Raw genomic sequence first — 55,990 nt, 5'->3', positions numbered from 1 at the left:
TGTCCATGCCGATCAGCAGGGCGGGGCCGTCGCACCCGGCGAAAGCGGCCGCGAGCCGTTCGTCGAGACCGCCCGCGCACTGCCGTACGACGTCGAAGCCGGACGGAAGCCAGGGACCGGCAGTGCCGTCCAGCACGAGGACGCGGCGGGCGGCGGGCGTTGCCGCCACGGCCCGCAGGGTGTCGGCGAGCGCGGCCTCCGCGAGCGCCGCAGCTTCCGACGGCGTGAACGGCGGGGTGAGCCGGGTCTTGACCCGGCCCGGCACAGGCTCCTTGGCGATGACGAGGAGGGTGGTCACCGGGCCGCCGTCCTCTCGCTCACGCGTGCTTCGTTCAGCACGCGGCTCATGTCCCGCACCGCCTGCCAGGTGCCGCGCCAGGTGCCCGTCACCTTCGAGGCGCCGGTGCGGGGCAGGTAGGGGACGTCGTGCTCGGCGATGCGCCAGCCCGCGTCGGCGGCGCGCACCACCATCTGGAGCGGGTAGCCGCTGCGCCGGTCGGTGAGGTGGAGGGCGAGCAGGGGCTCTCGGCGGGCGGCGCGCAAGGGTCCGAGGTCGTGCAGGCGCAGACCGGTGCGGCGGCGCAGCAGCAGGGCGAGCGCGAGGTTGCCGGCCCTGGCGTGCGGAGGCCAGGCGCCGCGGCTCTGCGGCCGCCTGCGGCCGAGCACCAGGTCGGCCGCGCCGGAGCGGACCTCGCGAACGAAGGGTTCCAGCCGGCCCGGGTCGAGGGAGGCGTCGCAGTCGCAGAAGCACACGAACTCGGCGGTGGCCGCCGTCAGCCCCGCGTGGCAGGCCGCGCCGAAACCCCGCCGAGGCTCGTGCACGACGGTCGCGCCGAGCGTGCGGGCGATCTCGGCCGAACCGTCGGTGGAGCCGTTGTCCACGACCAGGGCCCGCCAGCCGGCCGGAATCCGGGCCAGGACCCAGGGCAGGGCCTCGGCCTCGTTCAGGCAGGGGAGCACGACATCTACATCTCCGTCGGTGGTCACGGCTCTCACCCTACGAACGGGAATCGGGCATATCGGTCCTTCGCTCCTTACGAAACGCGGACGTCGGAGCCCCGGGAGCCGACGGAAGCCGCACAGAGGCAGGCCCGGTGCGAGGCTGGGGGCATGCAGCAGTCGTACGAGTCGGGCGCAGCGGACGCCCGCGGCCGGGTCCTGGTCGTCGATGACGACCCCACGGTCGCGGAGGTCGTCGCCGGTTACCTGGACCGGGCCGGATATGTCGTCGACCGGGCCGACGACGGTCCGGCAGCCCTGAGCCGGGCCGCCGCACACTGGCCGGACCTGGTGGTGCTGGACCTGATGCTGCCCGGCATGGACGGCCTGGAGGTCTGCCGCCGGATGCGCGGCCACGGGCCCGTGCCGGTCATCATGCTCACCGCGCGCGGCGACGAGGACGACCGCATCCTCGGCCTGGAGGTCGGCGCCGACGACTACGTCACCAAGCCGTTCAGCCCCCGCGAACTCGTCCTCAGAGTGGAGTCGGTGCTGCGCCGCGTACGGCCCGAAGCAGGTACGCGGGCGCTGAGCGCGGCCGGCCTGACCGTCGACCCGGCCGCCCGCCGCGCCACCAAGAACGGCACCGAACTCGCCCTCACCCTCCGCGAGTTCGACCTCCTCGCCTTCTTCCTGCGCAATCAGGGGCGGGCGTACGGCCGCGAAGACCTGATGCGCGAGGTGTGGGGCTGGGACTTCGGCGACCTGTCCACCGTCACCGTCCACGTCCGCCGGCTGCGCGGCAAGGTCGAGGACGACCCGGCCCGGCCGCGGCTGATCCAGACGGTGTGGGGCGTGGGCTACCGCTTCGAACCCGGCGGCGGGGAGGAGGACTGACCGTGCGCGACACCTTCCTCATCGCCCTGTACGCGTTCGCCGGTGCCGCCGTCACCGGCCTGGCCGGAGCCGGTGCGCTGCGCCTGCTGCGCCGCCGCTCGCTCACCGCCTCGCTCACCGTGGTCGCCGCGGTCGGAGTGGTCGCCATGCTCGCGGGCACGCTCGCCGTCGCCTGGGCGATGTTCCTGTCGCCGCACGACCTCACCGTGGTGACCACCGTGGTGGCGATGGCGGCCGTGGTCTCCCTCGCGACCGCGCTGCTGCTGGGCCGCTGGGTCGTCGCCCGCAGCCGTGAACTCGCCCTCGCCGCCCGCTCGTTCGGCGACGGCGGCGACTTCTCCGCGCCCGACGTTCCGGCCACCGCCGAACTGGAGTCACTCAGCCGGGAGCTGGCGGCCACCAGCGCGAAGCTCGCCGAATCCCGCCACCGTGAACGCGCGTTGGAGACTTCCCGACGCGAACTGGTCGCCTGGATCTCCCACGACCTGCGCACCCCGCTGGCCGGCCTGCGTGCCATGTCCGAGGCGCTGGAAGACGGAGTCGCCGCCGACCCCGACCGCTACCTGAGGCAGATCCGCACCGAGGTCGAACGCCTCAACGACATGGTCGGCGACCTCTTCGAACTCTCCCGCATCCACGCCGGAACCCTGCCCCTGAACCCCGCCAGGATCTCCCTGTACGACCTGATCGGCGACGCCCTCGCGGGCGCGGACCCGCTCGCCCGCGAACACGGCGTAAAGCTGGTCGGCGACGATGTGGACGCGGTCCCGGTCGAGGTCGACGGCAAGGAGATGAGCCGCGTCCTGGGCAACCTCCTGGTCAACGCCATCCGCCGCACCCCCGCCGACGGCACGGTCGCGGTCGCCGCCGAGCGCTCGCCCGACGGTGTGGTCGTGTCCGTCACGGACGGCTGCGGCGGCATCCCCGACGAGGACCTGCCCCGCGTCTTCGACACCGGCTGGCGCGGCACGCACGCCCGGACCCCACCGGCAGGCGCGGGGCTGGGTCTGGCCATCGTCCGCGGGATCGTGGAGGCCCACCACGGGCGGGCCACCGTACGCAACATCCCGGGCGGCTGCCGCTTCGAGGTGGTGCTGCCCGCCGCCGCTTCCTGAACACGGGCAGCACCACCGGTCCTACGCCCACCGCATCCCGGCACGCGCGAACTCCGCCATGCCCTCCGCGAAGCCGACCTGCGGCTTCCAGCCCAGCTCGGACCGTAGCAGTGCGGAGTCCGCGGTGATGTGCCGGACGTCTCCCAGCCGGTACTCGCCGGTGACGACGGGCTCGGGTCCCCCGCACGCGTCCGCCAGCGCCCGCGCCATCTCGCCCACGGTGTGCGGCTCACCGCTGCCCGTGTTGTACGCCGTCAGCGCCCCGCTCGGTGCCCCGGCCGCCTCCAGCGCGGCCACGTTGGCGGCGGCCACGTCCCGCACGTGCACGAAATCCCGTCGCTGACGGCCGTCCTCGAAGACACGCGGCGCTTCGCCCCGGGCGAGGGCGGACCGGAAGAAGGAGGCGACCCCGGCGTACGGGGTGTCGCGGGGCATCCGGGGCCCGTACACGTTGTGGTAGCGCAGCGACACCGCCGAGCAGCTCGTCGACCGGGCCCACGCGGCGGCCAGGTGCTCCTGCGCGAGCTTGGTCGTGGCGTACACGTTCCGCGGATCGACCGGCGCGTCCTCCCCGACCAGCCCGGGAGCCAGTGCCTGGCCGCACACCGGACACGGCGGCTCGAACCGCCCCGCGTCCAGATCGGCGACGTCCCGCGGCCCCGGCCGCACCACCCCGTGCCGCCGGCACTCGTACCGCCCCTCCCCGTACACGACCATCGACCCGGCCAGCACGAGACGCCGTACCCCCGCTTCGGCCATCGCGGCGAGCAGCACGGCGGTGCCCAGGTCGTTGCGCGAGACGTACTCCGCCGCGTCGGCGACCCCGTCGCCGAGCCCGACCATGGCCGCCTGGTGGCAGACGGCGTCGACACCGGCCAGCGCGCGGGCGACCGCCACCGGGTCCCGCACATCGGCGCCGGGATCCGCCCGGACGTCGTACACGACCGGCTCGTGCCCGTGGGCCGCGAGCGCCTCGACGACATGGGACCCGATGAACCCGGCACCGCCGGTGACCAGTACACGCATACGGCCACGCTAGGTCCGTGGCGGCGCCGCGCCCCGTGACCGGCCCGGCACGTCATCACTCCGTAAGACGTCGAAGGCGCGTCGGAAGGGGACAAAACGGCACCTCCGCGAGACGCTGCCGTACGCGTCCCCCCCCACTCGCCGCCCAGGGAGACCCCCATGGCAACGTCGCCTGCCCCCTCCTCGCACGACTCCTACCGCTTCGACGACCTCACCGCCCTGTTCATCAACTGCACGCTCAAGCCGTCCCCGCAGCTCAGCCACACCCAGGGACTGATCGACAAGAGCGCGGCGGTCATGATGGAGCGCGGGATCACCACCTCCGAGATCCGGGCCGTCGACCACGACATCGCCCCCGGCGTATATCCGGACATGACCGAGTACGGCTTCGCAGTCGACGAGTGGCCCGCACTGTACGAGCAGGTGATGGCCGCCGACATCCTGGTCCTGGCCGGCCCGATCTGGCTGGGCGACAACAGCTCCGTCACCAAGAAGGTCATCGAGCGCCTCTACGCCTGCTCCTCACTGCTCAACTCCCAGGGCCAGTACGCCTACTACGGCCGCGTCGGAGGCTGTCTGATCACCGGAAACGAGGACGGCGTCAAGCACTGCGCGATGAACGTCCTCTACAGCCTCCAGCACCTCGGCTACACGATCCCGCCCCAGGCCGACGCCGGCTGGATCGGCGCGGCCGGCCCCGGACCGTCATACCTCGACCCGGATTCCGGCGGCCCGCAGAATGACTTCACCAACCGCAACACCGCCTTCATGACCTGGAACCTGATGCACCTGGCTGCCCTGCTCAAGCGCTCGGGTGGCGTGCCGGCCCATGGCAACCAGCGCTCCGAATGGGACGCCGGCTGCCGTGCCGACGCGGCCAACCCCGAACACCGCTGAGACGCTCAAGGAGACCGGCCTGCTCACCTCCGAGCGATCCAGGGTTGGCGATCACGCGCAAGCGATCAAGCCGGCGACGAAGATGCCGGCATGGGCGGTGGAGGCGCGACCGAGGCTCTCGTTGCGCTGCGTACCAACGCGCAGGTCCGAGTGCCAGATTCCTCCCAGCGTGGGGCAGTACTGGCGTCCTGCGATGGGCGCGGACTGCAGTGAGTCACAGGTCGTCCGTCGTGCGCAACCAGGCCGGGCAGCCGGCTCTTCAGTCAGGGCCGCTCCAGTCGAATGGGAAGTACTTGCTCGATTTGCCGGAGCGTTCCCAGGAGAAGCCGAATGCGTCGGCGCGGTCGACGGTGGCTCGGCCCCATGTGGCGATCTGGCCCGGCCCCACTTCGGCGCCTGGGGCGTTGTGGACCTGGACGCGTGCGCCGTTCGGGGTGGTCGGGCCGGTGAGAGCCTCGGCGGTCGCCGTGACACGGCCTGGGATCTCGGCTCGCCAGGTGGCAAGGTCCTCGTCGATCTCCACGTGGATGGGGGCGATGTCCATGCCACGCATCTCGGGGTGGAACATCTCCCCGAACTGTGCCGGCCATCCGCCCGCCTCACCGCCGAAGACGGCCCCGAGTGCAGCCCGCTGCTGGTCGTCGGCGCGTTCGTCGAGGAAGACCGCGGCGTACGGATCGGTATGCGTGCCGGCCCACGGGTTGCCCTCGAAGGAGCCGAGCATCAGGACGTTGAGATCGCCGAGCTGTACGTCTCCGAAGTTGCCTTCCCGGATGTGCCAGACCAGTACGCCTTCACAGTCACCGTAGGTCGGGGGCTGCGCGAACGTGCAGGGGCAGGGTATGGCGCACTTGCACACGTCGAACCAGTCGCCGGCCAGGTGCCAGCGCGTAACGGTGGTGGCCTCTTCTGTCATCCCGCTTCCCTCCTGCCGAGCCCGAAAGAGCTCACTCGGAGTGGCGAGACCGCGTATCCCGAGCCCGCTCCCGGGATCGGGAGGGTGGCCTCCCCTCCAGCTTGCGCCTCACGTCCCGGTCGGGAAACCGGCCCACGTCGGCCATGGCCCCTGTGGTGGGCAGCGGCGGCGAGCCGCTCATCGAGCGGACCCACATCTGCCGAGTGGGCGGGAGCGCCAGGGAAGTGACCTGGCACGTATAGGGGTGATCACATGCCGTCCATTGACGGCATCGAGCCCTGCAGCCCCGGCAGCAGCCAGTCCTGAAACGGGGCGAGCAGGGCCAGGACGAGGAAGGCGACGCCCACGACGCTGGTGAGAAGCAGGCCCCGGGACCACAGCTTCTCCATGAAGATCACCAAGGCCAGTCCGGCCATCGCCGCCACGTTCATCACGCCGAGCGGAATGAGGACGACCATCAGTCCGGCGCAGCAGCCGACACAGTAGGCGCCGTGGTGGACGCCCACCCGCAGGTCGCGGGCCGGTCGCCGGAAGCCGGCGTAGCGCACCAGATGGCTCAGCGGGTCGCGGCAGTGCCGTAGGCAGACGTGCTTGAGGGGACCGAGTTGGTACAGGCCGGCCAGCAGGAAGGCGATCGAGCCGATCCAGCGTCCGGCGGTCGGATGGTCGTCCACCAAGTCGCCGGTGAAGGTCAGGGCCGCGTAGGCGAGCAGTCCGAACGCCGTCCACACCAACAGATACCCGCCCACGAACTCGATGGATCGGGCGGCCCGGGTCCAGCCTGAGGACTGCCGTCCGATGCCCCGCACCCAGGTGAGGGTCACCGGTGCCATGGACGGCAGCATCATGGCCGCCATCATCGTCACCCAGAGCAGCAGGAACAGGGGCAGCGCCATCCCCATGGTGCCGGGCTCGACCCCCATGTCCCGGGCCTGTCCGATCGTCAGCGCCCAGGCGGGCACCGCGATCAGGACGACGAGGATCCAGGCGGCCGCGAGATCCCGCGTGGGCAGCAACCCCCCGCCTGCTCCGGTGGGGGCGGGCGACCGGGTGGGTACGAAGGCGGAAGTCCGGCTGCGACGCATCGGTGTTGCCTCCTGCGGCTGCTTCCAGAACAGCACACGTGCACCTGCGACGCGACCTGGCCCAGGCGGTCCTTACGGCCAGTCAGCTGGGAGAAGCCGACCAAGATCTTCTCCCAGATTTCTCCCAAACGATCTCCAGAAAAGCAGGAAGGGCCTGATCCTCGTTGAGGATCAGGCCCTTGACCTGGTGTTTCTCTGTCGGGGTGGCGGGATTTGAACCCACGACCTCTTCGTCCCGAACGAAGCGCGCTGCCAAGCTGCGCTACACCCCGATGTCACTGCTTGTCGCGGCGACGACGTTTACTTTAGCCCACCGGTGGCTGGAGACGAAATCCGGTTTTCGTGCGGTGATGGGCGCGGTGGCGGATCGGGTTGGGGCGGGCGTGGTCGAGGGCCACGAGGAGGATGGCCAAGCCGTAGATGGCGAGGCCGATGAGGAGGGCGTTGGCCAGGACGCTCCGGTAGCCGTGCCGGCCCACGTCCAGGAACGGGTAGAGGTAGCGGGCCGGCGTGTCGGGGACCAGGAGCTCGCCTCGGGTGAGGGTGAACACCAGGTAGGTGAGGGGATAGATCAGCCAGGTCGCTGCCTGGCGGAGGTGCAGCCGGCCGGGGGCGGTCAGGAGCAGCCAGTCCAGCAGGGCCGCGACGGGCGTCGCCGTGTGCAGGACCTGGTTGGTGATCGCGTGCCAGCCCGTCGGGTCGGTGGCCTCGCCCGTGAGGACACCGGGCAGTGTGAAGGGGCTCGTCCCGTCGGCCAGGAGCAGGTGGTAGACGAGGCCCGTGGTCAGGGCGTAGAGCAGCGTGGCGCCCGTCAGGGACGAGGGGAGTGGGCGGCGGGCGGTCCAGGCGCGGCGGGCCGAGGCGATGAAGACAAGGGCCAGCAGGATGTCGCTCTGGATCGTGAAGTGGCTCAGGGTGCGCATGGGGCTGCCGAGGGCCAGCTCGACGGCTACCGCCGCAGCCGCGGCCAGGGCCACCACCAGGCGGAACACGGCGGCAAGGGGGCGGCGTACGGGCGCCATCACCGCCGTGGCGGGGACGTGGGAGGGCAGCAGCGCGGGGATGCCCGGTATCGCGGGGAGGTCCGGGATGTCCCTGGGTATCGGGGCGGTCATGCCCTCAAGCTAAGGAGCGTGGGCGAAATGGGCGATGTGGGTGGGCCGTGCGGGTTAATGGGGTTTATGGCGCGGGGTGCCGCCGTGGGCTCCTCGCTTCCTCCCCGCTCTCGCCCCGCTGGCTACGGCCCACATCAACCCCTCGTTACGGCCGACTCCCGCCCCCCTCGTTGCGGCCGGCTCCCGCCCCGCGTTACGACCTACTCCCGCCCCACCAACGTCAACAACGTCGCCTCCGGCGGGCAAGCGAAACGGAACGGGGTGTAGCGGTTCGTGCCGCAGCCCGCTGAGACGTGGAGGTACGCCGTGCGGTCGGCCGCCGTGTGCGTGGACAGGCCCTTCACGCGGTCCGTGTCCAGGTCGCAGTTGGTGATCAAGGCGCCGTAGAAGGGGATGCAGAGCTGTCCGCCATGGGTGTGGCCGGCGAGGATCAGGGGGTAGTCGTCGGCCGTGTAGGCGTCCAGGACGCGCAGGTACGGCGCGTGGACCACGCCCATCGAGAAGTCGGCGGCGCCGGACGGGCCACCGGCCACCTGCTCGTAGCGGTCCCTCTTGATGTGCGGGTCGTCCAGGCCGGTGAGCTCCACCGACACGCCCTCGACCTTCAGAGTCCCCCGCGTGTTCGTCAGGTTGAGCCAGCCCGCGGCGTCGAAGCCGTCGCGCAAGTCCTCCCACGGGTTGTGGATGGCGCCGACGACGGGCGGGTTGCCGTTCAGGCCGTGGCGGCCCTGCGTCTTCTCGAGCAGGTAGAGGGCGGGGTTGCGCAGCCTCGGGCCGTAGTAGTCGTTCGAGCCGAAGACGTACGCGCCCGGGAACTCCATCAGCGGGCCCAGCGCGTCCAGGACCTCGGGCACGCCCTCCGGGTCGGAGAGGTTGTCACCGGTGTTGATCACGAAGTCCGGGCGCAGGCCGGCCAGCGAGCGCAGCCAGCGCTGCTTCTTGCGCTGGCCGCCGACCATGTGGATGTCGGAGACCTGGAGCACGCGCAGCGGACGCATGCCGGCGGGCAGGACGGGGATCGTCACCCGTCGCAGGCGGAAGGAACGGGCCTCGAAACCCGCCGAGTAGAGAAGACCGGCGGCGCCGACCGCCGCGATGCCCAGGGGTACTCCGTAGCGCGCGTGCATACAACCCATCGTGTCAGACCCACAGAGCGCCGCAGGACCGGCCGTCCTCGACCGCTTCCGGTACGACGTCCGCGCGCGGGTCCCTTGAAATCAACGGGCGTTCCGCTGCCCACACCTGCGACAATCAACGCCATGACCACGCTCAAGTCGAAGCTGCAGGAAGACCTCAACGCCGCGATCAAGGAGCGCGACGAGCTCCGCTCCTCGACGCTCCGGCTGACGCTCGCCGCGATCACCAAGGAGGAGGTCGCGGGCAAGGAGAAGCGTGAGCTCTCCGACGACGAGGTGCAGAAGGTGATCACCCGCGAGGCGAAGAAGCGCCGTGAGGCGGCCGACGCCTTCGCGCAGGGTGGTCGTGCCGAGTCGGCCGAGCGGGAGAAGGCGGAGGGCGAGGTCCTCGCCGCGTACCTGCCGAAGCAGCTCAGCGACGACGAGCTGAACCAGATCGTCGCCCAAGCCGTCGAGGAGGCCAAGGCGGCCGGCGCCGAGGGCCCGCGGGCCATGGGCGCCGTCATGAAGATCGTGAACCCGAAGGTCGCGGGCCAGGCCGAGGGCGGCCGCGTGGCAGCGGCGGTCAAGAAGCTGCTGGCCGGCTGAGACCCACGGCACGGGCAGCCGACACCAGCGAACGCCCCGTGCGACCGGCGCCCATACGACCGGCCCCCATACGACAGACGGTCCCTGTCTCAAGGGGTCACCGCGTCAGCCGCGGCCCCCGTTGCCGTTCCCGTTCGACTGGCCCTGCCACCAGCCCTCCGGGATCGAGAAGGTCGGGGTCGGGAACGTGCCGCCGTCCGTGCCGCCGTTGTTGCCGCCGCCGACCAGGCCGCCGATCACGTTGTCGTCGCCGTTGTTCCCGTCGTTGCCGCCGTTCTGGTTCCCGTTGTCGTCGCCGTCTCCGTCACCCCGGTCACGGTCTTCGTCGTCGGGGATGCGGACGAAGTTGAACTGCTCGACGGGCTTGCCCTCGAGGGCGCCGGTCATGGCGTCCCGCCAGATCGGGCCGGGGACTCGGCCGCCGTAGACCAGGTCGTGGAACTCGCCGCCGATGTAGATGTTCCGCATCTTGACCTTCTGGGTGGCGCTGCCGACCCAGACGGCGCCCGAGAGGTTCGGCGTGTAGCCGACGAACCAGGCGTTGCGGCGCTCGTCCGTCGTACCCGTCTTACCGGCGCTGTCGCGGTCGGTGAGACCGGCCTCCTTGCCCGTACCGGAGTCGACCACGCCCTGCAGCAGGTTGTTGATGGTGTCCGCGGTCTGCTCGGACATCGCGCGCGAGCACGTCGACTTGGGCACCTCCAGCGACTTCCGCTCGCCGCCGACCTTCTGCGAGATCGACTCGATGGCGATCGGCGTGCAGTACATGCCGCGGGAGGCGAAGGCGGCGTACGCGCTCGCCATCGTCAGCGGCGAGAGGCCGACGGAGCCGAGGGCGATGGCGGGGCGCTCGGGGAGCTTGTCGCCGTTGCCCTGGCGGACCTGGAGCTTGTCGGTGATGTTGACCACCGGGCACAGGCCGATGTCGGCGATCATCTGCACGAAGTAGGTGTTGACCGACAGCTCCATCGCCTTCTTCAGGCGGTAGGGGCCGTGCTCCGACTCGCTCTCGTTCTCCAGCTTCTCGTTGTTGCGGTTGGTCCACGGCGTGCTCTCGCACGTCTGGACCGGGCTCGGGTACGGCATCTCGTACGGGGACGAGTACTCCTGCGTCGGCGGTCGGCCCTCCTCCAGCGCGGCCGCGGCCACGAACGGCTTGAACGTCGAACCGGTCGGGAAGCCGAAGTTGGAGCCGCCGTACTCCGAGTCGACCGAGAAGTTGAGCTCGGTCTCGTTCTTGCCGTAGCCGAACGGCTTCGACTGGCCCATGCCGAGGATCTTGCCGGTGCCGGGCTCGACCAGGGTGGCGGCGGCCGCGACCTTGTCCGTCTGGTTGACGTGGTCCTTGAGCGAGGCCTGGACCGACTCCTGGGCCTGCGGGTCGAGGGTCGTCGTGATGGTCAGGCCGCCCTGGTTCCAGATCTTGGCGCGGGCCTCGCGGTTCTTGCCGAAGACCGGGTCGCTGACGAAGACCTTCTCGACGTACTTGCAGAAGAAGCTGGCGCCCTTGACCGCGGTGATGCAGCCGTTCTTGGGCTTGGTGACCTTCAGGCCGAGCGGGGTCTCCTTGGCCTTGTCGGCCTCCGCCTGGGAGACGTCGCCGAGGTCGGCCATGCGCTGCAGCACGGTGTTGCGCCGCTTGGTGGCCTCGGCCTCGTCGTTGACCGGGTCGTAGCGGCTGGGCGACTGGACGATGCCGGCGAGCAGCGCGGCTTCCTGGAGCTTGAGGTCCTTGGCGGACTTGGAGAAGTAGCGGTGGGCGGCGGCCTCGACGCCGTACGCCTGCTGGCCGAAGAACGTGATGTTCAGGTAGTTCTCGAGGATTCTCTTCTTGCCGAGCTCCTCCTCGACCTGGATCGCGTACTTCAGCTCCTTGATCTTGCGGCCGAGGGTCTGCTGGGTGGCCTGCGCGACCTTCGTCGGGTCGTCCCCGGCCTCCTCGACGAAGACGTTCTTCACATACTGCTGCGTGAGGGTGGACGCGCCTTCGCTGACGCCGCCGCTCTGGGCGTTGCGGTTGAGGGCACGCAGGACGCCCTTCAGGTCGACCGCGCCGTGCTGGTAGAAGCGGGCGTCCTCGATCGCGACGATCGCCTTCTGCATGTACGGCGAGATGTCCTTGAGGTCGACCACCGTGCGGTCGCGCGAGTAGACCGTGGCGATCGTGCCGCCCTTGGCGTCCAGGATCGTGGTGCGCTGACTCAGCGGCGGGGTCTTGAGGTTGGCCGGGAGCTCGTCGAAACTCTCGACCGATCCCTTGGCGGCAAGTCCCAGCGCGCCGACGGCGGGCAGCGCGATGCCGGCCAGCACGGCTCCCGCGAGCACACTGACACCGAGGAACTTCGCGGCCTGCTGCGTCGCCGACAGACCACCGCCTGAGCGCTTCTTTGGCATGGAGGCAGCCTAAACCGTAGAGATGAGCGAACCGAGGGCCGACCGGTGCGGGAGCACGCAATGGGCACGGTGAGCCGACGTGAGCCATGGCACGGCAAAGTCAGGCGTCCACCCGCGAGCAGAGCTCGCTGATGGATGCAGCCCGTTTCCCGGACAGGCGCGCAGGCCTTGGCCTAAGCTGCTCTCAACTGTCACAGCAGTGCGGCCACGTATCAATACGTCCGGCGACCCCGAATCGTTGCGGAGGTTCCCCACTTTTTTGGTGGGCACGTGTCCGAATCCGCCTTGTGTGTCATCCGGCGTCCGTTGTGACTCAACAGAACTGTCCCGGTTTGCCGGGAAAGTCACGCATGTCGCAGGCTCACTCCCCCGGGTGATCTGCCGCTTACGCATAGTCCGTTCGGGCCATTCAAGATTGGGCCCGAAGGGGGTGTTGCGCTGTGCCCACCTTCCGTAACGTCCTCAACTGGCGGCGGTGAATATGCCGCTGCCGCCGTGGGGGAGCCTCGATTCGGGAGAGGACGGCGCCGGTATGGGCTGGGTAGTCGACTGGAGTGCGCAGGCGGCCTGCCGCACTACCGATCCGGATGAACTGTTCGTTCAGGGAGCAGCGCAGAACAGGGCCAAGGCGGTGTGCACCGGATGCCCGGTGCGCACGGAGTGCCTGGCCGACGCGCTCGACAACCGCGTCGAGTTCGGCGTGTGGGGAGGCATGACGGAGCGGGAGCGCCGCGCACTGCTGCGCAGGCGGCCGACCGTCACCTCGTGGCGCCGGCTGCTGGAGACGGCACGTACGGAGTACGAGCGCGGGGCGGGCATCCTGCCCCTCGACGACGACGAGGTGTACGAGAACTACGCGGCGGTGAGCTGAGGGGGCCACGAGGCCTCCCCGCACACTGCGGACAGGGTCTGCCCTCGGGCGGGCCCGAGAGGACTCCCTCAGGCGCCGACCGCGGGATCAGGCAGCTCCGGCCGATTGGCCGCGAGCCGGTTGCCGATGTCCCGCAGTCCCGCGAGGTCATGCACATCGCCGGGCAGCGCGGCCACTTCGGCCACCGCCACCTCGGGGTGGAGCGCGGTGAAGCGATCACGCGTGCGCTGCTCGCGGGAGAGCAGCTGCATCCGCTCGGCGTGCAGCCTCAACAGGCTTGCCGCGAGCTGGTCGACGGACCGCTCCAGATGCGGGGTGACGGACTGTGGCTCGTCCTTGGCTGCGGTTCGCTCCATGTCCGTGACGGCGGGGGAGCCTTCGTCAGGAGCCGGTGCCTCGGAAGCGTCCGATTCTGAACTGTCGTACGTGTCGGGGGAGTTACGAAGTCCAGCTTTCCCGCCCTCCTGATCCACAATGCGGGGCTCTTCAAGATTTTCCGCGGCGGCGAGCGCCCGCTCGGCGGACAGCCGGTCGGCGCCGCTGCCGTGGACCCGGTTGAGCACCAGACCCGCGAGCGGCATGTCCTCGGCGGCCAGCCGCTCCACGAAGTACGCGGCCTCGCGCAGCGCGTCCCGCTCCGGCGCCGCCACCACCAGGAACGCCGTGCCGGGTGCCTGCAGCAGCTTGTACGTCGCGTCCGCGCGCGTACGGAAGCCGCCGAACATCGAGTCCATCGCCGCCACGAAGGTCTGTACGTCCTTCAGCAACTGCCCGCCGAGCAGCTTGCCGAGCGCCCCCGTCATCATCGACATGCCGACGTTCAGGAACTTCATCCCCGCACGCCCGCCGACCTTCGCCGGGGCCAGCAGCACGCGGATCAGCTTGCCGTCCAGGAACGAGCCGAGCCGCTTGGGCGCGTCCAGGAAGTCCAGCGCCGAGCGGGACGGGGGCGTGTCGACGACGATGAGGTCCCACTCGTCCTTCGCCCGCAGCTGGCCCAGCTTCTCCATCGCCATGTACTCCTGCGTGCCCGCGAAGCCCGCCGAGAGCGACTGGTAGAAGGGGTTGCCCAGGATCGCGGCCGCCCGCTCGGGGTCCGCGTGCGCCTCGACGATCTCGTCGAAGGTGCGCTTCATGTCGAGCATCATCGCGTGCAGCTCGCCGACGCCCTCGACGCCCTTCACCCGGCGCGGGGTGTTGTCCAGCGAGTCGATGCCCATGGACTGGGCGAGCCGACGGGCCGGGTCGATGGTCAGCACGACCACCTTCCGCCCCCGCTCGGCGGCCCGCAGCCCCAGCGCCGCCGCGGTCGTGGTCTTGCCGACGCCGCCCGAGCCGCAGCACACCACGATGCGGGTCTTCGGGTCGTCGAGCAGCGGGTCGAGGTCGAGCACGCGCGTGGGGGAGAGGTGAGGGGGATGCTGACGTGCGGCGTCGTGCGTCTGGGCGGCTTCCGGACGACTCATGACATCCCCTGCTTCCGACGCTGACGCTTCTGACGTACGGCGCGCCGGTCCCGCCGTACGACGGGCCGCTCCCGGCGTGCCGCGCACTGCCCCTGCCTTGAGAACGGACTCATGACAGGCCCTGTTCCCGCAGCTCGCCCGCGAGTTCGTACAGGCCCGCCAGGTCCATGCCCTCGGCCAGCAGGGGCAGTTCGTGCACCGGCAGCCCCAACTCCTGAAGGACCGCCCGCTGCTCGTGCTCCAGCGCATGCCGCTCGGCGTACTCGTCGGCCTGCGCCAGCAGCGGGTCCACCAGCCGCTCGGCGTTCCCGCCGCGCCGCGCGCCGCCGAGCCCGGCCGAGGACAGCGACTTGGCCACGGCGGCACGCGGCACGCTGCGTACGAGTTCCAGGTCCGTCCCGTCCAACACCTCGGGCCGCACCATGTTCACGATGATCCGCCCCACCGGCAGCCGCGCCGCCCGCAGCTCGGCGATCCCGTCCGCCGTCTCCTGGACGGGCATCTCCTCCAGCAGCGTCACCAGGTGCACGGCCGTCTCCGCCGACTTCAGCACCCGCATCACGGCCTGCGCCTGATTGTGTATCGGCCCGATCCTGGCGAGCCCCGCCACCTCGTCGTTGACGTTCAGGAAGCGGGTGATGCGCCCGGTGGGAGGCGCGTCCATCACGACGTAGTCGTAGACGAACCGCCCGCTCTTCTCCTTGCGCCGCACGGCCTCACACGCCTTGCCGGTCAGAAGGACGTCCCTGAGACCCGGCGCGATGGTGGTGGCGAAGTCGATGGCGCCGAGCTTCTTCAGCGCCCGGCCGGCGCCGCCCATCTTGTAGAACATCTGGAGGTAGTCCAAAAGGGCCAGTTCGGGGTCGATGGCGAGGGCATACACCTCCCCGCCCCCTGGAGCGACGGCGATCTTCCGCTCCTCATAGGGCAGCGCCTCTGTCTCGAAGAGCTGCGCGATGCCCTGCCTGCCCTCGACCTCGACGAGAAGCGTCCGCTTCCCCTCGGTGGCGAGAGCAAGCGCGAGCGCGGCGGCGACCGTGGTCTTTCCGGTCCCGCCCTTGCCGCTGACGACCTGGAGCCTGCTCACGCCTTCGAGCCTAACCAGTCGGTGCGCGAGTCACGCAGCAGCCTGTGGATAACTTGAGCGCAGTCGGCCGCATGGCCCTCCGCCTGCAACGGATAAAGTCGGCCACATGACCAAGTGGGAATACGCAACCGTGCCGCTGCTCGTCCACGCCACGAAGCAGATTCTGGACACCTGGGGCGAGGACGGCTGGGAGCTCGTCCAGGTCGTGCCCGGGCCGAACAACCCCGAGCAGCTCGTGGCCTACCTGAAGCGGGAGAGGCAGGCATGAGCGCGGTCGAGGCGAAGCTTGCCGAGCTGGGCCTGACACTCCCGGAGGTCGTGCCTCCGCTGGCCGCGTACCAGCCGGCCGTGCAGTCGGGCGTGTACGTCTACACCGCGGGCCAGCTCCCCATGGTGGAGGGCAAGCTTCCGGTCACCGGCAAGGTGGGCGCGGAGGTGACGCCGGAGGAGGCCAAGGAACTGGCGCGTACCTGCGCGCTGAACGCGCTGGCCGCCGTCAAGTCCGTCGCGGGCGACCTGGACCGCATCGCGCGCGTGGTGAAGGTCGTGGGCTTCGTGGCCTCCGCCTCGGACTTCACCGGCCAGCCGGGCGTCATCAACGGCGCGAGCGAGCTCCTCGCCGAGGTCCTCGGCGACAAGGGCGTCCACGCGCGGAGCGCGGTGGGCGTGGCCGTCCTTCCGCTGGACGCGCCGGTGGAGGTCGAGGTCCAGGTGGAGCTGACGGAGGCGTAAGCCTTCGGCGCCGGGACCGTCGTACACCGGCCGTCGTGTAGCAGCCTGTCCGGGACACCCGGGCAGGCTGAACATCGTTGGGCGGCGCCGAAAATGAGCCGCCTCGCGGCCGCCCGGCAGGGCACAGTGGCCCCATGGCCGAAACCGTCCTCCGCAAAGGCCTCGACGCCCAGGGGTACATCGGGCGTGAAGGGGCCCTCGGGCGCGTTCCCCGCGCCTTCCGGCCCGTCGTCGCCGGCGCGCGGGAGCGCCTGCTCGACGTCTTCGGGGCGCGGATGGACAGCGCCTATCTCTACGGGTCGATTCCGCGCGGTACCGCGCGCGTGGGCCGCAGCGACCTCGATCTGCTGGTCGTCCTGCGCGAAGAGCCGGCCGAGGCCGACCGGGAGGCCGCCCAGGAGCTCGATGCGGGGCTGGACAAGGAGTTCCCGCAGATCGACGGGGCCGGGACGCTGCTGTGCAGCCGGGCGCGGGTGCTGAGCGATCTGGAGACGTACGACCTGGGGTGGTTCCTCGCGTGCCTGTGCACGCCGCTGCTCGGCGAGGACCTGGCCGAGTATCTGCCCCGCTACCGTCCCGACTCCCTGCTCGCGCGGGAGACCAACGGGGACCTCGCGCTGCTGCTGCCCCGCTGGCGCAGGCGCATCGCTGAAGCCGACGACACGGACGAGGCCCGGCAGCCGCTCGTGCGGTTCATGTCCCGGCGTCTCGTACGGACCGGGTTCACTTTGGTGATGCCGCGCTGGAACGGCTGGACCAGTGACCTGGCGGAGATGGCCGAGGCCTTCGGCGCGTACTACCCCGCGCGGGCAGCGCAGATGCGGGCGGCGGCCGTACGCGGGTACGAGCCGGTGGGAGACGCGCAGGCCCTCCGGTCGTACGTCGATGATCTCGGGCCGTGGCTCGCCGAGGAGTACGCGCGCGTGCACGGCGTCAAAGCGCCGCGGCCGGATCAGGCGGGCCAGGCGGGGGCGGACTGAGGCCGGTCGTCCGGGGCAGTGCGTGCCAGGCCCCGCGACGCCTGGATGATCCGGACGACGGGCCCTAGATGAGGCCGTGCTCCTCCAGGTAGTCCAACTGCGCCCGCACCGACAGTTCGGCCGCCGGCCACAAGGAGCGGTCCACGTCCGCGTAGACGTGGGCGACGACCTCGGCGGGCGTGCCGTAGCCGTTCTCCACGGCCGTCTCGACCTGGGCGAGGCGGTGGGCGCGGTGGGCGAGGTAGAACTCGACGGCGCCCTGCGCGTCCTCCAGGACCGGCCCGTGGCCTGGGAGGACGGTGTGTACGCCGTCGTCGACCGTGAGGGACCTGAGCCGCCGCAGCGAGTCCAGGTAGTCGCCTAGGCGGCCGTCGGGGTGTGCCACGACCGTCGTACCTCGGCCCAGGACCGTGTCGCCGGTCAGGACGGCGCGGTCGGCCGGGAGGTGGAAGGAGAGGGAGTCGGCGGTGTGGCCCGGCGTCGGAACGACGCGCAGCTCCAGCCCGCCCACCCTGACCACGTCCCCGGCGGCCAGCCCCTCGTCGCCGAGCCGCAGCGCCGGGTCGAGGGCACGCACGCGCGTACCGGTCAGCTCGGCGAAGCGGACGGCGCCCTCGGCGTGGTCCGGGTGGCCGTGCGTGAGCAGGGTCAGGGCGACGCGCTTGCCGGCCTTCTCGGCCGTGTCGATGACGTTGCGCAGATGCCCCTCGTCCAGCGGGCCCGGGTCGACTACGACGGCGAGGTCGGAGTCCGGTTCGGCCAGGAGCCAGGTGTTGGTGCCGTCCAGGGTCATCGCGGAGGGGTTGGGCGCGAGGACGTTGACGGCGCGGGGGGTGGCGGGGCCGGAGAGAACCCCGCCTCGCGGCTGGCCGGGGAGGGCTGCTGCGTCCGTCATACGAGGGGGCCTTCCGGATCTGCGGGCACTGCGGGCATGGCGCGCGGTGCGCGGACTGCGGGCAGGGTCATGCGGGGGCTCCGCCGGTCGGGATGTGCTTGGTGAACTCGTCGTGGCCCGGCCAGGAGAGCACGATCTCGCCGTTGTCGAGGCGGGCCTGTGCCAGTACGGCGGTCAAGTCCCGGTCGGGGGCGGTGGCGAGGGCTTGGGCGGCGCTGTCGTACGGGGTCAGCTGGCGCAGCGTCGCGATGGTGGGCGGCATCATCAGCAGCTCGCCCTTGTCGTACGAGGCGGCGGCGTCCGCGGGCCGGATCCACACCGTACGGTCGGCCTCCGTGGAGGCGTTGCGGGTGCGCTGGCCCTCAGGGAGAGCGGCGACGAAGAACCATGTGTCGTAGCGGCGGGGCTCGAACTCGGGGGTGATCCAGCGGGTCCAGGCGCCCAGCAGGTCCGAGCGCAGGGCCAGTCCCCGACGGTCCAGGAACTCGGCGAACGACAGGTCCCGGGCGACCAGGGCGGCACGGTCGGCCTCCCAGTCCTCGCCGGTGGTGTCGCCGACGACGGAATCGTCGGTGGGCCCGGCGAGCAGGACACCCGCCTCTTCGTATGTCTCCCGCACGGCCGCACAGACGATCGCCTGCGCCGTCGCCTCATCGACGCCGAGCCTGAGTGCCCACCACGCGCGCGTGGGGCCCGCCCAGCGGATCCGATGCTCGTCGCGGGGATCGACGCCACCGCCCGGGTAGGCGTACGCCCCACCGGCGAAGGCCATGGAGGCCCGGCGGCGCAGCATGTGCACGGCCGGCCCGGCGCCGGTGTCTCTGAGCAGCATGACGGTGGCCGCCCGCTTCGGAACGACAGGGGTCAGGCTTCCTTCCGCGAGCGCACGGATGCGGTCCGGCCACTCCGGTGGGTACCACTGCCCGTTTGCCATGGGCGGAGGCTATCTCCTGGTGCGTGGATGTTCGAGGGGTGGCCGAATGCAGCGGGGTCCCGCCTCGTGGTGAGACGGGACCCCGGTGTCGTACGACTGCATGCCGGCCGGATGCGGGGCCGGCGACGCTCAGCGCGACCGCTTGGCCAGGCGCTCCACGTCGAGCAGGATCACGGCACGCGCCTCCAGGCGGAGCCACCCGCGCTGCGCGAAGTCGGCCAGCGCCTTGTTGACCGTCTCGCGGGAGGCGCCGACCAGCTGGGCCAGCTCCTCCTGGGTGAGGTCGTGGACGACGTGGATGCCTTCTTCGGACTGCACGCCGAAGCGGCGGGAGAGGTCGAGGAGCGCGCGGGCCACGCGACCGGGGACGTCCGAGAAGACGAGGTCGGACATCGCGTCGTTGGTGCGGCGCAGTCGGCGCGCGACGGCACGCAGGAGCGCGGTGGCCACCTCGGGGCGGGCGTTCAGCCAGGGCTGGAGGTCGCCGTGGCCCAGACCCAGCAGCTTGACCTCGGTCAGCGCGGTGGCGGTCGCCGTACGCGGGCCCGGGTCGAAGAGGGACAACTCGCCGATGAGCTCGCCGGGACCGACGACGGCCAGCATGTTCTCGCGGCCGTCGGGTGAGGTGCGGTGGAGCTTCACCTTGCCCTCGGTGACGACATAGAGCCGGTCACCGGGGTCGCCCTCGTGGAACAGGGAGTCACCGCGTGCGAGGGTCACCTCACTCATGGAGGCGCGGAGCTCCGCGGACTGCTCGTCATCGAGCGCCGCGAAGAGCGGGTTGCGCCGCAGAACGTCGTCCACGAGTTCTCTCCTTGTCGACCTGCTCAGGGGATCGCTCCCCTGTGTACCAGGGGACCGTGCTCCCCATTTTGCCGGACGGTCCAAACAGTGTGATCTGTCACAAGGATGCCGCACAGGTGTCCCGAGGTAAGCGGCAGGGGTCCAATTGGGGGCCGATCTTCAGGGTCCGGGGCGGATGTCAGTGTCGGGCTTTAGGCTGGCCGGGTGTCCAAATCGCCGGTGAGAGCACAGGCCAAGGGGGCTGGGCGGGTGGTTGTACGTCGCGATTCCGCTGTGGGCGAACAGGGCCCCGGTGGCGGAAGGAAAACGACAAAAGCGGCGAAAGGGGCGTCAGGTGAGGCGTCGACGGGTGGCGAGAAAGTGGCGGTGAAGAAGTCGGCGGCCGCGAAGAAAGCCACGCCCGCGAAGAAGGCAGTCGCTGCGAAGAAGGCCCCCGCGAAGAAGGCCGCGGCGGTGAAGAAGGTGACCGCGAAGAAGGTGACCGCGAAGAAGGTCACCACAAAGAAGGCGATCACCAAAAAACCCGCTATCGCCCCTGAGAAGGTCACCGCCGCAGTAAAGGGTGCATCCACGGTCAAGACCGTCACCCCGAAGCCGCCCACGGCCGAGTCCCGCGCCGCCCTCGTGCGCCGAGCCCGCCGTATCAACCGCGAGCTCGCCGAGGTCTTTCCGTACGCCCACCCCGAGCTGGACTTCGACAACCCCTTCCAACTCCTGGTCGCCACGGTGCTGTCCGCCCAGACCACCGACCTGCGCGTCAACCAGACGACTCCCGCGCTCTTCACCAAGTACCCCACCCCCGAGGACCTGGCCGCCGCCAACCCCGAGGAAGTCGAGGAGATCCTCCGCCCCTGCGGTTTCTTCCGGGCCAAGACCAAGTCGGTGATGGGCCTGTCGAAGTCGCTGGTGGAGAACCACGGCGGCGAGGTCCCGGGCCGGCTCGAGGACCTGGTCAAGCTGCCCGGCGTCGGCCGCAAGACGGCCTTCGTCGTCCTCGGCAACGCCTACGGCCGCCCCGGCATCACCGTGGACACACACTTCCAGCGGCTGGTGCGGCGCTGGCAGTGGACCGAGCAGACCGACCCGGACAAGATCGAGGCCGAGATCGGCGCGCTGTTCCCCAAGAGCGACTGGACGGACCTCTCGCACCACGTGATCTGGCACGGCCGCCGCATCTGCCACGCCCGCAAGCCCGCGTGCGGCGCCTGCCCCATCGCGCCGCTCTGCCCGGCGTACGGCGAGGGTGAGACGGACCCGGAGAAGGCGAAGAAGCTCCTCAAGTACGAGAAGGGCGGCTTCCCCGGCCAACGCCTCAAGCCCCCGCAGTCCTACCTGGACGCGGGCGGCAAGCCGGCCCCGCCGCTGGGGGCCGGATGACGGTGGGAACCGGAGGGGCTGGGGCGCCGCGACGCGGCCGTACGGCCGGGGCGGAACGGTCGAGGTGCCGGGGGGCTTGCGGTCGTATGGCCACATCGGGACGGTCCGAGTGTCGGCGGGCGTGCGGTCATGGGGCTACGGCGGAACGGTGTAGGTGGCGGCAGGCGTGCGGTCGTACGGGCAAGTCGGAACGATCCGGGTGCCGACAGGCGTGTGGTCGTACGGTTCGGGCGGAACGATCCATGGGCCGTCGGGCGTTGGAGTCGGCAGGACGACGGGGGTGGCGATGACGCGCGCGAGCGGTACGCAGGACGGACCGGTGGTGCTGAGCAAGGACGGGCTGCCGACCTGGCTGGATCCGGTGGTGCGGGTCGTGGAGACGGTCGAGCCGTTGCAGCTGAGCCGGTTCCTGCCGCCGAAGAGCGGCGCGGGGCGCCAGTCCGCCGTACTGATTCTCTTCGGCGAGGGCGAGCAGGGGCCCGAGCTGCTGCTCATGGAGCGGGCCAGCTCGCTGCGTTCGCACGCCGGCCAGCCCTCCTTCCCGGGCGGTGCCCTCGACCCCGAGGACGGTGACCCGAAGGCCGACGGGCCGCTGCGGGCCGCTCTGCGCGAGGCCGAGGAGGAGACGGGGCTCGATCCGGGCGGCGTCCAGCTCTTCGGCGTGCTGCCCAAGCTGTACATCCCGGTCAGCGGTTTCGTCGTGACGCCCGTGCTGGGCTGGTGGCGCGAGCCGACCCCGGTCGGCGTCGTCGACCCGAACGAGACGGCCCGCGTCTTCACCGTCCCCGTGGCGGATCTCACGAATCCGGACAACCGCGCCACCACCGTCCACCCCAGCGGCCATCGAGGTCCGGCATTTCTGGTCGAATCGGCCCTGGTCTGGGGCTTCACGGCCGGAATCATCGACCGTCTGCTCCATTTCTCGGGCTGGGAGCGACCTTGGGACCGGGACAAGCAGGTCCCGCTCGACTGGCGGTCATGACAGGGTGTCTGCCGTGCTGTGTTGCCCGGGGCGCCCTGCCCTCGGTCCCCCGGCCGTCCTGTGGTGATCGGAAAGTGACGAGGCGAGGCCTGAAGCAGTGAACGTGGTGGACATCCTGTTGCTGGTCGCCGCCGTGTGGTTCGCGATCGTGGGCTATCGCCAGGGCTTCGTCGTCGGCATCCTCTCGGTGATCGGGTTTCTCGGCGGTGGCCTCGTGGCCGTGTACCTCCTTCCGGTCATCTGGGACGCGCTGACGGACAACGCGGAGGTGAGCACGACCGCCGCCGTTGTCGCGGTCGTCGTCGTCATCGTCTGCGCCTCCGTCGGCCAGGCCCTGACCACCCACCTCGGCAACAAGCTGCGCCGGTACATCACCTGGTCCCCGGCCCGCGCCCTGGACGCGACCGGCGGCGCCCTCGTCAACGTCCTCGCCATGCTTCTGGTGGCCTGGCTGATCGGCTCTGCCCTCGGGCAGACCACACTGCCGGGGATGGGCAAGGAGGTCCGCAGCTCCAAGGTGCTGCTGGGCGTCTCCGAGACGCTGCCCGACGAGGCCGACACCTGGTTCAAGGACTTCACCTCGGTCCTCGCGCAGAACGGCTTCCCTCAGGTCTTCAGTCCCTTCGCCAACGAGCCGATCAAGGAGGTCTCCCCGCCCGACCCGGCCCTGGCCAACAGCCCGGTGGCCACCCGCGCCCAGCGCTCCATCGTCAAGGTCATGGGCACGGCGACGAGTTGCGGCAAGGTCCTGGAAGGCACCGGTTTCGTCTTCGCGGACCGCCGCGTCATGACCAACGCGCATGTGGTCGGCGGCGTCGACGAACCCACCGTCCAGATAGGCGGCGAGGGCAAGAGGTACGACGCGACGGTCGTCCTCTACGACTGGGAGCGCGACATCGCCGTACTCGACGTGCCGAACATGAAGGCGCCCGCCCTGCAGTTCACGGCGACCGACGCCGAGAGCGGCGACAGCGCGATCATCGCGGGCTTCCCGGAGAACGGGTCGTACGACGTGCGTGCCGCACGCGTGCGTGGGCGCCTGCCGGCCAACGGCCCGGACATCTATCACCGCGGCACCGTGCACCGCGACGTCTACTCGCTGTACGCGACCGTCCGCCAGGGCAACTCCGGCGGCCCGCTGCTCACGCCCGAAGGCAAGGTGTACGGCGTGGTCTTCGCCAAGTCCCTCGACGACGCCGACACCGGCTATGCGCTCACCGCGGACGAGATCCAGGAGGACATCGTCAAGGGGCGTACCGCCAACCAGCAGGTGGACAGCGACAGCTGCGCGCTGTAGGTCCGTGCTGAAGGAGCTGTGAGCCCGGCCGTGAAAAGGCGGCCGGTCAGCCGCGCGGGTGGCGCAGGCGCACCGAGACCCAGCGGGCCCGGCGGCGCAGAATGCGCGGAATGCCCACCCGCGGGTCCGCACCCTGCATCTGCGGGGCGCTGCCTCGCTGGTGAGAGCTCAGCCCACCGGCCGAGCGGCGATTGCGTGCTGCGTCACTGTAGTCGTGCGTCCAGCCCATACCCCGACGTCTGCCCCTGCCCCAAGGTCGATAACCGCCCCCAGGGCCCCCAATTGGCCTATGCGCCGGGCAATTGGCTGTTCGTAGGACACGCGTTCAGTTCCGGATACCGGGCGCATCGGCGCGGTCACCGATCGGGTTCGGGGTCTTTCAGCCAGTTGATCAGTTCGGTGGAGAAGGCGACCGGATCTTCCTCGTGCGGGAAGTGCCCCAGCCCGTCGAACAGGCGCCAGCGGTACGGCGCTTCGACGTACTCGCCCGAACCGGCCGCGCTGCGCGTACGCATCACGGGGTCGAGGGAGCCGTGCAGATGCAGCGTCGGCACACGCACCGGTCGCTTCATGCGCCGGTTGAACTGGATGCCGTCGGGGCGGGCCAGCGAGCGCACCATCCAGCGGTACGGCTCGATGGAGCAGTGCGCCGTCGACGGGATGCAGATCGCGCGGCGGTACGCCTCCACCGCCTCGTCGTCCGGCAGGCGCGGGCCCGACCAGTCCCGGATCAGCCGGGCGACGAGCGCCCCGTCGTCGGCCGTCAGCTGCCGCTCGGGAATCCAGGGCCGCTGAAACCCCCAGATGTAGGAACTCGCACTCGTCTGCTTGACGTCCGAGAGCATCGCCGAGCGCCAGCGCCGGGGGTGCGGCATGGATGCGACCGCGAGCCGCCGTACGAGCTTGGGGCGCATCACGGCCGCCGTCCACGCCAGGTATCCGCCCAGGTCGTGGCCGACCAGCGCGGCGTCGGGCTCGCCGAGCGAGCGGATCACGCCGGTGATGTCGAGGGCGAGGTTGGCCGGGTCGTAACCGCGTGGCGTACGGTCGCTGCCGCCGACGCCCCTGAGGTCCATGGCGACGGCCCGGAAGCCCGCGTCGGAGAGGGCGACGAGCTGGTGCCGCCAGGTCCACCAGAACTGCGGGAAGCCGTGCAGCAGCAGCACCAGCGGGCCGTCGCCCATCTCGGCGATGTGGAAGCGCGCACCATTGGCGGCCACGTCCCGGTGTGTCACGTCTTTCCCGCCGGGGACGTCCAGTCGTACGACTGAGGCAGGTTGCGCCGAAGGGGTGGCGGGATCCGTCATGACGACGAGCGTGCCACAGCCTCGATGGCCGCGGGCGCCCGGTCCTCCAGCTCCGGCCTCGTCGCCGGGGCCGGACGGGGATGCGGCTTGGCCTTCTGCAGGACGCCCGCCGTCTCCTTCATCGAGGCGGCGACCTTCTGCGGGCCCTTGCTCTTCTTGGCCTTCTTCGCGAAGACGACGCCCATCAGCGCGAGGACCGCGGCGACGAGGACGTTCGCCGCGAAGGACAGCAGGAAGCAGATCGCGAGGTTCCAGTCGCTCCAGGTCCGAATGCCGTACGCGAGGGCGAAGTTCAGCATCGGCAGCGAGAACACCAGCACCGCGCCGGCCACCGTGAACGCGCCGCCGCTCGTCGCGCCGCGCTTGACGTCCTGCTTGAGCTGCGCTTTCGCCAGTGCGATCTCGTCATGCACCAGCGCCGACATCTCGGTCGTCGCCGAGGCGAACAGCTGGCCGATGCTGCGTTCGGCGCCGACCGGGCTGCCGTCGGGTGCGCTCATCGCGGTCTCCCTCGTAGTTACGGTTCCGTCTTCTGCCTGACTGCGTACGGTTCCGTCTTTTGTACCGTCCCGTCAGATCATGCCCGACGGTGCTCCTCCTCGCTTGCCCCGCCCGCCACTTCGGCAAGCGCGTGGCGTGCGGCGGACTGCTCCTCGGCGATCCGGCGGTGCTCGGCGGCCTTGCGCTCGTGGATGGCGGCCATCCGCAGGTGGTACTCGGGCGTGTCCTCCTCGTAGATGTCCGGAATGCCGTCCGCGTCGTCGTCACGCTCCTCGGCCTCGACCATCCTGCGGTACTTGGCGTTCCGTATCTTCAGCAGCACCGTCGCCAGGGTCGCCGCGGCGAGGGAGCCGACGAGTACGGCGGCCTTGATCTCGTCGGTCAGCGCGGCGTCGCCCGCGAAGGCGAGCTCGCCGATGAGCAGCGAGACGGTGAAGCCGATGCCGGCGAGGGTCGCGACGGCGAACACGTCGGCCCACTCCAGATCGTCGCTGAGCGAGGCCCTGGTGAAACGTGCCGTCAGCCATGTACCGCCGAAGATGCCGACCGTCTTGCCGACGACCAGGCCGAGGACGACACCGAGCGTCTCCGGCTGGGTGAACACATCGCCGAGCGCGCCGCCGGAGATGGCCACACCGGCGCTGAACAGCGCGAACAGCGGCACGGCCAGGCCCGCCGACAGCGGACGTACCAGATGCTCGATGTGCTCACCGGGGGAGTGCGGCTCGTCCTCGTGGCGGGTGCAGCGCAGCATCAGACCCATCGCCACGCCCGCGATGGTGGCGTGGACGCCGCTGTTGTACATCAGCCCCCAGATGACGAGGGCGAGCGGGACGTACACGTACCAGCCGCGTACGTCCTTCCTCAGCAGCAGCCAGAAGACTGCGAGGCCGACGACGGCGCCGCCGAGCGCGGCGAAGTCGATCTGGTCGGTGAAGAAGATCGCGATGATCAGGATCGCGAAGAGGTCGTCGACGACGGCGAGCGTGAGCAGGAAGGCGCGCAGCGCGCTGGGCAGGGAGGTGCCGATGACGGCGAGCACGGCGAGCGCGAAGGCGATGTCGGTGGCGGTCGGTACCGCCCAGCCCGCCGACGAGCCGCCCCCGGTGACATTGGTCAGCGTGTAGACCAGTGCGGGCACCGCCATCCCGCACAGCGCGGCGACGACCGGCAGCGCGGCCGCCTTGGGGTCCTTGAGATCGCCGGCGACCAGCTCACGCTTGAGCTCGATCCCGGCGACGAAGAAGAAGATCGCGAGGAGCCCGTCGGCGGCCCAGTGCTCGATGGACAGGTTCAGGCCGAGGGCCTCGGGGCCGAGGTGGAAGTGGCCGACGCTCTCGTAGCTGTCGTGCAGTGTGGGGACGTTCGCCCAGACCAGCGCGGTGATCGCGGCGACGAGCAGAAGCACACCACCGACGGTCTCGGTGCGCAGCGCCTCCGCGACGAAGTTCCGCTCGGGGAGGGACAGTCGTCCGAAGACCTTGCGGGCGGGGGTGGTGGTGCGGGGGGCGGCCACGGGGGAGACCTCCGGTCGGTGGGCAGGACGAAGCACATGCCGACCAGACTTCCCGGCGCACCTGAGGTTGAGATTGTTTTGATTAGCTTACCTAAGGGTGCGCCGGACTGCATCCGTCGAGTTCCACCGTACGTACACGAAGGGCACCCGGCGCGTTGGTCGCCGGGTGCCCTTCGGTGGAGGTACTCAGTCCTCGCTGGGTGCGGCGGGGAGCTTGGCCTGGATGAGGTCCATGACCGTCGAGTCGGTCAGCGTCGTCACGTCACCGAGCTGGCGGTTCTCGGCGACGTCCCGCAGCAGCCGGCGCATGATCTTGCCGGAGCGGGTCTTGGGCAGCTCGGCCACCGGCAGGATCCGCTTGGGCTTGGCGATCGGGCCGAGGGTGGCGCCGACGTGGTTGCGCAGGTCGTTGACGAGGCCCTCGTCGTCCGCGTTCGCCGTGCCGCGCAGGATGACGAAGGCGACGATGGCCTGCCCGGTGGTCTCGTCGGCGGCACCGACGACGGCTGCCTCGGCGACGGACGGGTGGGAGACCAGGGCGGACTCGACCTCCGTTGTGGAGATGTTGTGCCCCGACACGAGCATGACGTCGTCGACGCGGCCCAGCAGCCAGATATCGCCGTCGTCGTCCTTCTTCGCCCCGTCACCGGCGAAGTACTTGCCCTCGAAGCGCGACCAGTACGTGTCGAGGAAGCGCTGGTCGTCGCCCCAGATGGTGCGCAGCATCGACGGCCACGGCTCGGTCAGGACGAGGTAGCCGCCACCGCCGTTCGGAACCTCATTGGCCTCGTCGTCGACGACGGTCGCGGAGATGCCGGGCAGCGGCGTCTGCGCGGAACCCGGCTTGGTCGCGGTGACGCCCGGCAGCGGCGAGATCATCATCGCGCCGGTCTCGGTCTGCCACCAGGTGTCCACGATCGGCGTGACGTCGGCCCCGATGTGCTTGCGGTACCAGATCCACGCCTCGGGGTTGATCGGCTCACCCACGGAACCCAGCACCCGCAAGCTGCTGAGGTCGAACTTCGCGGGGATGTCGTCGCCCCACTTCATGAACGTACGGATGGCGGTCGGCGCCGTGTACAGGATCGTCACCCCGTACTTCTGCACGATCTCCCAGAACCGGCCCTGGTGCGGCGTGTCCGGCGTGCCCTCGTACATGACCTGCGTCGCGCCGTTCGCCAGCGGCCCGTACACGATGTACGAGTGGCCGGTGACCCAGCCGACGTCGGCGGTGCACCAGTAGACGTCCGTCTCCGGCTTGAGGTCGAAGACGGCGTGGTGGGTGTAGGCGGCCTGGGTGAGGTAGCCGCCGGAGGTGTGCAGGATGCCCTTCGGCTTACCCGTCGTCCCCGACGTGTAGAGGATGAACAGCGGCTGCTCGGCGTTGAACGCCTCGGGGGTGTGCTCGGCGGACTGCCGCTCGACGATCTCGTGCCACCACACGTCCCGGCTGTCGTCCCAGGCGACGTCCTGGCCGGTGCGCCGAACGACGAGCACGTGCTCGACGTTGTCCACCTTGCCGATCGCCTCGTCGACGGCCGGCTTGAGCGCGGACGGCTTGCCGCGCCGGTAGCCGCCGTCGGAGGTGATGACGACCTTGGCGTCCGCGTCCTGGATACGGGTGGCCAGGGCGTCCGCCGAGAAGCCGCCGAAGACGACGGAGTGCGCGGCGCCGATCCGGGCGCACGCCAGCATCGCGACCGCCGTCTCGGGGATCATCGGCATGTAGACGGCGACCCGGTCGCCCTTCTGAACGCCCAGCTCCAGCAGGGCGTTGGCGGCCTTGGAGACCTCGTCCTTGAGCTCGGCATAGGTGATCGCGCGGCTGTCGCCGGGCTCGCCCTCGAAGTGGATGGCGACCCGGTCGCCGAGCCCTGCCTCCACATGCCGGTCCACGCAGTTGTACGCGACGTTGAGCTCGCCGTCCTTGAACCACTTCGCGAACGGCGGGTTCGACCAGTCCAGCGTCTCGGTCGGCTCCTTGGCCCAGGTCAGCCGACGGGCCTGCTCGGCCCAGAAGCCGAGCCTGTCAGCCTTGGCCTGTTCATACGCCTCCGCCGTGACGTTGGCGCCTGCTGCCAGGTCGGCGGGGGGTGCGAACCTGCGCTCTTCCTTGAGCAGGTTGGCCAGGCTTTCGTTGCTCACGACATCTCCCTTTCCCAGGGTGTCCGTTGTGTCCCAGGCCACAGCTCATCAGACCCGGGGGCCCGATGACAAGGGTCGACGGAAAATTGGTTTAGACCTGTCGGCGGGGCTGGGTCGAGGGCCGGCCCGGACGTGGTTTTCGGCGCCGGGGTCATCCGTTCCCACGGACGCCGGACGGACGCGGTTCAGCGCTGTAATCCCTTTCACATTCCGGATCACATTCCGGCCCGGCGCAGGTGAAACGCCGTACCTCACATTCAGGGTCGTCGGCCCCTCATGTGAAACGCGGCCCCGCGCCGAACGGGGCCGCGCGCACCTCTCCGCATCACGCCGACAGATCGGCCACTCCCACGTCGTCGAACACCTCGTCCTCGTTCCCTTCGGCGAGCAGATACGCCTGCGCCTCGCCCACGTGGAAGTACATCCCGTGCAGCTCCAGTGCCCCTGCCCGCAGGGCCTGGGCCACGGACTCGTGGGCCCGCAGGTGCTCCAACTGCTGGACCACGTTGGTCAGGCAGAGCTGCTCGACCGCGTCGGCCGGCGCCCGCCCGGCGAGTCTGGCCCAGGGGCGGCTCTCGTCGGACATCCGCTCCAGGCTCGGCAGCCCGTGCCGCAGCCACCGCCGCAGCGGGGTCTGCGGACCGCCGGCCTCGGAGTTGAGCAGCGCCTGCATGGCCCCGCACCCGGAGTGCCCGCACACGGTGATGGACCGCACCTGCAGCACGTCCACCGCGTACTCGATCGCCGCCGCCACCGAGTCGTCCCCACTCTCCTGGCCGGGCAGCGGGACGAGATTGCCGACGTTGCGCACCACGAACAGGTCGCCCGGACCACTGGAGGTGATCATCGACGTCACCACCCGCGAGTCCGCGCAGGTCAGGAACAGCTGGGAGGGCTGCTGCCCCTCACGCGCCAGCCGCGCCAGCTCGCTCCGCATCAGCGGCGCGGTGTTGCGCTGGAACGCGCTGATGCCGCGGGCCAGTTGATGCGAGCTCGGTCGACTCCCCTCGGCTCCGCCGGACCCGTCGGCTCTGCTACCGCCGGGGCGGCCGGACCCCGTGGGCCTGTCGGCACTGCTGGACTCGCCGACCGTGTCGAGGTCGCCCGTGGTGCTGGAGGCATCGGTGTCGCAGGGAGCGTCGCCGCCCCTGTCGGTCTCGCCGTCGCCGGTCCCGGTCGCCTGCGCCTCCCCGGGGCGTCCGTCCTGGAGTGTGAGGGACTCCGGGATCTCGCACTGGTGGTTGCGCCAGGGCGTCCAGGGGTGGCACCGGCAGTCGGTCGACTCGGCCGCGTTCCTCCCGGCGTCGAGATGGAGGCCGGCCGGTCCCGTCGGCTCGCCGATCCGGACCCCGGCCCTGCGGCCGATGAGCTCGACGGAGCCGCCGTGCGCGGTGTGCGTGTTCTGCCAGTCCTGCAGTGACTCGTACGCCGCGTGGTCCATGAACGACCCGTCCAACTCCACGACGGCGTGGGCGCCTTGGGGCACGAGATGCAGGGCCCGGCTGAGCCGTGGCACCGCGAGGAACGTCAACTGCCCTCGTACGTGTACGTGATGGACTCCTTCCTTCTCGTCATGCGTGATCCGGGTGCGGGTGAGGCGGTGCAGGGCGACGGCGACGGCCATGGCGATCCCCAGCGCAACGCCCTCCAGGACGCCGAAGAACACCACGCCGAGGGTGGTGACGGCGTACACCAGCACCTCTCGGTGGCGGGTCACCGTGCGGATGTGGTGCAGGGACACCATCTGGATGCCGACGGCCATCACCAGGGCGGCCAGTGAGGCGAGCGGGATGAGCTCCAGGATCGGGACCATCAGCAGCGCGGCGACTACTACGAAAACGCCGTGCAGCATCGTGGAGTTCCGGCTCACGGCACCGGCTTGCACATTCGCCGAACTTCGCACCGCCACACCGGCGACGGGCAGTCCGCCGAGCGTGCCGGAGACGACGTTGGCGGCACCCTGTCCGAGCAGTTCGCAGTCCAGATTGGAGCGGCTGACGCGAGCGGGCCGGCCGGCGCCGGCGGCGACCAGATCGAGGCGGGAGGCGACCAGCTTGTCCACCGCGACCGCGCCGAGCAGCGACTGCACGCTGCACACCAGCGTGATGGTGAGCACGGCCGCGACGAGCCCGAGCACCGGGCCCTCGGGGAGCCCGGCCAGGGCATGGCTGCTCCAGGACGGCAGGTCGACCTTGGGCAGGGTGAGCCCGGCGAGCGAGGCGGTGGCGGTGGCCCCCGTGACGGCGACGAGTGCGGCGGGGACCTTGTGCAGGAGGCGTCCGACGCGGCCGGGGATCCGCGGCCAGAGCAGCAGCAGGGCCAGCGTCAGCGCGCTCATCGACACGGCGGCCGGGTGCACGTTCGCCAACTGGGCGGGCAGCGCCCGGAGGTTGTCGAGGACGGAGCTCTGTGGGGTGCTGCCCAGGACGATGTGCAGCTGCGCCACGGCGATGGTGACGCCGATGCCGGCGAGCATGCCGTGCACGATGGCGGGGCTGACGGCGAGGGCGCCGCGGGCCACGCGCAGGCAGCCCAGGCCCAGTTGGGCGAGGCCGGCCAGGACGGTGATGGCGCAGGTCGTCCGCCAGCCGTAGCGGTGGATCAGGTCGGCGGTGACGACGGTGAGTCCGGCGGCGGGGCCGCTGACCTGGAGGGGCGAGCCGCCGAGCCATCCGGCGACGATGCCTCCGACGGCGGCGGCGACGAGGCCGGCCTGGAGGGGTGCGCCGGTGGCCAGGGCGATGCCCAGGGACAGGGGGAGGGCGATCAGGAAGACCGCGATCGAGGCCGACAGATCGGCGCCCGCGATGCGGAAGCGGCGGGGCCGGGTCGGGGGTGGGCTGTGGGGCTCGTGGATGCGCTTCTCTCGACGTGGGTCGTCGGCGCGAGTGGGGACGCAGGCAGACATGTTTCCCGTCTCCTCCGGGGCAGCGCGGTCGCGGATCTGGTGGTCCCCCGCTCCTGGGCGGGGGGTCGGGTCGCGGCCGTGTGGTCACGGCATGCAGCGGCGGGATGCATCAACAGTAAGTAAACGGATCGTAATGCAGAGTAAAGGACCGGAATAGATTTTCCGAGCAAATGGACTAATAAATCCCCCTGAAGAGTGAAGTGGCCAATTAGTCGGCTTGTCGTACTAATTCCTTCTCCGTCCCATGCGACCTTGGCGGCGCCGTCGGCACCCGAGAGAAGGAAGAAGGTGGACGGAACATGGCCGCCACCCGCAGGTTCGCCGCTCCCCGCGGGATTTCCGCGACGCGCAGGATCGTCGTGACGCACCGGATCGCCGCGGGTACCGCGATCGCCGCGGTCTGCGCCGTATCGCTCGCCGGATGCGCGAACGGCGCCGACCCGATCCGGCGGGGGGTGCCCGGACCGCAGAAGCCGCAGCCGGCGGCGCCCGCGCCCCAGAGCGCGGTCCGCCTGATCGGCGACGGGTCCACCGCGTACACCGGAGCGCAACCGCACCTGCCCAGACCCGAACGCCTGAGACCGGGTCAGACGCCCCCGCAGTTCGTGGTGTTCTCCTGGGACGGCGCCGGCGAGGACGGCCAGAAGCTGTTCTCCCACTTCCGCGCGGTCGCCAAGGCGAACAACGCGACGATGACGTACTTCCTCAGCGGCGTGTACATGCTGCCGGACCACAAGCGTGACCTGTATCGCCCGCCGCAGCACTCACCGGGCCGCTCGGACATCGGCTTCAACGACGTGGAGGGCATCGCCGACACCGCGAAGCAGCTGCGGCTGGCGTGGCTGGAGGGCAACGAGATCGGCACCCACTTCAACGGCCACTTCTGCGGCAGCGGCGGCGGAGTCGGCGAATGGTCGGTGGACGAATGGAAGGACGAGATCACCCAGGCGAAAAGGTTCGTGAAGTCCTGGAAGACCAACACCGGCCTGGCGAACGCGGCTCCCCTGCCCTTCGACTACGACAAGGAGCTCATCGGCGCCCGCACGCCCTGTCTGGAAGGCCGGAGGAACTTCGTCAGGGCCGCCCGCGAGATGGGCTTCCGCTATGACTCGAGCGGCGTCAACAACCAGCTCTGGCCCACCAAGAAGGGGGGCCTGTGGGACCTGTCGATGCAGCTCGTGCCGTTCCCCGGGCACTCCTACGAGCAGCTCACCATGGACTACAACTTCATGGTCAACCAGTCGGGCACCTCGAGCCAGGGCGACCCCGCCAAGCACCACTTCTGGGGTGACCAGATGCGAGACGGCCTGCTCATGGGCTTCCGCCGGGCCTACGACGGCAACCGGGCGCCCCTGATCATCGGCAACCACTTCGAGTCCTGGAACGGCGGCACCTACATGCGTGCCGTCGAGGATGTCGTCGAGGCCGTCTGCAACAAGCCCGACGTGCGCTGCGTCTCCTTCCGGCAGCTCGCCGACTGGCTGGACGCCCAGGACCCGGCGGCCCTGAAGAAGCTGCGCACGCTGGGGGTCGGTGAGGCCCCGAAGCAGGGCTGGGCGTCCTTCCTCTCAGGGCGCCCGGCCCCGGCCCCGAAGGGGGCGCCCGGCGCGCCGGCGGTCAAGCAGTAGGAGTCAGCGGCGAGTTGCCCTCACGCAGGCCGGTGACGCTCTCGCCGTGTACCTCGCGGCATACCTCTCCGAGCACGAACCCGGGGTCGATCTGTGCCGTCAGGTCGGCCCCGGTGCGCTCGTTTCCCCAGGACTGGGCGTTCTTCAGATGGAAGTGCACCATCTGGTGCGTGTAGCGCTCCCAGTCCCGTAGCTCGTACGTCTCGTCCACGGCCGTACGCAGCCGGCGCAGGGCGAGGTGGCCCGAGTCCTCCAGGAGTTCGAACCGGGGCGGGCGGCCCTTCTCCATGGCGCGCACCCAGTCCGAGTGCCCGACGGTCACCAGCAGGTCGTCCCCGACCTCGGCGCGGAGGAAGTCGAGGTCGTCCTGGCCTTGCACCTTGTTGCCGACGACCTTCAGGACGACTCCGAAGTCGCGGGCGTACTCCTTGTACTGGCGATAGACGGAGACCCCCTTCCGGGTCGGCTCGGCGACGAGGAACGTGATGTCGAAGCGGGTGAACATGCCGGAGGCGAAGGAGTCCGAGCCCGCCGTCATGTCGACCACGACGTACTCGTCGGGGCCGTCCACCAGGTGGTTCAGGAACAGCTCCACCGCCCCCGTCTTGGAGTGGTAGCAGGCGACCCCCAGGTCCGAGTCCGTGAAGGGGCCGGTGACCATCAAACGGACGGCGCCGCCGTCGAGTTCCACCGGGCGGGCGCAGGCGTCGTACACCGGGTTGTTCTCGCACACCCGCAGCAGCCGCGAGCCCTCGCCGGGCGGCGTCGTCTTGATCATCGTCTGGGCGGAGGCGATCCGCGGATTGGAGCCGCGCAGGTAGTCCTTGATCAGCGGCAGCCGCTCGCCCATGGCGGGCAGCGCGGCGGCCTCCCCCTCGTCGAGGCCGAGCGCGGCTCCCAGGTGCTGGTTGATGTCGGCGTCGACGGCGACGACCGGCGCGCCGGTGGCGGCAAGGTGGCGGACGAACAGGGAGGACAGGGTGGTCTTGCCGCTGCCGCCCTTCCCGACGAAAGCAATTTTCATGTTCACGAAGGGTAGTCGGGCGGTAGCTGTATGTGGCAGGCGTGCGTGAAGAAGGCCACTCGATCGTGGGGTGCGGGTCCGGGGTGCGTAATGTCGTACTCATGAGTACGACAGGTGCGACCGGCGATCCGCTCGCGGCCCTCGGTTCACTGCCCGGTGTGCCCGAGTCCGTGGAGTCCGTGCGCAAGGCGGTGGACCGGGTCTACGGGCACCGGGTCATGCGGCGTCGCAGCAACGAGATCACCTCCGAGGCGGCCCTGCGCGGCGCTCGCGGCTCCGCGGCGCTGTCGGGTGCCGACTGGGCGCTCGAAGAGGTGCGTAGGCGCACCGACTTCAGCGGTGACGACGAGGCACGCGTCATGGGGGCGGCCCTGCGGCTGACTGCCGAGGCGGGCCAACTGCTGTCCATCTGGCGGCAGTCACCGCTTCGGGTGCTGGCCCGGCTGCACCTGGTGGCGGCGGCGAGCAAGGACGACACGGTCGGGCGACCGCGCCAGGAGGGCGAGCCGGTCGACGAGCCCCTGGTCGAGCTGCCGCTGCCGAGCGCGGCGGAGGTGCACGGCCGCCTGGAGGGACTCTCCGAGCTGATCATCGCCGGCGGGTCGGCGCCCGCCCTGGTGACGGCCGCCGTGGTGCACGGCGAAATCCTCGCGCTGCGCCCCTTCACGTCCCGCAACGGTCTCGTCGCGCGCGCGGCCGAGCGCATCGTCCTGGTCGGCAGCGGCCTCGACCCGAAGTCCGTCTGCCCGGCGGAGGTCGGTCACGGCGAACTGGGCCGCGCGGCCTATCTGGCGGCGCTCGACGGCTACGTCTCCGGCACCCCCGAGGGCATGGCCGCCTGGATCGCCCACTGTGGCAAGGCGATCGAACTCGGCGCACGCGAGTCGACGGCGGTGTGCGAGGCGCTGCAGCGCGGGGCGGCGTAGGGCGACGTGGGGCGACGTAGGGCATGAAAAAGGCCCCGCGCGGGGGCTCATACAAGGCTCATACAAGTTGCGGCGGTACGAGGATTCGTACCGCCGCTGGCATGTTCACCGGGTTACCAAGCGTCCTCGATATATTGCCCATCAGGTCGGGAACATTGCCCGTCACCTGGTGCGGCTGGCCCGTAATCGACGGGTCGACGTCGCGTGGGTGCTCGATGTTCATGCTCGGTCCGTGGGGCCAAATGCGTATTAAAGGTGATCCTCGCGGATGTCCTTGGTCTCGCGGGCCGTTGAGTCCTTTGTACTCCAGGACCCAACCAAGCGGAAGGCCTGGCTGCAGTTCTTTACTTTTACTCTCAAAACTGTGTCAAACGGGCATCGGTACGTTGAACTGGGCGCACGGAAACCGGAAGGCGCAGCTCAGGTGAGAACGGTGCGGCGTCGACTCGCGTACCAGACGAGCCCTGCGGTGGCCGCGGCGGCTCCTATGGCCGCCGCCGCGACAAGAGCGGGTCGCGGCGGCACGGAGAAGGAGGGAATCCGCTGTTTCAGTCGGACGGGGCGGTGGAAGTCGAGAATCGGCCACCCGCGCGCGAGTGCCTCGCGGCGCAGTGTGCGGTCGGGGTTCACGGCGTGCGGGTTGCCTACCGACTGAAGCATCGGCAGGTCGGTGGCTGAATCGCTGTAGGCGTAGCAGCGGGAGAGGTCGTAGCCCTCGGACTCGGCCAGTTCCTTGATCGCCTCGGCCTTCGTCGGGCCGTAGGCGTAGTACTCCACCTCCCCGGTGAAGCAGCCGTCGTCGCCCACGACCATGCGCGTGGCCACCACCCGGTCGGCGCCGAGCAACTCGCCGATCGGCTCGACCACCTCGGCACCCGACGTGGAAACGATCACGACGTCGCGGCCGGCGGTGTGGTGCTCCTCGATGAGGGAGGCGGCCTCGTCGTAGATGATCGGGTCGATCAGGTCGTGCAGCGTCTCGGCCACGATCTCCTTGACCTGCTGGACGTTCCAGCCGCGCACGAGCGCGGAGAGGTACTCGCGCGTGCGCTCCATCTGGTCATGGTCCATACCGCCCAGGCGGAAGACGAACTGGGCATATCCGGTCCGCAAGGCGGCCCTGCGGTTGATCAGGCCGCCTTGGTAGAAGGACTTGCTGAACGTGAGCGTGCTCGACTTCGCAATGACCGTCTTGTCCAGGTCAAAGAAGGCCGCTGTGCGGGGCAAGGAGTGGTTTTCCACATCCCTGAGCATAGGGGCAGCCCATTCGGCGTAAGGTGGGCGCGTGGGTTTGCCTGAGAGGGCTCTCGGGTACACCATGGAAGTCACGGATCGTTCGCGACCGTGCTAACCCGGTCCGACTCCTCCCCCCCCGAGTCGGCCGTGGAGACGACCCCCGCTCTCCCCCCCGGCGGGGGTCGTCGCATGTCCGGGTGGGTTTTCCTCTTCTGAACGCGGCCGCGAGGCCGAGCCGAGGCGGCTGCGGCCGCCTCTTCGACATGTTCATGATCCGTGACTGTGTGTAGCTGTCGTGCTGCTCTGCGGAAGTCGCACAGAGGTTGGTGCGGGGGTCACCGGTATGGGTGACGGCCATATTCACAACCGCCGAGTTGTCCACAGTTATCGACCAAGATCCACACGATTTCCGGGATCGCTGCACCGTGATTCCAGCGCGTCCCGCTCGGGCCGACTTCATGGCCGGTTCTGGTTAGTCGGGCGCGTTTGGCCGGTTCGTATCGGCCGTTCATATGGAGGCCGGTCGCCGGTTCTTCACACGTTTGGGAATCGCGGGGCCGCAGGGCTGCGCGAGTGATGCAGCGAAGGGGGATGGAAACCGTGACCGCAGCCGTCACACACGATCCGCCGTCCGCCGCCTCCGGGCGGCCGGGCAAACCGTTGATCGTCACGGAGGACGCCGACCTGCTCGACGACCTGCTGCGCCTGTGCGCGGCAGCCGGCGCCACACCAGAGGTCCACCACGGGGTGCCCGAGCCCCGAGGCAGCTGGGAGGCCGCGCCACTCGTCCTGGTCGGCGACGACGCCGCACGCCGCGTGCGTGGCGCCGGACGCAGACGCGGAGTGGTGCTGGTCGGCCGGGACCAGGACGACTCGGGCGTCTGGCGCCGGGCCGTCGAGATCGGCGCCGATCACGTCCTGATGCTGCCCGACGGCGAACAGTGGCTGGTCGACCGCATCGCCGACGTCGCCGAGGGCGTCGGCCGGCCCGCCCTCACCGTCGGGGTCATCGGCGGCCGTGGCGGGGCCGGAGCGTCCACGCTCGCGTGTGCCCTCGCCGTCACCGCCGCGCGTGAAGGGCTGCGCACGCTGCTCGTGGACGCCGATCCGCTGGGCGGCGGACTCGACGTCCTCCTCGGTGGCGAGGCCGCCGAGGGCCTGCGCTGGCCCTCCTTCGCCGGCTCGCGCGGTCGGCTCGGCAGCGGCGCCCTGGAGGAGTCCTTGCCCAAGCTGCACTCCCTGCGGGTACTGAGCTGGGATCGCGGCGACTGCCTCGCCGTCCCGCCGCAGGCGATGCGAGCGGTACTCGCCGCGGCTCGGCGCCGGGGAGGCGCCGTCGTCGTCGACCTGCCCCGCCGTATCGACGACGGCGTCGCGGAGGCCCTCGCCCAGCTCGACGTGGGGATCCTCGTGGTCCCCGCCGAACTGCGCGCCCTCACCGCCGCTCGGCAGGTGGCCTCCGCGGTCCGGATGGTCCTGCGGGATCTACGGGTGGCCGTACGCGGGCCGTACGCGCCCGGCCTCGACGACCGTGAGGTGGCCCGGCTGCTGGAGCTGCCGCTGGTGGGCGAGGTGCCGGTCGAGGCGGGACTGCTGCGGCCGCACGAGACCAAGGCTGCGCCGGGGACGGTGGGGAGGGGGCCGCTGGCGCGGTTCTGCCGGGAGTTCTGGGAGCGCGCGCTGCTTGAAGCGAGGGCGGCATGAGTGACGGTGTGAATCGCGGCGTGAGTGACGGCGTGGGCAGCCGTATGGGTGACGGCGTCGGCACGGCTTTTGGGCTCGACCGGGTGAGCGGTGGCGCGGGTGGTTCGGTGCGGGAGCCCCCCGAGCGGTGGGGGCTGAGCGGGACGGCGGCCGGGCGGGTGCGTAGGGCCCCGCGATGGGCGTTGGACGGTTCGGCGAGTGATGCTGTCGTGCGGCGGGGGCCGGACGGTTCGGTGAGCGTCGGTGTCGCAGGGGTGTCGGACGGCTCGACCAGCGCCGCAGTGGTGTCGCGGGCGGCGGAGGTCGCGGCGAATACGGCCACTGGGCGGTGGGAGGCGGTCGACCGGGCTGGGCCGTCGGCTGGGCGGTGGGCGTCGGACGGGGCTGCGGCCGCGGCGGGCATGCCGACAGGGCTGCTCGACGGGGTCCGACAGTGGCTGGCCGAGAGCGGGGCCGAGCCCACACCCGCGCGCGTGGCGCAGGCTCTGCGGGAGCAGGGCAGGGTGCTGGGGGATGCCGAAGTCCTAGGTGCAGCAGAGCAGTTGCGGTCCGAGCTGGTCGGGAGCGGCCCGCTGGAGCCACTGCTCGCCGATCCGTCGGTGACGGATGTGCTGGTGTCGGCGCCGGACCGGGTCTGGGTGGACCGGGGCGGCGGCTTGGAGCTGACCTCCGTGTCCTTCCCGGACGCGGCAGCCGTACGACGCCTTGCGCAGCGCCTCGCCGCGGTGGCCGGGCGGCGCCTCGACGACGCGCGGCCCTGGGTGGACGCCCGGCTGCCGGACGGGACCCGGCTGCACGCGGTGCTGCCACCGGTCGCCGTCGGCTGTGCCTGTCTGTCGCTGCGGGTGGTACGGCCGCGGGCGTTCACGCTCGACGAGCTGGTCGCGGCGGGCACGGTGCCGCCGGGCGGGGACCGGGTGCTGCGGGCGCTGGTCGACGCGCGGCTGTCCTTCCTCATCAGCGGCGGGACCGGCAGTGGCAAGACGACGTTGCTGAGCGCGTTGCTCGGGCTGGCCGGGCCGGGTGAGCGGATCGTGCTCGCGGAGGACTCGGCGGAGCTCAGGCCGAACCATCCGCATGTCGTACGGCTGGAGAGCCGACCCGCCAACCAGGAGGGTGCCGGCCTCGTCACCCTCGAGGACCTGGTGCGGCAGGCGTTGCGGATGCGGCCGGACCGGCTGGTCGTGGGCGAGGTGCGCGGACCCGAAGTGGTCCATCTGCTGGCCGCCTTGAACACCGGTCACGAAGGAGGCTGCGGGACCGTCCATGCGAACGCGGCGGCCGATGTGCCGGCCCGGCTGGAGGCGCTCGGCACGGCGGCCGGACTCGACCGGGCCGCGCTGCACAGCCAGTTGGCGGCCGCGCTGTCGGTCGTTCTCCATCTCGCACGAGACCACACCGGGCGGCGGCGGATCTCGGAGGTGCATGTGCTGGAGCGGGACCCGTCGGGGCTGGTGCGGACGGTGCCGGCGCTGCGCTGGGGCGCGGAGGCCTTCGCGTACGAGCGGGGGTGGGAGCGGCTGCGGGGGCTGCTTCGAGGGGCGAGCGATGAGGGGTGTGTGCCGTGAAGGTGAGGGTGCGGGGCCGGGGATGGGGCGTGGTGATCGTGAGGGGGCTTCCGGGGGGTGATGGGGGCGATGACGTGAGGGAGCCGGTGGTCGCGATGGGGGGCGGTGACGTGGGGGAGTCGGTGACGTGGCTGGTGCGGTGACGTGAGGGGTTCGCCGTCGTGAGGGGTTCGGCGTCGTGGCTGGTGCGGTGATGTGAGGGGTTGGGTGGTCTGAATGGGCGAGATGTCGTTGGGCGCGGCAGTGGCGTGTCTCGGGGCGGCGGCCTGGTTGCTGGGCGGGCGGGGCTCCGGGACGCGGCGGGCGCAGTTGCTGCTTGCGGGCGGTGGGGTGGTGGGAGCCGGGCCGCCTGACTGGCCGCAGATCGCCGGGGAGGTGCGGCGGCTGCGGGGACGGCTGCGGGCCGAATGGTGGGCGCCGGCAGTCGGGCTGGTGCTGGGTGTGCTGGGGGCGTCGTTGCTGCCGGTCGTCGCGGGGGCGGCCGGGGTGCCGTTGCTGCGGAGGGTGCGGCTGGCCCGGGAGGTGCGCCGGACGCGGGAGCGTTGCGGGGACGCGGTGATCGCGCTGTGCGGGGCGCTTGCCGGGGAGGTGCGGGCCGGGCGACAGCCGGGTGAGGCGCTGCTGCGGGTGGCGCGGGACTCCGGCGGGCTCGGGGAAGCGCAGGCCGCGGTACTGGCGGCGGCGCGGTTCGGTGGGGATGTGCCGGGCGCGCTCACCTCCGCGGCACGGCAGCCGGGTGCCGAGGGCCTGTCAGGCCTGGCGGCGTGCTGGAGGGTGGCCGTGGACCAGGGCGCGGGGCTCGCGGCCGGACTCGACCGCTTGGAAGGGGCGTTGCGGGCCGAGCGGGATCAACGCGCCGACCTGCGCGCCCAGTTGGCGGGAGCTCGATCCACGGTGGTGATGCTCGCCGGGTTGCCGGTCCTGGGGTTGCTGCTGGGTGCCGCGATGGGGGCCGACCCGCTGCATGTGCTGCTGCATACCGGGGCCGGGCTCGGGTGCGTGGTGGTCGGCGGGGCGCTGGAGGGGCTGGGGATGTGGTGGGCGATGCGGATCGTGCGGGGAGCGGAGGCGGCGTGAGGACTCGGGCGGTGAGGGAGTGCGAAGAGAGGGGCGGCGTGAGGACTCGGGGCGGACCGGGGTGTGCGAAGGAGATGGCGGCGTGAGGACTTGGGCGGGTCTGGAGCGTGAGAGGGAGGTGGCGGCGTGAGTGCGGAGGTTGTCCACAGGCTGGGGGCAGCCGTGGGGGCGGCGTTGGTCGTCGGGTGGCTGTTGCGGTGGCCCCTGGCGGCACGGCATGAGCGGAGGGTGCGGCGACGCCTGGCCGAGTTGATGACGACCGCCGACGCGACGTCGATACCCCCACGGTTCGACGTTCGGCAGGGCATGCGGCAAGGGCTGCCCATGGTGGCGGTCGTGGGCGCCGGTTGGGCGCTGGTCGGTGGCGTCGCCGGGCTGGCGGTGGGGCTGATCGTCGCGGGCGGGCTGTGGATGTGGCGGCGTCGGCAGGGAGCCGCTGGCGCCGAGGAGGAGCCCGACGCGGGTGAGGTGGCTCGCCAGTTGCCGCTCGCCGCCGATCTGTTGGCGGCCTGTATCGCGGCGGGAGCGGGTCCGGTGATCGCGGCGCAGGCCGTGGGCGAGGCCCTGGGCGGCCCCGTCGGGGACGGGTTGGCGCGAGGGGCGGCGGAGGTGCGGCTCGGCGGTGAACCGGGCGATGCATGGCAGCGGCTGGCGTCGATGCCGGGGGCCGGCGCGCTGGCGCGGTTGCTCGAAAGGGCCGATGTGTCGGGACTTCCGGCCGCCGGACCGGTCGCGCGGCTCGCCGCGGATGCCCGCGCCGACTGGGCCCGCTCTGCGACGGAACGGGCCAGGCGGGCCGCCGTCATGGTCACCGCGCCGGTGGGGCTGTGCTTCCTGCCCGCGTTCATCGCGATGGGCGTGGCGCCGGTGGTGATCGGGCTGGCGGGCGGGGTGCTGGGAGGGGGCGGCGGATGACGGGGTGAGGGCGGCGACGGCCGCCGGTCGGTAACGAGATCGGACCAACGGGTTCGGGCCAACGAGTTCGGACCAACGGGTTCGGACTAGCGAGTTCGGGCCAACGGGTTCGGACTTCGGCAGCAGACGTTCAACAGCTGGTTTCAACAGGACTGAGTATTACGGGGGTTGAGATGTACAAGGCGGTACGGGCACGGATGCGCGCCCTGGTGTGCAGGATGCGGGCGACGCGGAGGGACGCGGGGATGGTCACCTCCGAGTACGCGATGGGGATCGTGGCCGCGGTGGCCTTCGCCGTGGTGCTCTACAAGGTCGTGACGAGCGGGCAGGTCAGCGCGGAGTTGCAGGCCATCGTGAAGCAGGCGCTCGATGCGCGAATGTGAGCGGGACATTGAGCCCGGGTCGGACAGGAGTGTCGGCCGGGGGCCTGGTCGGGGATCGGACCGGGGGTTCGTGACGGCGGAGTCGGCTGTCGTGCTGCCCGTGCTGGTGATGTTCGCGATGGCGCTGGTGTGGGGGCTGCTCGTGGTGGCCGCGCAGATCCAGTGCGTGGACGCGGCCCGGACAGGCGCCCGCGCGGCTGCCCGGCAGGATCCGGTCGACGCCGTCGTCGAGGTGACCCGTGAGGCGGCACCGCGCGGCGCGACGGTCACAGTCGGGCGGGAGGGTGACGAGGTCCGCGTGGTCGTCGTGGCCAAGCCGCCGGTGCTGCGCGGGCTCCCCTTCGAGGTACGGGAGGAAGCCGTGGCGTCGGCGGAGGAAATGGTGGGGGTGGGGACATGAGAGGGGGTTTCGTAGCAGGGCTCGGGTTTGTCGCAGGGCGACGAGCTGGGCGTGGGCGTGAGACGGCGGGCGGTCGTCCTTCTCTCCGCGCCTCTGTCGCCGACTGGGGCTGTAGCTCCGTCAGGGGCCGGTGTAGCGGCCGTAGGCCGAAGCGTGCGGTCCGGGGACGTGCCGTCGGTCTGCGCTCCGACCGCGGTTCCGCCACGGTCTGGAGCGTCGGCGCCATCGCCGTGCTCTGCGTCGTCTTCGGCGTCGTACTCGCCCTGGGCCAAGCCGTCGTGACCCGGCATCGTGCGGCCGGCGGTGCGGATCTCGCGGCGCTCGCGGCGGCGGACCACTGGGCGGAGGGCGGTACGGCGGCCTGCTCCCGTGCGGCACGGGTGGCCAGGGCGCAGGGCGCGCGGCTCGTGCGGTGCGTGATGGTGGGCGAGGTCTCGGACGTGACGGCGGCGTCGGGCCGGGGGCCGTTCGCGGCGGAGATCAGGGCGCGGGCGGGCCCTGCGGGACCGGAGAGGGCGACCCTTCCGACGGAGCCTCCGCGCGGCGGCCCTGCGGGGACGGACCGGCCGACGCCGGCTCCTTGACCGGTTGTGCGGCCGACATCCGGCTCCTCTTCACCGTCCCTGGCCGGGACAGCGTCGTCCGTCCTGGCCCGCCGTCGCTGAGGGCACCCTCGGCGAGGCGCGGGTGCGGGTCATCGACAGCTTCCCCTTCTCGGCCAGGGAAAGCCGCCCCGTCCCCGCCGACGGCAAGCGTTCCGTCGCCAGCCAGGCACGCTCCCCCCTTCCCGGCCGCGGCAAGCTCTCCGTGCCCCGCGGGATCAGCTTCCCCTTCCTCGGCCAGGGCAGCCTCCCCTCCCCAGCCGGGACGCTTTCCCCTCCCCGGCCAGGGCCGGCCCCGTCCGTACCCGCCAGGCAGCTTTCGCGACGAGCACGATCTCGACCGGCCCCGCATGCCCCCCTCGGCCAGGGCACCCCGTCGTACCCCGCCGGGGCACACGAACCGTCCAGTCAGGTCAGGGACCCTCGTCCCGCGACAGGGCGCCGTCCCCAGCTGTGCCAGGCCCCCCGCCCCTCGCCGGGACAGGCTCCCCCTCCCCAGCCGTGGCAGGCTTCCCTTCCCGGGCCGTGGCCAGCTCCCCTTCCTCGCTCACGGCGACCTCCGCCTCCTCCGGCGCTCCCCGCAACAGCACCGTCAGCAACCGCACCGCGCCCCTCTTGTGCAGCGGATCGTTCCCGTTGCCGCACTTGGGGGACTGGATGCAGGACGGGCAGCCGGCGTCGCACTCGCAGGAGGCGATGGCCTGGCGCGTGGCGGTGAGCCAGGCGCGGGCGGTGTGGAAGGCGCGCTCGGCGAAGCCCGCGCCGCCGGGGTGGCCGTCGTAGACGAAGACCGTCGGGAGGAGTGTGTCGGGGTGCAGCGGGATCGAGACGCCGCCGATGTCCCAGCGGTCGCAGGTCGCGAAGAGGGGCAGCAGGCCGATCGAGGCGTGTTCGGCGGCGTGCAGGGCGCCGCCGAGGATCTCGGGGTTGATCCGGGCCTCGTCCAGCTGGTCCTCGGTGACCGTCCACCACACCGCGCGTGTGCGCAGCGTACGAGGAGGGAGGTCGAGTTTCGTCTCGCCCAGTACTTCGCCGGTGATCAGTCGGCGGCGCAGGAAGGAGACCACCTGGTTGGTGACCTCGACGGAGCCGTAGCACAGGCGGCCGTCGCCCCATGGGATCTCGATGTCCGTCTCCAGGACGGAGATGGACGTGGTGTCGCGGGCGACCGTCGAATACGGCGGGACGGCCTCCTCGACCAGGGCGACCGAGTCCTCCAGGTCGAGGGTGCGGACGAGATAGGTGCGGCCCTGATGGAGGTGGACCGCGCCTTCGTGGACGGTGGTGTGCGCGGCGCCCGCGTCGACCGTGCCGAGCAGGCGGCCCGTCCCGGCCTCGACGATCTGGACCGGGCGGCCGCCCCCGCCGCGGATGTCGGTCAGGTCGGCGGCCCGCTCCCGGCGCGTCCAGTGCCAGGCCTTCGTGCGGCGGCGCAGCAGCTTCGCGGCCTCCAGTTGCGGCAACAGTTCCTCGGTCTCGGGGCCAAAAAGCGCCAAGTCCTCGTCCGTCAGCGGGATTTCCGCGGCGGCCGCGCACAGGTGCGGAGCAAGGACGTACGGGTTGTCGGGATCGAGGACCGTCGACTCCACCGGCCGGTCGAACAGGGCCTCGGGGTGGTGGACGAGGTAGGTGTCCAGTGGGTCGTCGCGAGCGACCAGTACGGCCAGCGCGCCCTGCCCGGAGCGCCCGGCCCGCCCTGCCTGCTGCCACAGCGACGCGCGCGTGCCCGGGTAGCCGGCGATCAGTACGGCGTCCAGGCCGGAGACGTCGATGCCGAGTTCCAGGGCGGTGGTGGCGGCCAGGCCGAGGAGTTCGCCGGAGTGGAGGGCCTGTTCCAGGGCGCGGCGCTCCTCGGGGAGGTAGCCGCCGCGGTAGGCCGCGACACGCCGGGCGAGGGAGCGGTCGACCTCGGCGAGTCGTTCCTGGGCGATGACCGAGATCAGCTCGGCGCCGCGCCGGGAGCGTACGAAGGCGACCGACCGCACGCCCTGCACGGCCAGATCCGTCAGGAGGTCCGCCGTCTCGGCCGTTGCCGTACGGCGGACGGGGGCGCCCTTCTCACCCTGGAGTTCGGTGAGCGGGGGCTCCCACAGGGCGAAGACCAGTTCGCCGCGCGGGGAGGCGTCGTCGGCGACCTCCACCACCGGCAGGCCCGTGAGGCGGCCGGCGGCCACGGCGGGCTCGGCGGCGGTCGCGGAGGCCAGCAGGAAGACGGGGGAGGCGCCGTAGCGGGCGCACAGGCGGCGCAGGCGGCGCAGGACCTGGGCGACGTGGGAGCCGAAGACGCCGCGGTAGGTGTGGCACTCGTCGATGACGACGTACTTCAGCGCCTTCAGGAAGGAGGACCAGCGGGGGTGGGACGGGAGTATGCCGCGATGCAGCATGTCCGGGTTGGTGAGCACGTAGTTGGCGTACTGGCGGATCCACTCGCGTTCCTCGAACGGAGTATCGCCGTCGTACACAGCTGGGCGTACGGAATTGCCCAGCGGATGTGAAAGTTCCTTCACTGAACGGCACTGATCCGCCGCAAGAGCCTTGGTGGGCGCCAGGTAGAGGGCGGTGGCGCCGCGGCCGTTCGGCGCCTCGGAGCCGTCCAGGAGCGTCGAGAGGACCGGCACGAGGTAGGCCAGGGATTTGCCGGACGCCGTGCCCGTCGCGACGACCACGGATTCGCCGTCCAGGGCGTGCTCGGCGGCCCGTGCCTGGTGGGCCCAGGGATGTTCGATTCCCGCGGTCTGCACTGCGGCGATGACCTCCGCGCGGATCCGGTCGGGCCAGACGGCATGGCGGCCCTCGCGCGGGGGCACATGCTCCGTATGAGTGATGCGCGAAGCCCGGCTCGGCCCCGAGGCGAGTCGGCCCAGCACCGTGCCCGGGTCCACCCGGGAAACGGGGCCCGTCGGGGATCGATCGGATCGGTGATTCTTGGCCATCGGCACCGAGTGTGTCACTGGCGTGACGGACAATGGGACCAAGGCGTCGTGCACGCCTGCCGGTAAGTGATTGAATGCCATCGCGGCTGGCGAACCGTCCTGGGGGCTGTAAGCCGAGGTGTCCCGAGGGACGACCGCTCGATTAGCAAGGTGCTGGAGGATCCGTGGACCTGTCCCTGTCGACCCGTACCGTCGGCGATCGTACGGTCGTCGAGGTCGGTGGCGAAATCGACGTATATACCGCGCCCAAGCTGCGCGAGCAGCTGGTCGAGCTGGTGAACGACGGGAGTTTCCACCTCGTCGTCGACATGGAGGGCGTGGACTTCCTCGACTCCACCGGGCTCGGCGTGCTGGTCGGCGGCCTGAAGCGGGTGCGTGCCCATGAGGGCTCACTGCGCCTGGTCTGCAACCAGGAGCGCATTCTGAAGATCTTCCGCATCACCGGCCTCACCAAGGTGTTCCCGATCCACACCTCGGTCGAGGAAGCGGTTGCGGCGACCGACTGATCACCGGACCCGGGCACGCCGCTGAGCGTGCCCGGGGCGGCGGAAGTTGCAAGAGAACGGGGACCGGGCGTTCGGCAGCCCGGCCCTCCGGACAGCACGCCCGTAGTTCCGAGGGGGATGCATGGCCACCGTTGAACTCCGCTTCAGCGCGCTGCCCGAGCACGTCAGGACCGCCCGACTCGTGGCGGCAGCGGTGGCGCGCAGGGCCGGAGTGGACGAGGCCGTCCTGGACGAGGTCAGACTCGCCGTCGGCGAGGCCTGCACCCGTGCCGTCGGACTGCACCAGAGCGTCGGCATCACGGCGCCGGTGAAGGTCGCGCTGATCGAGGAGGAGAAACAGTTCTCCATCGAGGTCGGCGACGAGGCGCCGCGCTCCGTCCCCGGCGAGCGGGGACCCGGCGCCGCGGGCGACGACGGCGAGATCGAGGCCGAAGAGGACGAAATGGGCCTCGCGGTCATCAGCGGCCTCGTCGACGACGTAGAGGTCTCCGCAGGGGAGCACGGTGGGCTGATCCGTATGACCTGGCCGACCACACCACCGGCCGTGGTGCTTCCCTGAACGACCTGAACGACCCCCGCCAAGGCGACCCCATCGCGAAAGGGCCCTGCTCAGCAGGGCCCTTTCGCGTTTTCTCCGTCGGTACCGGGGAATTCGTGAAGGAATTCACGATCAATCTCCCGATAATTCGATCAAGAGCCAATGTTCACGTCAATGGTTTTGAGGCATTAGCACTTTCGGGTTCAGTGGCGTGACGTCGATCATTTGCTGAACGGCATGTGAAGGCCAATTCCGTTTACCGCGCTCTGTTTTGATCAGGTTCCGGTACCTAGAATCCGTCCACATCTTGAGCTCAGCCCAAGCGTCAAGGAGGACGAATGGCGGGGCTTTCTACCCCTCATCAGCTGGACCATCCCACAACCCTCGCAGCGGCAGTGCTGACCGACGACAACCGGATCATCATCACGGTCATCGGCGTCGTGGCACTGGCAGCGCTCGTGGTCGCCGGCGTTCTCGTGCGCCAGGTGCTCGCGGCGGGCGAGGGCACCGACGGCATGAAGAAGATCGCGGCAGCGGTCCAGGAAGGAGCCAACGCCTATCTGGCCCGGCAGTTGCGCACGCTCGGCGTATTCGCCGTCGTCGTGTTCTTCCTGCTCATGCTGCTGCCCGCGGACGACTGGAATCAGCGCATCGGCCGATCGGTGTTCTTCTTGATCGGCGCCGCGTTCTCGGCGGCCACCGGCTATATCGGCATGTGGCTCGCCGTACGCAGCAATGTGCGCGTCGCCGCAGCCGCACGGGAAGCGACCCCGGCGCCGGGAGAGCCGGAAAAGGATCTCACCGCCGTCTCGCACAAAGCCATGAAGATCGCTTTCCGAACGGGCGGCGTCGTCGGCATGTTCACGGTGGGGCTCGGTCTGCTGGGCGCCTCCTGTGTGGTGCTCGTGTACGCGGCCGACGCGCCGAAGGTGCTCGAAGGATTCGGTCTCGGTGCCGCGCTGATCGCGATGTTCATGCGTGTCGGCGGCGGCATCTTCACCAAGGCCGCCGACGTCGGCGCCGACCTGGTCGGCAAGGTCGAACAGGGCATTCCGGAGGACGACCCGCGCAATGCCGCGACCATCGCCGACAACGTGGGCGACAACGTCGGCGACTGCGCGGGCATGGCGGCCGACCTGTTCGAGTCGTACGCCGTGACCCTGGTCGCCGCACTGATCCTCGGGTCGGCGGCGTTCGGTGACGCCGGGCTCGCCTTCCCGCTGATCGTGCCCGCGATCGGCGTGATCACAGCCATGATCGGCATCTTCGCAGTGGCCCCGCGCCGCTCCGACCGCAGCGGCATGACCGCGATCAACCGTGGCTTCTTCATCTCCGCGGTGATCTCGATCGTGCTGGTCGCGGCTGCCGTGTTCATCTACCTGCCGTCGTCGTACGCCGACCTCGACGGCGTCACCGACGCCGCGATCGCGGGCAAGGACGGCGACCCGCGGATCCTCGCGCTCGTCGCGGTGGGGATCGGCATCCTGCTGGCCGCCGTCATCCAGCAGCTGACCGGCTACTTCACCGAGACCAACCGGCGTCCGGTCATGGACATCGGCAAGACCTCGCTGACCGGCCCGGCCACCGTCGTCCTCGCCGGTATCTCGGTCGGTCTCGAATCGGCCGTCTACACCGCCCTGTTGATCGGCCTCGGCGTCTACGGGGCGTTCCTGCTCGGCGGTACGTCGATCATGCTGGCGCTGTTCGCGGTGGCGCTGGCCGGCACCGGCCTGCTCACCACGGTCGGCGTGATCGTCGCCATGGACACCTTCGGGCCGGTCTCCGACAACGCGCAGGGCATCGCCGAGATGTCCGGCGACGTCACGGGTGCGGGCGCCCAGGTGCTCACCAACCTGGACGCGGTCGGCAACACCACCAAGGCCATCACCAAGGGCATCGCCATCGCCACCGCCGTCCTGGCGGCAGCGGCGCTCTTCGGGTCGTACCGCGACGCCATCACCACCGGCGCGCGGGACGTGGGCGAGAAACTCAGCGGCGAAGGAGCGCCGATGAGCCTGATGATGGACATCTCGCAGCCCAACAACCTCGTCGGCCTCATCGCGGGCGCGGCGGTCGTCTTCCTCTTCTCGGGGCTCGCGATCAACGCCGTGTCGCGGTCGGCGGGTTCCGTGGTGTACGAGGTGCGGCGACAGTTCCGCGAGCACCCCGGGATCATGGACTACACCGAGAAGCCGGAGTACGGCAGGGTCGTCGACATCTGCACCAAGGACGCGCTCCGGGAGCTCGCGACGCCCGGTCTGCTCGCCGTGATGGCGCCGATCTTCATCGGCTTCACGCTCGGCGTCGGCGCCCTCGGCGCGTTCCTGGCGGGCGCGATCGGCGCCGGCACGCTGATGGCGGTGTTCCTCGCCAACTCCGGCGGCGCCTGGGACAACGCCAAGAAGCTCGTCGAGGACGGCCACCACGGCGGCAAGGGCAGCGAGGCCCACGCCGCCACGGTGATCGGCGACACGGTCGGTGACCCCTTCAAGGACACCGCCGGTCCCGCGATCAACCCGCTGCTGAAGGTGATGAACCTGGTGTCGCTGCTCATCGCGCCCGCGGTCATCCAGTTCAGCTACGGCGAGGACAAGAACGTCGGCGTACGGGTCACGATCGCCGTGCTGTCGCTCCTCGTGATCGTCGGCGCGGTCTACGTCTCCAAGCGGCGAGGCATCGCCATGGGTGACGAAGGCAACGCCGACAGGGTGGCCAAACCGGTCGATCCCGCGGTGGTTTCGTAGGCGGTCTTACGACAGCCCAGCTCAAGAGGCGGGCGGGCGGCGCGCATTGACGTGCCGCCCGCCCGCGTCGTGCTTGTTCACGCCCTTGCCGTGACCCTTCTCTCACTTGGTGTAAATCGCATTAAAAGCCGCAGATGGGCCATTGGGGGCATGGCCGTCCAGCGCCCGACGTGTAAGGTCCGGTGGCCGAGAGCCACGGAAGGAACCGAACCGGTGAACAAGAAGCTCGCGGCCGCACTGTCCGGCGGTGCGGTACTGGTACTGGCGCTGACGGGATGCACGAGCGACGAGGGCAACCCGGAGCTGGACGCCTGGGCCAAGCAGGTCTGCGACGCCGTGCCCGCCCAGAACGCGAAGATCTCGGCGGCCTACGTCGAGATCACCAAGGCGGCCAAGGACACCACCAGCACGCCCAAGGAGCTCCAGCAGGCCGACTCCAAGGCCTTCCAGGACCTGGCCGACGGCTACAAGGCGCGCGCGACGCTCATCAGCAACGCCGGGGCGCCTCCTGGGGTCAAGGACGGCGCGACGGTCCAGCGGGACGTCGTCAAGAAGCTCACCGCCCTCTCCGCGGCATACGCCGACCTGAAGAAGCAGGTCGACGGGTTGAACACGAAGGACCAGGCGAAGTTCGCGTCCGGTCTGAAGGACGTGTCGGCCGAGATGAAGCAGGTGGAGACGCAGCGCAAGAGCGCGATCAAGGCGCTGAAGAAGCTGGAGTCGGGCGACACCAAGAAGGCGCTGACGTCGCAGGAGGGCTGCAAGGCGGCCGCTTCGGCGTCCACGTCGGCCGCGGCCACCGACAGCTGAGCCACCCTCAGGGGGCGGCGCGGGTCACAATGAGGGCGTGAGTGACTCCAGCCTGTCTGCCCTGCCCGCCTCCGACCGTCCCGATGTCGCCGCCCGGCTGAGGGATGCCCTGCTCGGGGCCTCCTTCACCGCCGACGGGCTGCTAGAGCTGCTCGGCGCGCCCGCGTACACGGCGCTCGCCCGGAGCGAGACCGTGCCCGCGCTCCGGGCGACCCGGGGGGACACGCCGCTCGAGGCGCTCGTACGGCTCTTCCTGTTGCAGCAACCCGTGCCGCACGCGCGCGTGGCGGACGTACTGCCCGTAGACGCGTGCCTGGAGAGCGGGTGGCTGGTCCGGGCCGGTGGCGACTCCGGAGACGACCTCGCGGCGACCGTGGACGTACGGCCGTACGGCGGGCCCGCAGGCGAGGACTGGTTCATCGTGTCCGACCTCGGGTGCGCGGTCGGTGGAGCGGGCGGCAGCGGCAGTAACGGCCGTCAGGCAGATACAGCGGTCGTCCTGGGCGTCGGCGGCGCCTCCACGACCCTCGCCGGCATCACCGTCCGTACGCCCGTCGCCTCCGCCCTCGACCTCGGCACCGGCTCCGGCATCCAGGCGCTGCACGCCGCACAGCACGCCACGCGCGTGACGGCGACCGATCTCAACCCGCGCGCGCTGCACATCACCGCCCTGACGCTCGCGCTGTCCGGCGCCCCGGCCGCGGACCTGCGGGAGGGCTCGCTGTTCGAGCCGCTCAAGAACGGCGAGACGTACGACCTGATCGTGTCGAACCCGCCCTTCGTGATCTCGCCGGGCGCGCGGCTGACGTATCGCGACGGCGGGATGAGCGGGGACGATCTGTGCCGGTCGATCGTTCAGGGGGCAGGGGAGCGGCTGAACGAGGGCGGGTTCGCGCAGTTCCTCGCCAACTGGCAGCACGTGGAAGGGGAGGACTGGCAGGACCGGCTGCGGTCATGGGTGCCGCGCGGGTGCGACGCCTGGATCGTGCAGCGCGAGGTCCAGGACATCACGCAGTACGCCGAGCTGTGGCTCAGGGACGCCGGTGACCACCGGGGTGACGTGGCCGAGTACCAGGCGCGGTACGACGCGTGGCTGGACGAGTTCGAGGCGCGCAAGGTGAAGGCCGTGGGCTTCGGGTGGATCACGCTACGGAAGGCGTCGGCGGCCGTGCCCTCGATCACGGTGGAGGAGTGGCCGCATCCGGTCGAGCAGCCGCTCGGCGACACGGTGCGGGCGCACTTCGACCGGCTCGACTACCTGCGCGCCCGCGACGACGCGGCCCTGCTGGCGGACCACTTCAAGCTCGTCGGCGAGGTCGTGCAGGAGCAGATCGGAATGCCCGGCGCCGAGGACCCGGAGCACGTCGTACTGCGCCAGCACCGCGGAATGCGCCGGGCCACTCAGGTGGACACGGTCGGCGCGGGGTTCGCGGGCGTGTGCGACGGTTCGCTGAGCGCGGGCCGCATTGTGGACGCGATCGCCCAACTGATGGGCGAGGACCCGGTGTTGCTCCGCGACCGTACGCCCGGGCAGATCCGGCTGCTGGTGGAGCTGGGGTTCCTCGAACCGGCGCGGTGAGTCTGCCGAGGGTCCGCCCGACGGGCTGCCGCGGGCCCTCATGGGGTACGTGGAGTACGTGCCCGGTGCGGTGGACCTCCGGGCGGTCGTACGGCGCTCGGGGCCGCTGGCGCCCGTTCAGGTGTCCGGAATCGAGCTCACCGTGCCGGGGGGCTCACCGTCGGGCACCGCATTCCGTCGACGATCATCACGTGGGCGGTGAAATGAGCCACAAGAACGGCTCCGAGAACGTCACCGAGCTGTGTGGCGACAAATTCGAGTCGATCACGGTCGGCAGGGCCGGCGAGAAGACGACCGGAAAGATACCCGCGTCCGGGGTGAGGTCGGCGAGGCACGGGGTCCGGTGGGCCTGATGGGGCTGGCGTGGCAGTTGGGTCCGCATGGCCCGGTGTGGCAGTTGGGTTCGTATGGGTCGACGTGGCAGTTGGGTCCGGATGGCCCGGCGAGTCCACAGCCGTGTCGGCCCCGCGTTCACCTGAGGTTCGCCTGTGCGCCGTCCGCGCGTGTCAGCCTCGCCGGGCTGGGCACTCGCGGACGGGAGAAATGGGGCAAGCGGAACCATGGAAAGGGGACCGGCGATCTTCGCCGGGGTCGTGTTCGCCCTGTTCGGAGGCGGGCTGCTGGTGTGGACCGCAGTCCGGGTGCGACAGCGCCGGCCCGTCGCCCACAATGTGAGCCCCGTCGCATCGGCGACGCTTGCGGGCCTCGCCTCGGTGATCGCGTTGATCCTCGGAACGTGGTGCTTCACCCGCCTCTGAGAACGGCCCGCGAGCTGCGCGGCAGATAATTGGGAGGGCCTCTTCCGGAAAGGCTCGAAAAGGCCGGTGGGCACTCCGGGCGGCAGGAATGGCGGAAGTCGGGTTACCGTTCGAGTGGCCGTTGCGGGCTTTTCCCGTTTGACAACGGGGCGGGATGTACCGTCACACTCCGCAGCGTCACCACCACCCGACCCCGGGCCCTAAGCGACCCCGGGGAGGTGCAGGCACGACCCGCGCCGCCCGGCACGCACTCTCGCCGCACCGGCCGAAGGCCCTGGTAGCTCCGCTACGAGAGCTTTCACCCGGCACACCGAGAGCACGCACCGGCTGTGAAAGCAGCCGCTGCCACGGCGGGCGCGGGAACGCACCTGCACCTCCCCGGAGCCGCTTGACCCTGGGAAGGCCCCAGCGTCGACCGGAGAGAAGAGCGAAGTTGTCCCCGACCAGCGAGACCGCACAGGGCGGCCGCCGACTCGTCATCGTCGAGTCGCCTGCCAAGGCGAAGACGATCAAGGGCTACCTGGGCCCCGGCTACGTAGTCGAAGCGAGCGTCGGGCACATCCGCGACCTCCCCAACGGCGCCGCGGAGGTGCCGGAGAAGTACACCGGCGAGGTCCGCCGCCTCGGCGTGGACGTAGAGCACGACTTCGAGCCGATCTATGTCGTCAACGCCGACAAGAAGGCCCAGGTCAAGAAGCTCAAGGACCTGCTGAAGGACTCCGACGAGCTCTACCTCGCCACCGATGAGGACCGCGAGGGCGAGGCCATCGCGTGGCACCTGCAGGAAGTGCTCAAGCCCAAGGTCCCGGTCAAGCGGATGGTCTTCCACGAGATCACCAAGGCCGCGATCCAGGCCGCTGTCGCCAACCCGCGCCAGCTCAACCAGAAGCTCGTCGACGCCCAGGAGACCCGCCGCATCCTCGACCGCCTCTACGGCTACGAGGTCTCGCCGGTCCTGTGGAAGAAGGTCATGCCGCGCCTGTCGGCCGGCCGTGTCCAGTCGGTCGCCACACGACTTGTCGTGGAGCGGGAACGCGAGCGCATCGCGTTTCGTTCTGCTGAGTACTGGGACCTGACGGGCACCTTCGCGACCGGCCGCGCGGGGGATTCGTCGGACCCGTCGTCGCTGGTCGCCCGCCTGCAGACCGTCGACGGCAGGCGGGTCGCGCAGGGCCGCGACTTCGACTCCCTGGGACAACTCAAGAGCGCGAACACCCTCCACCTCGACGAGGCGAACGCCCGCGCCCTGGCCGCCGCCCTGGAGCAGACGCAGTTCGCCGTCCGGTCCGTCGAGTCCAAGCCGTACCGCCGCTCGCCGTACGCCCCGTTCCGTACGACGACGCTGCAGCAGGAGGCGAGCCGCAAGCTCGGCTTCGGCGCGAAGGCCACCATGCAGGTCGCGCAGAAGCTGTACGAGAACGGCTACATCACCTACATGCGTACGGACTCCACGACGCTGAGCGACACCGCCGTCGCCGCAGCTCGTGCCCAGGTCACGCACCTGTACGGCGCCGACTACCTGCCGCCGCAGCCGCGCACCTACGCCGGCAAGGTCAAGAACGCGCAGGAGGCCCACGAGGCGATCCGCCCCTCCGGCGACCGCTTCCGCACGCCTGCCGAGACCGGGCTGACCGGCGACCAGTTCAAGCTCTACGAGCTGATCTGGAAGCGGACGGTCGCCTCCCAGATGAAGGACGCGACCGGTAACTCGGTCACGGTCAAGATCGGCGGCACGGCGGCCGACGGGCGGGACGTCGAGTTCAGCGCCTCCGGCAAGACGATCACCTTCCACGGCTTCCTCAAGGCCTACGTCGAGGGCGCCGACGACCCGAACGCCGAGCTGGACGACCGTGAGCGCCGGCTGCCGCAGGTCGCCGAGGGCGACGCGCTCAGTGCCGAGGAGATCACGGTCGACGGGCACGCCACCAAGCCCCCGGCCCGCTACACCGAGGCCTCGCTGGTCAAGGAGCTGGAAGAGCGCGAGATCGGCCGCCCGTCGACGTACGCGTCGATCATCGGCACGATCCTCGACCGCGGTTATGTGTTCAAGAAGGGCACGGCGCTCGTCCCGTCCTTCCTCTCCTTCGCCGTGGTCAACCTCCTGGAGAAGCACTTCGGGCGGCTCGTCGACTACGACTTCACCGCCAAGATGGAGGACGACCTCGACCGCATCGCCCGCGGTGAGGCCCAGTCCGTGCCGTGGCTGAAGCGGTTCTACTTCGGCGAGGGCACGCACAACGGCGGCGCGGCCGAGGCGGGCAACGGCGACGGGGACCACCTCGGTGGCCTCAAGGAGCTGGTGACCGACCTGGGCGCGATCGACGCGCGTGAGGTGTCGTCGTTCCCGGTCGGCAACGACATCGTGCTGCGGGTCGGGCGCTACGGCCCGTACATCGAGCGCGGCGAGAAGGACACCGAGCAGCACCAGCGCGCCGACATCCCGGACGACCTGGCGCCCGACGAGCTGTCCGTCGAGCTGGCCGAAGAGCTGCTGGCCAAGCCCAGCGGCGACTTCGAGCTGGGCACCGACCCGGAGAGCGGCCACGCGATCGTCGCCAAGGACGGCCGCTACGGCCCGTACGTCACCGAGGTGCTCCCCGAGGGCACCCCGAAGACCGGCAAGAACGCCGTCAAGCCGCGTACGGCCTCGCTGTTCAAGTCGATGTCGCTGGACACGGTGACGCTCGAGGACGCGCTCAAGCTGATGTCGCTGCCGCGCGTCGTCGGCACCGACGCGGACGGCGTGGAG

Annotated in this window: 51 protein-coding genes and 1 tRNA gene (2 of these 52 running past the window's edge); 28 read left to right on the top strand and 24 right to left on the bottom strand. The window is 70.6% G+C overall.

The features are described from left to right. Window positions 1–298, bottom strand: partial view of a TIGR04282 family arsenosugar biosynthesis glycosyltransferase gene (locus tag EHO50_RS26430; RefSeq protein WP_128433700.1) — the start only. 320 nt of this gene lie to the left of the window's left edge; 298 of the gene's 618 nt are visible here — the first part of the coding sequence; it begins with the start codon at window positions 296–298; the stop codon falls past the left edge of the window. Further along, window positions 295–996: a glycosyltransferase family 2 protein gene (locus EHO50_RS26425; RefSeq protein WP_128433699.1), complete on the bottom strand. Its 702-nt coding sequence runs from the start codon at window positions 994–996 to the stop codon at window positions 295–297. The genes EHO50_RS26430 and EHO50_RS26425 overlap by 4 nt, the downstream gene beginning before the upstream one ends. A gap of 114 nt (window positions 997–1,110) precedes the next feature. On the opposite strand from EHO50_RS26425, the gene EHO50_RS26420 reads away from it, so the two are divergent. After that, window positions 1,111–1,836, top strand: a complete 726-nt coding sequence (locus EHO50_RS26420) for a response regulator transcription factor (protein ID WP_128433698.1) — start codon at window positions 1,111–1,113, stop codon at window positions 1,834–1,836. 2 nt (window positions 1,837–1,838) lie between these two features. Then, entirely contained in the window at window positions 1,839–2,951 is a 1,113-nt protein-coding gene (locus tag EHO50_RS26415; RefSeq protein ID WP_128433697.1) for a sensor histidine kinase, read from the top strand. Window positions 2,952–2,972: 21 nt separating this feature from the next. Here the strand turns inward: EHO50_RS26415 and EHO50_RS26410 are convergent, their stop codons facing one another. Next, the gene (locus tag EHO50_RS26410; RefSeq protein ID WP_128433696.1) at window positions 2,973–3,977 is read right to left on the bottom strand and encodes an NAD-dependent epimerase/dehydratase family protein; all 1,005 of its coding nucleotides are present in this window, start codon (window positions 3,975–3,977) and stop codon (window positions 2,973–2,975) included. 159 nt (window positions 3,978–4,136) lie between these two features. On the opposite strand from EHO50_RS26410, the gene EHO50_RS26405 reads away from it, so the two are divergent. Then, window positions 4,137–4,874 carry a flavodoxin family protein gene (locus EHO50_RS26405; protein ID WP_128433695.1) on the top strand — a complete coding sequence of 246 codons (738 nt, stop codon included), beginning with the start codon at window positions 4,137–4,139 and terminating at the stop codon, window positions 4,872–4,874. 259 nt (window positions 4,875–5,133) lie between these two features. On the opposite strand, the gene EHO50_RS26400 is transcribed toward EHO50_RS26405, so the two are convergent. The 5 genes from EHO50_RS26400 to EHO50_RS26380 all read right to left on the bottom strand — a co-directional run bounded on the left by EHO50_RS26400 (window position 5,134) and on the right by EHO50_RS26380 (window position 9,117). Next, window positions 5,134–5,790, bottom strand: a complete 657-nt coding sequence (locus EHO50_RS26400; RefSeq protein ID WP_128433694.1) for a DUF1326 domain-containing protein — start codon at window positions 5,788–5,790, stop codon at window positions 5,134–5,136. A gap of 248 nt (window positions 5,791–6,038) precedes the next feature. Then, window positions 6,039–6,875: a DUF2182 domain-containing protein gene (locus EHO50_RS26395; RefSeq protein ID WP_128433693.1), complete on the bottom strand. Its 837-nt coding sequence runs from the start codon at window positions 6,873–6,875 to the stop codon at window positions 6,039–6,041. 198 nt (window positions 6,876–7,073) lie between these two features. Further along, window positions 7,074–7,147 (bottom strand) — tRNA-Pro (locus EHO50_RS26390). A 33-nt stretch (window positions 7,148–7,180) separates the two neighbouring features. Continuing rightward, window positions 7,181–7,990: a Pr6Pr family membrane protein gene (locus EHO50_RS26385; protein ID WP_128433692.1), complete on the bottom strand. Its 810-nt coding sequence runs from the start codon at window positions 7,988–7,990 to the stop codon at window positions 7,181–7,183. 200 nt (window positions 7,991–8,190) lie between these two features. Continuing rightward, on the bottom strand, window positions 8,191–9,117 hold the full coding sequence (locus EHO50_RS26380) for a metallophosphoesterase (RefSeq protein WP_128433691.1): 927 nt from the start codon (window positions 9,115–9,117) through the stop codon (window positions 8,191–8,193). A 132-nt stretch (window positions 9,118–9,249) separates the two neighbouring features. On the opposite strand from EHO50_RS26380, the gene EHO50_RS26375 reads away from it, so the two are divergent. Further along, window positions 9,250–9,714: a GatB/YqeY domain-containing protein gene (locus EHO50_RS26375; protein ID WP_128433690.1), complete on the top strand. Its 465-nt coding sequence runs from the start codon at window positions 9,250–9,252 to the stop codon at window positions 9,712–9,714. A 105-nt stretch (window positions 9,715–9,819) separates the two neighbouring features. On the opposite strand, the gene EHO50_RS26370 is transcribed toward EHO50_RS26375, so the two are convergent. Further along, window positions 9,820–12,108, bottom strand: a complete 2,289-nt coding sequence (locus tag EHO50_RS26370; RefSeq protein ID WP_128433689.1) for a transglycosylase domain-containing protein — start codon at window positions 12,106–12,108, stop codon at window positions 9,820–9,822. Between the two features lie 532 nt (window positions 12,109–12,640). Here EHO50_RS26370 and wblA point away from each other — a divergent pair. Next, window positions 12,641–12,979 carry a transcriptional regulator WblA gene (wblA, locus tag EHO50_RS26360; protein ID WP_062697668.1) on the top strand — a complete coding sequence of 113 codons (339 nt, stop codon included), beginning with the start codon at window positions 12,641–12,643 and terminating at the stop codon, window positions 12,977–12,979. A 68-nt stretch (window positions 12,980–13,047) separates the two neighbouring features. On the opposite strand, the gene bagB is transcribed toward wblA, so the two are convergent. Both bagB and bagA read right to left on the bottom strand, forming a co-directional pair. Next, the gene (gene bagB, locus EHO50_RS26355) at window positions 13,048–14,445 is read right to left on the bottom strand and encodes an ATPase BagB (RefSeq protein WP_128433688.1); all 1,398 of its coding nucleotides are present in this window, start codon (window positions 14,443–14,445) and stop codon (window positions 13,048–13,050) included. 109 nt (window positions 14,446–14,554) lie between these two features. Next, window positions 14,555–15,532 (bottom strand): ATPase BagA, encoded by a 978-nt coding sequence (gene bagA, locus EHO50_RS26350; RefSeq protein WP_128433687.1) that lies wholly within the window; start codon window positions 15,530–15,532, stop codon window positions 14,555–14,557. Window positions 15,533–15,638: 106 nt separating this feature from the next. On the opposite strand from bagA, the gene sp36 reads away from it, so the two are divergent. The 3 genes from sp36 to EHO50_RS26335 all read left to right on the top strand — a co-directional run bounded on the left by sp36 (window position 15,639) and on the right by EHO50_RS26335 (window position 17,244). After that, window positions 15,639–15,800: a Sp36 family protein gene (sp36, locus tag EHO50_RS26345; RefSeq protein WP_010986011.1), complete on the top strand. Its 162-nt coding sequence runs from the start codon at window positions 15,639–15,641 to the stop codon at window positions 15,798–15,800. Beyond that, window positions 15,797–16,264 (top strand): RidA family protein, encoded by a 468-nt coding sequence (locus EHO50_RS26340; RefSeq protein WP_128433686.1) that lies wholly within the window; start codon window positions 15,797–15,799, stop codon window positions 16,262–16,264. The genes sp36 and EHO50_RS26340 overlap by 4 nt, the downstream gene beginning before the upstream one ends. A 134-nt stretch (window positions 16,265–16,398) precedes the next feature. Continuing rightward, window positions 16,399–17,244 (top strand): nucleotidyltransferase domain-containing protein, encoded by an 846-nt coding sequence (locus EHO50_RS26335; RefSeq protein WP_128433685.1) that lies wholly within the window; start codon window positions 16,399–16,401, stop codon window positions 17,242–17,244. Between the two features lie 64 nt (window positions 17,245–17,308). Here the strand turns inward: EHO50_RS26335 and EHO50_RS26330 are convergent, their stop codons facing one another. From EHO50_RS26330 to EHO50_RS26320, 3 genes are all read right to left on the bottom strand, one after another. Then, window positions 17,309–18,139, bottom strand: coding sequence for an MBL fold metallo-hydrolase (locus tag EHO50_RS26330; protein ID WP_128433684.1), 831 nt, complete (start codon window positions 18,137–18,139; stop codon window positions 17,309–17,311). A 67-nt stretch (window positions 18,140–18,206) separates the two neighbouring features. Continuing rightward, complete coding sequence (locus EHO50_RS26325; RefSeq protein ID WP_128433683.1) at window positions 18,207–19,073, bottom strand: NUDIX hydrolase; 867 nt, start codon at window positions 19,071–19,073, stop codon at window positions 18,207–18,209. A 129-nt stretch (window positions 19,074–19,202) separates the two neighbouring features. Continuing rightward, window positions 19,203–19,877 carry a Crp/Fnr family transcriptional regulator gene (locus EHO50_RS26320; RefSeq protein ID WP_015658871.1) on the bottom strand — a complete coding sequence of 225 codons (675 nt, stop codon included), beginning with the start codon at window positions 19,875–19,877 and terminating at the stop codon, window positions 19,203–19,205. Between the two features lie 366 nt (window positions 19,878–20,243). Between EHO50_RS26320 and nth the strand changes: the two genes are divergently transcribed. From nth to EHO50_RS26305, 3 genes are all read left to right on the top strand, one after another. Further along, window positions 20,244–21,254, top strand: a complete 1,011-nt coding sequence (gene nth / locus EHO50_RS26315) for an endonuclease III (RefSeq protein WP_246101497.1) — start codon at window positions 20,244–20,246, stop codon at window positions 21,252–21,254. Window positions 21,255–21,540: 286 nt separating this feature from the next. Beyond that, window positions 21,541–22,236, top strand: a complete 696-nt coding sequence (locus EHO50_RS26310; protein ID WP_128434024.1) for an NUDIX hydrolase — start codon at window positions 21,541–21,543, stop codon at window positions 22,234–22,236. Between the two features lie 97 nt (window positions 22,237–22,333). Then, complete coding sequence (locus EHO50_RS26305) at window positions 22,334–23,533, top strand: MarP family serine protease (protein ID WP_128433682.1); 1,200 nt, start codon at window positions 22,334–22,336, stop codon at window positions 23,531–23,533. A gap of 46 nt (window positions 23,534–23,579) precedes the next feature. On the opposite strand, the gene EHO50_RS45215 is transcribed toward EHO50_RS26305, so the two are convergent. The 6 genes from EHO50_RS45215 to EHO50_RS26275 form a co-directional block, all read right to left on the bottom strand. Beyond that, window positions 23,580–23,762, bottom strand: a complete 183-nt coding sequence (locus EHO50_RS45215) for a hypothetical protein (RefSeq protein ID WP_128433681.1) — start codon at window positions 23,760–23,762, stop codon at window positions 23,580–23,582. Between the two features lie 127 nt (window positions 23,763–23,889). Then, window positions 23,890–24,840 (bottom strand): alpha/beta fold hydrolase, encoded by a 951-nt coding sequence (locus EHO50_RS26295; protein ID WP_128433680.1) that lies wholly within the window; start codon window positions 24,838–24,840, stop codon window positions 23,890–23,892. Further along, window positions 24,837–25,340, bottom strand: a complete 504-nt coding sequence (locus EHO50_RS26290) for a phage holin family protein (RefSeq protein WP_128433679.1) — start codon at window positions 25,338–25,340, stop codon at window positions 24,837–24,839. Before EHO50_RS26290 ends, EHO50_RS26295 begins: the two co-directional genes overlap by 4 nt. Before the next feature lie 77 nt (window positions 25,341–25,417). Then, the gene (gene nhaA, locus EHO50_RS26285; protein WP_128433678.1) at window positions 25,418–26,857 is read right to left on the bottom strand and encodes a Na+/H+ antiporter NhaA; all 1,440 of its coding nucleotides are present in this window, start codon (window positions 26,855–26,857) and stop codon (window positions 25,418–25,420) included. A gap of 186 nt (window positions 26,858–27,043) precedes the next feature. Beyond that, window positions 27,044–29,002: an acetate--CoA ligase gene (gene acs, locus EHO50_RS26280; protein ID WP_128433677.1), complete on the bottom strand. Its 1,959-nt coding sequence runs from the start codon at window positions 29,000–29,002 to the stop codon at window positions 27,044–27,046. 325 nt (window positions 29,003–29,327) lie between these two features. Then, a complete protein-coding gene (locus EHO50_RS26275; RefSeq protein ID WP_128433676.1) occupies window positions 29,328–31,910 on the bottom strand; it encodes a bifunctional SulP family inorganic anion transporter/carbonic anhydrase in 2,583 nt (860 codons plus the stop codon). Between the two features lie 299 nt (window positions 31,911–32,209). On the opposite strand from EHO50_RS26275, the gene EHO50_RS26270 reads away from it, so the two are divergent. Beyond that, window positions 32,210–33,538 (top strand): polysaccharide deacetylase family protein, encoded by a 1,329-nt coding sequence (locus EHO50_RS26270; protein WP_425472263.1) that lies wholly within the window; start codon window positions 32,210–32,212, stop codon window positions 33,536–33,538. Here the strand turns inward: EHO50_RS26270 and EHO50_RS26265 are convergent. Further along, window positions 33,528–34,562, bottom strand: a complete 1,035-nt coding sequence (locus tag EHO50_RS26265; protein ID WP_246101454.1) for an ATP-binding protein — start codon at window positions 34,560–34,562, stop codon at window positions 33,528–33,530. The two genes, EHO50_RS26270 and EHO50_RS26265, sit on opposite strands and share 11 nt — an antisense overlap. Before the next feature lie 101 nt (window positions 34,563–34,663). Between EHO50_RS26265 and EHO50_RS26260 the strand changes: the two genes are divergently transcribed. After that, window positions 34,664–35,488, top strand: coding sequence for a Fic family protein (locus EHO50_RS26260; RefSeq protein WP_128433674.1), 825 nt, complete (start codon window positions 34,664–34,666; stop codon window positions 35,486–35,488). A 58-nt stretch (window positions 35,489–35,546) separates the two neighbouring features. Here EHO50_RS26260 and EHO50_RS44150 read toward each other — a convergent pair whose 3' ends face one another. Continuing rightward, the gene (locus EHO50_RS44150; protein ID WP_164904950.1) at window positions 35,547–35,711 is read right to left on the bottom strand and encodes a hypothetical protein; all 165 of its coding nucleotides are present in this window, start codon (window positions 35,709–35,711) and stop codon (window positions 35,547–35,549) included. Window positions 35,712–35,908: 197 nt separating this feature from the next. Beyond that, window positions 35,909–36,742, bottom strand: coding sequence for an HAD family hydrolase (locus EHO50_RS26255; protein WP_128433673.1), 834 nt, complete (start codon window positions 36,740–36,742; stop codon window positions 35,909–35,911). A gap of 573 nt (window positions 36,743–37,315) precedes the next feature. Here EHO50_RS26255 and ssd point away from each other — a divergent pair. The 7 genes from ssd (at window position 37,316) to EHO50_RS26220 (ending at window position 43,355) form a co-directional block, all read left to right on the top strand. After that, the gene (gene ssd / locus EHO50_RS26250) at window positions 37,316–38,428 is read left to right on the top strand and encodes a septum site-determining protein Ssd (protein ID WP_128433672.1); all 1,113 of its coding nucleotides are present in this window, start codon (window positions 37,316–37,318) and stop codon (window positions 38,426–38,428) included. A 401-nt stretch (window positions 38,429–38,829) separates the two neighbouring features. Next, window positions 38,830–39,996: a TadA family conjugal transfer-associated ATPase gene (locus tag EHO50_RS26245; RefSeq protein WP_128434022.1), complete on the top strand. Its 1,167-nt coding sequence runs from the start codon at window positions 38,830–38,832 to the stop codon at window positions 39,994–39,996. 216 nt (window positions 39,997–40,212) lie between these two features. Beyond that, on the top strand, window positions 40,213–41,073 hold the full coding sequence (locus EHO50_RS26240; RefSeq protein ID WP_128433671.1) for a type II secretion system F family protein: 861 nt from the start codon (window positions 40,213–40,215) through the stop codon (window positions 41,071–41,073). A gap of 126 nt (window positions 41,074–41,199) precedes the next feature. Next, complete coding sequence (locus EHO50_RS26235; RefSeq protein WP_128433670.1) at window positions 41,200–41,988, top strand: type II secretion system F family protein; 789 nt, start codon at window positions 41,200–41,202, stop codon at window positions 41,986–41,988. Between the two features lie 173 nt (window positions 41,989–42,161). Continuing rightward, window positions 42,162–42,371 carry a DUF4244 domain-containing protein gene (locus EHO50_RS26230; protein WP_128433669.1) on the top strand — a complete coding sequence of 70 codons (210 nt, stop codon included), beginning with the start codon at window positions 42,162–42,164 and terminating at the stop codon, window positions 42,369–42,371. Next, window positions 42,358–42,771: a TadE family type IV pilus minor pilin gene (locus tag EHO50_RS26225; RefSeq protein ID WP_246101452.1), complete on the top strand. Its 414-nt coding sequence runs from the start codon at window positions 42,358–42,360 to the stop codon at window positions 42,769–42,771. Before EHO50_RS26230 ends, EHO50_RS26225 begins: the two co-directional genes overlap by 14 nt. A gap of 179 nt (window positions 42,772–42,950) precedes the next feature. Then, window positions 42,951–43,355: an Rv3654c family TadE-like protein gene (locus tag EHO50_RS26220; RefSeq protein WP_246101496.1), complete on the top strand. Its 405-nt coding sequence runs from the start codon at window positions 42,951–42,953 to the stop codon at window positions 43,353–43,355. A gap of 431 nt (window positions 43,356–43,786) precedes the next feature. On the opposite strand, the gene EHO50_RS26215 is transcribed toward EHO50_RS26220, so the two are convergent. Beyond that, a complete protein-coding gene (locus tag EHO50_RS26215; protein ID WP_246101450.1) occupies window positions 43,787–46,387 on the bottom strand; it encodes a DEAD/DEAH box helicase in 2,601 nt (866 codons plus the stop codon). An 83-nt stretch (window positions 46,388–46,470) separates the two neighbouring features. Between EHO50_RS26215 and bldG the strand changes: the two genes are divergently transcribed. The 8 genes from bldG to topA all read left to right on the top strand — a co-directional run. After that, a complete protein-coding gene (gene bldG / locus EHO50_RS26210) occupies window positions 46,471–46,812 on the top strand; it encodes an anti-sigma factor antagonist BldG (protein ID WP_003975386.1) in 342 nt (113 codons plus the stop codon). Between the two features lie 121 nt (window positions 46,813–46,933). Further along, the gene (locus tag EHO50_RS26205) at window positions 46,934–47,371 is read left to right on the top strand and encodes an ATP-binding protein (RefSeq protein ID WP_128433667.1); all 438 of its coding nucleotides are present in this window, start codon (window positions 46,934–46,936) and stop codon (window positions 47,369–47,371) included. Window positions 47,372–47,688: 317 nt separating this feature from the next. Further along, entirely contained in the window at window positions 47,689–50,094 is a 2,406-nt protein-coding gene (locus tag EHO50_RS26200) for a sodium-translocating pyrophosphatase (RefSeq protein WP_128433666.1), read from the top strand. 213 nt (window positions 50,095–50,307) lie between these two features. Continuing rightward, window positions 50,308–50,904, top strand: coding sequence for a small secreted protein (locus EHO50_RS26195; protein WP_246101448.1), 597 nt, complete (start codon window positions 50,308–50,310; stop codon window positions 50,902–50,904). Window positions 50,905–50,941: 37 nt separating this feature from the next. Then, on the top strand, window positions 50,942–52,483 hold the full coding sequence (locus EHO50_RS26190; RefSeq protein WP_128433664.1) for a DUF7059 domain-containing protein: 1,542 nt from the start codon (window positions 50,942–50,944) through the stop codon (window positions 52,481–52,483). A 203-nt stretch (window positions 52,484–52,686) separates the two neighbouring features. Further along, window positions 52,687–52,836 (top strand): hypothetical protein, encoded by a 150-nt coding sequence (locus EHO50_RS44145; RefSeq protein WP_164904949.1) that lies wholly within the window; start codon window positions 52,687–52,689, stop codon window positions 52,834–52,836. Between the two features lie 207 nt (window positions 52,837–53,043). Continuing rightward, on the top strand, window positions 53,044–53,241 hold the full coding sequence (locus tag EHO50_RS26185; RefSeq protein ID WP_128433663.1) for a hypothetical protein: 198 nt from the start codon (window positions 53,044–53,046) through the stop codon (window positions 53,239–53,241). Between the two features lie 433 nt (window positions 53,242–53,674). Beyond that, window positions 53,675–55,990, top strand: the 5' portion of a protein-coding gene (topA, locus tag EHO50_RS26180) for a type I DNA topoisomerase (protein WP_128433662.1). Its footprint extends 507 nt past the window's final position; 2,316 of the gene's 2,823 nt are visible here — the first part of the coding sequence; the start codon lies at window positions 53,675–53,677; its stop codon lies off the right edge, out of view.

The organism is Streptomyces cyaneus (genome assembly GCF_004028635.1).
GTDB lineage: Bacteria > Actinomycetota > Actinomycetes > Streptomycetales > Streptomycetaceae > Streptomyces > Streptomyces cyaneus.
This window is presented reverse-complemented; position numbering and strand designations above follow the sequence as displayed.

What these genes read in the sequence shown, in the direction of transcription:
- EHO50_RS26420 (WP_128433698.1), top strand. Translation starts at nt 1,111, where the DNA reads ATGCAGCAGTCGTACGAGTCGGGCGCAGCGGACGCCCGCGGCCGGGTC.
- EHO50_RS26410 (WP_128433696.1), bottom strand. Translation starts at nt 3,977, where the DNA reads ATGCGTGTACTGGTCACCGGCGGTGCCGGGTTCATCGGGTCCCATGTC.
- EHO50_RS26405 (WP_128433695.1), top strand. Translation starts at nt 4,137, where the DNA reads ATGGCAACGTCGCCTGCCCCCTCCTCGCACGACTCCTACCGCTTCGAC.
- EHO50_RS26400 (WP_128433694.1), bottom strand. Translation starts at nt 5,790, where the DNA reads ATGACAGAAGAGGCCACCACCGTTACGCGCTGGCACCTGGCCGGCGAC.
- EHO50_RS26395 (WP_128433693.1), bottom strand. Translation starts at nt 6,875, where the DNA reads ATGCGTCGCAGCCGGACTTCCGCCTTCGTACCCACCCGGTCGCCCGCC.
- EHO50_RS26385 (WP_128433692.1), bottom strand. Translation starts at nt 7,990, where the DNA reads ATGACCGCCCCGATACCCAGGGACATCCCGGACCTCCCCGCGATACCG.
- EHO50_RS26380 (WP_128433691.1), bottom strand. Translation starts at nt 9,117, where the DNA reads ATGCACGCGCGCTACGGAGTACCCCTGGGCATCGCGGCGGTCGGCGCC.
- EHO50_RS26375 (WP_128433690.1), top strand. Translation starts at nt 9,250, where the DNA reads ATGACCACGCTCAAGTCGAAGCTGCAGGAAGACCTCAACGCCGCGATC.
- EHO50_RS26370 (WP_128433689.1), bottom strand. Translation starts at nt 12,108, where the DNA reads ATGCCAAAGAAGCGCTCAGGCGGTGGTCTGTCGGCGACGCAGCAGGCC.
- wblA (WP_062697668.1), top strand. Translation starts at nt 12,641, where the DNA reads ATGGGCTGGGTAGTCGACTGGAGTGCGCAGGCGGCCTGCCGCACTACC.
- bagB (WP_128433688.1), bottom strand. Translation starts at nt 14,445, where the DNA reads ATGAGTCGTCCGGAAGCCGCCCAGACGCACGACGCCGCACGTCAGCAT.
- sp36 (WP_010986011.1), top strand. Translation starts at nt 15,639, where the DNA reads ATGACCAAGTGGGAATACGCAACCGTGCCGCTGCTCGTCCACGCCACG.
- EHO50_RS26340 (WP_128433686.1), top strand. Translation starts at nt 15,797, where the DNA reads ATGAGCGCGGTCGAGGCGAAGCTTGCCGAGCTGGGCCTGACACTCCCG.
- EHO50_RS26335 (WP_128433685.1), top strand. Translation starts at nt 16,399, where the DNA reads ATGGCCGAAACCGTCCTCCGCAAAGGCCTCGACGCCCAGGGGTACATC.
- EHO50_RS26330 (WP_128433684.1), bottom strand. Translation starts at nt 18,139, where the DNA reads ATGACGGACGCAGCAGCCCTCCCCGGCCAGCCGCGAGGCGGGGTTCTC.
- EHO50_RS26325 (WP_128433683.1), bottom strand. Translation starts at nt 19,073, where the DNA reads ATGGCAAACGGGCAGTGGTACCCACCGGAGTGGCCGGACCGCATCCGT.
- EHO50_RS26310 (WP_128434024.1), top strand. Translation starts at nt 21,541, where the DNA reads ATGACGCGCGCGAGCGGTACGCAGGACGGACCGGTGGTGCTGAGCAAG.
- EHO50_RS45215 (WP_128433681.1), bottom strand. Translation starts at nt 23,762, where the DNA reads ATGGGCTGGACGCACGACTACAGTGACGCAGCACGCAATCGCCGCTCG.
- EHO50_RS26295 (WP_128433680.1), bottom strand. Translation starts at nt 24,840, where the DNA reads ATGACGGATCCCGCCACCCCTTCGGCGCAACCTGCCTCAGTCGTACGA.
- EHO50_RS26290 (WP_128433679.1), bottom strand. Translation starts at nt 25,340, where the DNA reads ATGAGCGCACCCGACGGCAGCCCGGTCGGCGCCGAACGCAGCATCGGC.
- EHO50_RS26275 (WP_128433676.1), bottom strand. Translation starts at nt 31,910, where the DNA reads ATGTCTGCCTGCGTCCCCACTCGCGCCGACGACCCACGTCGAGAGAAG.
- EHO50_RS26270 (WP_425472263.1), top strand. Translation starts at nt 32,210, where the DNA reads ATGGCCGCCACCCGCAGGTTCGCCGCTCCCCGCGGGATTTCCGCGACG.
- EHO50_RS26265 (WP_246101454.1), bottom strand. Translation starts at nt 34,562, where the DNA reads ATGAAAATTGCTTTCGTCGGGAAGGGCGGCAGCGGCAAGACCACCCTG.
- EHO50_RS26260 (WP_128433674.1), top strand. Translation starts at nt 34,664, where the DNA reads ATGAGTACGACAGGTGCGACCGGCGATCCGCTCGCGGCCCTCGGTTCA.
- EHO50_RS44150 (WP_164904950.1), bottom strand. Translation starts at nt 35,711, where the DNA reads ATGAACATCGAGCACCCACGCGACGTCGACCCGTCGATTACGGGCCAG.
- EHO50_RS26255 (WP_128433673.1), bottom strand. Translation starts at nt 36,742, where the DNA reads ATGCTCAGGGATGTGGAAAACCACTCCTTGCCCCGCACAGCGGCCTTC.
- ssd (WP_128433672.1), top strand. Translation starts at nt 37,316, where the DNA reads ATGGAAACCGTGACCGCAGCCGTCACACACGATCCGCCGTCCGCCGCC.
- EHO50_RS26245 (WP_128434022.1), top strand. Translation starts at nt 38,830, where the DNA reads ATGCCGACAGGGCTGCTCGACGGGGTCCGACAGTGGCTGGCCGAGAGC.
- EHO50_RS26240 (WP_128433671.1), top strand. Translation starts at nt 40,213, where the DNA reads ATGGGCGAGATGTCGTTGGGCGCGGCAGTGGCGTGTCTCGGGGCGGCG.
- EHO50_RS26230 (WP_128433669.1), top strand. Translation starts at nt 42,162, where the DNA reads ATGTACAAGGCGGTACGGGCACGGATGCGCGCCCTGGTGTGCAGGATG.
- EHO50_RS26225 (WP_246101452.1), top strand. Translation starts at nt 42,358, where the DNA reads ATGCGCGAATGTGAGCGGGACATTGAGCCCGGGTCGGACAGGAGTGTC.
- EHO50_RS26215 (WP_246101450.1), bottom strand. Translation starts at nt 46,387, where the DNA reads ATGGCATTCAATCACTTACCGGCAGGCGTGCACGACGCCTTGGTCCCA.
- EHO50_RS26205 (WP_128433667.1), top strand. Translation starts at nt 46,934, where the DNA reads ATGGCCACCGTTGAACTCCGCTTCAGCGCGCTGCCCGAGCACGTCAGG.
- EHO50_RS26200 (WP_128433666.1), top strand. Translation starts at nt 47,689, where the DNA reads ATGGCGGGGCTTTCTACCCCTCATCAGCTGGACCATCCCACAACCCTC.
- EHO50_RS44145 (WP_164904949.1), top strand. Translation starts at nt 52,687, where the DNA reads ATGAGCCACAAGAACGGCTCCGAGAACGTCACCGAGCTGTGTGGCGAC.
- EHO50_RS26185 (WP_128433663.1), top strand. Translation starts at nt 53,044, where the DNA reads ATGGAAAGGGGACCGGCGATCTTCGCCGGGGTCGTGTTCGCCCTGTTC.